Consider the following 45,104-nt stretch of genomic DNA (forward strand, 5'->3'; position numbering starts at 1 on the left):
CCCCGCGGCCGCGACGAGGGCGGTGGCGGTGTCGGGGTCGCCGGCGTAGACGGCGACGGCGGCGGCCTGGTCCAGGGTCAGCCCGGCACCGGCGACCGCGGCGGCGGTGTCGCCGTCCAGCCGGGCCACGCCGGCGGCCTTGGCGACCCGCTTGCGGCCCAGCCCGGTCGACTTGGCCACCCTGGTCAGCGGCACGCCGAGGTCGAGCATCGCCTGCACCCCGCGGGCTTCCTCCACTGCGGACAGACCCTGGCGGTGCAGGTTCTCGGCCAGCATCGCCCCCACGTGCCCTGCCTGGGCGGCGGCCCGGTCGCCGTCGGCGGCGTCACCGTCGAGGGCGAGGTCGGGGCGCAGCACGCACGGCACCGCGGTCAGTCCGGCGAGGATCGCGGCAGCCGCCCGGCGNNCCGCCAGCCCGGACAGGTCGCCGAGGTCGTCGCGGACGTTGCGGGGGTGCACTGCCAGTGCTCGGGGGTCCAGCCACACCAACCGGTGCGCCCGTCCGCTGCCCTCGGACGTCCCGGCGCGTGCGCTGTCGTGAGCGGCCGGGTCGACGTGCTCGGCTTGGCCGAACTCGCTGTCGGCACGTCGGGCGGTTCCGGCGGCGGAAGGCTCGTCGGACGCGCTCTCCCGGCCGGTGTTCAGGGCGGTGACTGTCGTGGTCGCGGTCATCGTGGGTTCTCCTTCAGCGCTCTGCGGGGTGCCGGTGCTCTCGGTGGCGGTGCTGTCGGTGGCGGTGCCGGCGACGGTCATGTCTCGCGCTCCGGTCAGGCGGTGGCGAGGACGCGGACGCCCCCGGGCTGCGCGACCGGTCCGGCGGGCGGCGCGGCGTCCCCATCCCCCGGCGCGTTCTCGGTGCTCTGGGGGCCGTCGAGGTGGTCGAGGATGCGGCGGGCGGCGGCGGTCACCATGGCCGCAGCGGCCCGGACGACATCGGTGTCCCCGGCCGACCACGCGGCGACGTAGGGGACGGTGTAGGCGCCGGCGTCCAGCCCGGCCCAGGCGGTGACGATGTAGGCGACCGACTCGGCTTCGGCCTCCGCCTGCCCGCGGCAGCCCCGGTAGTCGTAGCCCTCGGCGGTGTGCCCGCACTCGATGTGCGCCAGTTCGTGGGCGAGGGTCTTGACCGCCTGCGCGTCGGCGATGTCCGGGCGGACCCGCACGGTGCGGGCGGCCGGGTCGGTGAGGCCGTTGGCCTGCCCGCAGTCCTCGCGGGTGAGCGTGTAGCCGTGGAAGGCGACCTGGGCGGCCAGCGCGTCCCACAGGGCGGCGGGGGCGTCACCGGTCAGTAGCTCCGGTGTGATGTCGGGCAGCGGGTCTCCCTGGGTCTGGGAGATGTCGAAGACGTGCGCGAGCCGGAATCCGCGCAGCACCCGCCGCCGGGTCGACTGGTCGGCGTCCCCGCCGGCCGGCTCCCCCGCCGTCCCCGCCGCCGTCGTTGCGGCGGGTGCGGCCCGACGGGTGTCCTGCCCGGTGCCGGTGTCGGCCTGGGTCTCCTTGGGGGTGTGCGTGCAGGGAGCCAGGACGGCGAGCCCCGTGGAGCCCTTGACCACGCTGCGGCCCAGCGCCTTCCAGGTGCCGAAACCGGCGACCCGCGTCGGGCTGATGCCCAGCCGCGCGGCCTGCAGTTCGATCAGCAGCTGGTTGCCCAGGCTGTAGGTGTGGAACTTCGCGGCGGCCTCCAGCATCGCCCGCCACTGCGGATCGGCGGTGAGCGCTTCGACCTGCTCGCCGATTTGCTCGTGCAGGGCGGTGATCTTCGCCGCCCGGACGGCGTCGGCGGCTTCCCGCTGCGCGGCGCTGCGGTGGGTGCGCTTGCCCTTGCCGGTGCGGCTGCTGCTCGTTGTGCTGCTGGTGCTGGTCATCTGGACCCTCCCGGAACCGGAGCCGACACCGGTACGGGAGGAACTTCGGAACCGGTGTCCTGCCACCCATTCCCCCGGCCCGTCCGGCAAAGAGCTCTGCTCAGGGGCCGGGAGCGACGGCGGGGGACGACCGGACCAAGACTGCTTCCGCAGCGGAGCGCCCGAAGGGCGGAAGGATCTTGGTCCGGTCGGGAGGAGACGGCGCGGGAGGCCCCCACGCTGAGCTGCCGGACGGGTCGGGGGACCAGCAAGCGCAGCCCGCCGAAGGCGGACGTTGACGACGGCGCAGCCGGCGCCACGCGCAGCGTGGCCCGAAGGGTGCTCCTGGCCCGCCCCACCCGTCGCGGCGCGGGGACGTCGACGCCGCGCTCACCGGTCACCGAGCCCGGTCAACCGCCACGTCGCGGACGCCCCTGGCCGCCCGATCACGGTCCCGGCCGGCTCGTCGTGCCCCGGGTGCGGTGTCCAGCGCCATGAGTCGAGCGTGGCCAGGTCAGCGCCCGCCCGAGGGAGTCCGTCCGGAGGTTGTGGACAGACTCCCTCGTCCACAGGGACCAATCGCGCAGGAGCACCCCGATGCTCACGGCCTGCATCGGCAAGCAGGAGGACAACAGGAGGAACCCCAGGTCAGCAGCGGGCCTCCAGTAATTCTCCAGGTCCGTCGGCACACGGCTACCCCGACTGCCGTCGGCCTACCGGAGAACGTGCCGAACCCAGCCGCAGGACCGGGGCCGTCGACCGGCTGTCCCGGCGCCGACGCCCGGCGTCGGCAGATGAAGGGCCTCCATCGCCGGCAGGGGATGCGCCAGCGGCGACCGCTACAGGAGAACAACCGGAGATCGTCAGAACAAGGTGGCTGTGAAGTGTCACCAACGGGCCCGAAATGGCGCCTTCTGTGGTGAAGGCACCGCCACCGACCACCCCGGGAGCCAGCCATGCCCGACCCCGCCGCCGCCGACCGCGAGCCCGAGCTGCTCACCATCACCGAAGCCGCCGATGTGCTCCGCGCCCCCGTCGCGACCCTCCGGTACTGGCGTCACCTCGGCACCGGCCCGAACAGCTTCCGACTCGGCCGGCGCGTCCTCTACCGCCGCGCCGACCTGCGCACCTGGATCGACGCACAAGCAGGCCAGTCACCGCACCGATAGCCCCGCGCCTGGCGGAGAGCGGCTGGACGGGCACGGGGCCGCTTCGGATTCCGGGAGCACGGCGAGGCCCTGTGTCCACCCCCGCCCGTGGACAACGACGGCCCTCCACAGAAGCCGACCAGGACCCGCGCCGGCAGCGCCGCTACGGCGACGCTGCACACACGCACCCCGAGGAGGAGCGATGGGATGGATGGGCCCGGTCGTGGACGGCCAGGAGCACGAAGGCTGGGTGGTGCCGCTGTTCGCCGACGGCGCCCAGGGCGCCGGCACCAGCAGCGCCCGCGGTCGGCTGATAGCCCGCCGGCCCGACGACGGGCCCTGCAACGGCGACCGGGTGCGGCTGACCTACCGCGACGGCTCCACCGCCGAGGGCCTCTGGTCCGACGGCACGATTCTCCGCGGCGACGGGATCGTGCATGCCCACGCCAGCGGCGAGGTCGGCGTGGAGGTGATCGACCAGGCGGAGCAGTGGCGCCCGGACGCCGCGGTCGTCGGCTGGGCCGCCGGCTGCACCTGCGGCTGGCGCGGCACCCCCTGGACCCGCGTACCACCGGAGCTGGCCGACCCGGCGGCGCGGCGGCTCGCCGTCACCGGCCCGTGGGCCGACCTGGAGGCCGCCGACGAGAACCGGGTGATGACCGAATGGCGCCGCCACATCGCCGGATGGCAAGCCCTGGAGGACGTCGAGGCGGCCGCCGCCCAGCAGGCCGCCGCCGCCCGCGCCCTGGACGAGGCGGTCCGCGCCGCACTCGCGGCCGGAGCCTCGTGGGCCGACATCGGCCGGGTGACCGGCCTGACGGCCGGGTCGGCCACCGAGCGGTGGTCGGTCCGTGACTGAGCGGCCGAAGGGCCACCCCGGACCGAGCGAGGACACCCGGCCAGGGCAGCGCACCGTGCTCGTCGTCGACCTCGACGGGGAGCCGCTGGCCCCGCTGCGCGCCCTGGAGGAGATCCTGCTGTGCCTGGGCACGTGGGAGGACGACGACCGGCGAGATCCGGGTACCGGCACGGAGCCGCTGCGGGTGCCGGCGCCGCTGGCCGGCCGGGTCGCCCTCGCCGCCGTCCAGCGCCTGCTCACCGCCCTGGCGCCCACCCAGTCCCGGGAACCAGGGTTCGGCCGGCTGCTCGCCCCGGACGGCCGCTACGAGCATGCGCCGATGACCGCGCTCACCCTGCCCGCCGCCGACATCGACCTCCTCGCCGCCACCGCCGCCGCCCTCGGCCACCCTCGGCTGGACGCCGACATCGCCGAGCTGGTCGCCGCCCACGCCGAGCAGCTCGCCGGCGGCTACCGCCGGGCCGACCGCACCGAGCTCGTCTCGCTCCTCGCGCGGCTGGCCGGCCTGCTCGACCTCGCTCCCACCGACGACACCCGCCTGCTCACCGCTCGGCTGCGCGCCATCCCGCCCGGCGCCGACTGCGTGCTCAGCGACGCCGAGGAAGCCGCCCACGCCCGCACCGCCGACCGCATGAACCACATGTGGGCGCACGGCTCGGGCATCGACCGCTACCTCTACTGAACCGGTGAACGCCCAGCCCGCACCGGTTCGTCGGTCGCGAGCCAGGTCAGCCGAGGTCGGGCAGGCCGGCCGGCCGATCTGTGCTCGACCGATGGCGGCCAGTCGGGCTGATGGCCTTTCAGTCGGTGGAGACTCCCACACTGAAGCGGCCAAGGCCCCCAAGCTAGAGACAGAGGGAGGCGATGCGAAGTGGCGTCGATCGCGAAGAGGCCTGATGGGACGTATCGGCCGCGGTACCGGGACGAGAACGGCAAGGAGCACGCTCGCCACTTCAAGCGAAAGGCCGACGCTCAGCGGTGGCTCGACGAAGTGACGGCTTCAGTGGTCACCGGCAGCTACGTGGATCCGCGGGCCGGGCGGACGACTTTCGACGCGTACTTCCGAGGCTGGGCGGAGCGCCAGGTGTGGGCGCCCATGACCGAGGTGTCGATGGACCTGGCGCGGCGCAAGGTCACTTTCGGTTCGGTCCCCATCGCGTCGCTTCGAGCCTCGCACCTCGAGACTTGGGTCAAGGCGATGGTGGCCGCCGGGTACGCGCCCAACACTGTGGCTACCCGGGTCAACGCCGTCCGGGCGGTCCTCAAGTCCGCCGTGCGGGATCGGGTCATCGCCGTTGATCCCTCCGTTGGGCTCCGGCTGCCTGCTCGACGACGGGCAGAGCACGCGATGGAGATCCCGACACCGGACCAGATTCGAGCGCTGATCGATGGCTCCCGCCCCAGCATGCGGGCCTACCTGGGGGTCTGCGCCTTCGCCGGCCTGCGCTTGGGCGAGGCCTCCGGGCTCAATCGGGAGGACGTCGACTTCCTCGGGAGGCGGCTGCACGTGCGCCGTCAGGTGCAGCGCCGCCGGGGTGGCCCCGCCGAACTGCGGCAGCCCAAGTACGGATCGGAGCGGACGATCTATCTGCCCGACCGGCTGGTCGAGATGCTCGCCCGGCACGTCGAGCGCACCGGGACCGCGATGGAGGGGTGGCTGTTCCACACCGCCGACGGCCGTCCTCTTCCGCCCAGCACCGTCAACTCGTGGTGGCAGTCGACCGTCCGGGCTGCCGGCACGCCGGCCCTGCATCTGCACGGGCTGCGGCACTTCTACGCCTCGGGCCTGATCGCTGCGGGCTGCGACGTAGTGACCGTACAGCGGGCGCTGGGGCACCGGTCGCCGTCGACGACCCTGGACACCTACTCCCACCTGTGGCCGTCCGCGGAGGACCGGACCCGGGCGGCCGCGGCCGGTCTGACGGATCTGGTTTTCGACGCTGCTGCGGACTCAGTGCGGACCGAGGAACACGATTGAGCCGCTGATCTGCAGATTCAGGGGAGTTAGCTCGTTGACCCAGATCTCCTCGATCTCCGGGTCGTCGAGGTAGCGCTGAAAGGGTCCGAAGCCGGCCACCCGGTCGAGCACGTCGCGCACCACCGCCTCGGCGTCCCCGATCGGGGGCAGCGCCGAGGTGAGCGATCGCTCCGAGTAGTCGGCGACGACGTCGCGCACCAGCATCCGCACCGGCCCCGGGTCGGTGAACGGGTCGAGCCCGCGGCGGCGGATGAGCTCGCGGACCTCGCCGTCCACCACGTCCAGAGCGCTCGCCACGGCCGGACTGTAAGAGAACGGAGCAGTCCGGCGTGACGCTCAGCCACCAACCTGTGGACGACGGCCACGAAGGTCCACCCGGCCGGGTGAACCGCCGGCGGGCAGCCCGGCCGGCCCGTCACGCAACCCGCACAGCGGCGACTGTGCGGGAACTGTGCGGGTGCTGCCCGTGGTCGCCGTCCGATCCCGACGCGAGCCTCGATCCGGCGCCGCACGCCCGTGCGCCGCCGGGACCGCTCAGGTCCCCACCTCTCGCACTCCGGAGACCCGAGTGAAGCTCCCGCAGTCCGCGCTGGTCGTCGCCGTGACGGCCGGCATGATCGGCCTGATGGCGCCCGTCGTGGCGTCCGCGGCCCCGACCCCACCGCCCCCGCAACCGGGCGCCGTCCCCCCGGCCTTCGCCCTGAGCCAGGTCAGCGGCTCCTTCCCCGGGGAGACCGAGTACGTCGACGGCCAGATCCTCGACGTGAGCGCCGACGGCCGGCTCGTCCTCTACAAGGGCTACGTCGACGCGTGGGACCGCTACTCCCAGGAGGGCCTGTTCGTCGTCGACCGCGAGGCCGGCACCAGCCGGCTGGTGTGGGAGTCGGCGGAGCGCCCCGGCAACCCGGGCGGGATCAGCGGCCCCGCCGCCGCCGCGCTCTCCGCCGACGGCTCCACCGTCGTCTGGACCACCCGCGACGACGTCACCGCCGAGCCCAGCGAGATCTACCGCGAGGCGTACGCCACCACGCTCGCCGACGGCAGCACCACCCGCCTCCCCCGCTCCCCCGAGTCGGGCAGCTTCGAGCCGGCAGCCGTCGACGTCTCCGCCGACGGCACCCGCGCCGCGGTCCTCAACGCCGACGTGTGGTCGGGCGAGCCGGGCCGCATCGACGTCGTCGACCTGACCACCGGCACCGTCGTCGCCAGCCACGAGGTGGTCGGCCCCGCCCCGGGCGTCGAGCTCAGCGACGACGGCAGCACCGTCGCCTGGCTGCAGAACGTCGAGGGCCCGCTCGACGAGTGGGAGAACCCCACCTGGTCCACCCACCTGCAGGTCGCGGCCGCCGACACCTTCGCGCCGATCGCCACCCTCACCGACCACGTCGCGCACTCGCCGTCGCTCGACGCCGCGGGCGACCAGGTCGCCTACATGGGCCGCGAGGGCACCCTGCTGATCGCCGACCTCACCGCCGAGGGCGCCCCGCGCCGGGCGGTGCCGACCGCCGGCTCCGGCCAGGTGCACCGCCCCCAGCTCTCCGGCGACGGCAGCACCGTCGTCTACGACGAGCGGGAGTACGACGAAGGCTCCCAGTCCAGCGCCGTCTGGTCGGTCGACCTCGCCACCGGCACCGCCGCGCTGGTCGCCGGCACCTCCGAGACCACGTCCGGCGACGACTGGGAGGACGACGGCTCGGGCGACGAGAGCGATGGCTCCGGCGACGAGGAGCAGCCGTCGGTCCTCGGCACCACCGCCTTCCACCCGGTCCCGTCGCACGACGGCTCCCGGATCGCGCTCTGGCTCGACGAGCGGATCGTCCTGGCCGTCGAGTCCGGCGAGGCCCCCGACACCGTCGCTCCGACGTGGCCGGCCGACGCCCGCCTCGTCGCCGAGCCGGCCGGGCGCGAGACCGTGCGGCTGACCTGGACCGCGGCGAGCGACGACCGGCAGGTGCGCGGCTACGAGATCACCGCCGACGGCGTCGTCCTCACCACCGTCGGCGCCGACCGCACCAGCCACGACGTGGCCCTGCACGCCGACGACCGCGCCGAGCGGCTCGTCGAGTACGGCGTCCGCGCGATCGACACCAGCGGCAACGCCTCGACCGCCCTGACCGCCTCGGCCCGCAACAGCGCGCAACTGGGTGTCCAGCGGACCGCGCACGACGAGCTGACGATCACCTGGCAGCCGAACGAGGACCCGGCGCTGGCCGGCTACCGGGTGCTGCGCGCCGACGGCGGCCAGGCCGCCGACGGCTCCCTCGGCGACGGTTCGCCGTGGGAGCAGGTCGGCGACGACGTGCCCGCCGGCACCACGGAACTGGTCGACGCCGGCCTGCCGGCGCTGACCTGGTTCGACTACCGCGTCGACCTCGTGCTCGACGACGGCTCCACCCGCCCGTGGGCGTCCCGCACCAGCGCGCACACCGACCTCCCCGGGGCCGGGGAGCTGACCGTGGACGACGAACGGCCCTACTCGCTGCGGGTGGCCTGGGACGGCATCCCGGACTCCGCTCCGCTGCAGTACTACCGCGTGGAGCACCGGCAGACCTGGCCGGTCCGCGCGACCGAGTGGACGGTGGCCGACACGGTCACCCGGGACGAGGAGCTGCTGACCACCGTCGGCAACCTGGCTCCCCGCACCACGTACGCCGTCCGCGTGGTGGCCGTGCTCGACCGCGGCTGGCCGGAGCGGATCGTCGCGAACGAGACCACCGGCACCACCATCAGCGAGGGCATCACGACGATCGAGTTGCACGCCCAGCGCACGGCGGACGGCGTCGCGGTGGTCCTCGGCAGCGACCTGACGGTCACGGCCACCGGCGAGCCCGGGCTGGCCGCCGAGCTGCGGCTCCGCCAGACGCCGGGGCAGTCCGGCACCCCGGTCGTCGTCCCGATGGAGGAGACCTCCCCGGGCTCGTACGCCAGCGAGCCCTACCGGCTCGACGGCACGCTGACCTCCATCGGCTCGGCCCAGGTCGTGCTCACCGACGGCACCCGCACGCTGGAGCGCAGCGTGCCCGTCGGTGCGGTCAGCGGGCAGCTCGACCTGCGGATCGGCGCCGCCCAGGACGAGCTGGGGGCGCTCACCGCGGTCCTCAGCGGCCCCCGCGGCCAGCAGCAGGTCCCGGTCACCGCACCGGGGCAGGTGAGCGTGCCGGTCTCCCCCGGCATCTGGGGAGTCCAGCTCAAGGCCGCCGACGGCGAGATCGTCGCCACCAGGTCGCTGCTCGACGTGACCGCGGCGAAGAAGGTCGAGGTCGCGCTGACCCCCGTCCGCGCCGCCCAGCTCGACGTCACGCTCAGCGCCCCGGCCGGTGTTCCGCTGCCGGTCGGCACCCTCACCGTCCGCGACGAGAAGGGCGAGGTCCTCGTCCAGCGCCGGATGGGCCCGGCGACGCCGCTGACCGTGATCCCCGGCCTGCCGGGACGCAGCCGGCTCACGCTGGACTACCGCTTCGACGACCAGTCGCTGCGCATCGTCCAGCCGCGGGTCACCGTCGACTCCGGCGTCGGCCGCAGCACCGTGCCGCTCCTGATCGAGCCCATGGCCGCGGCGACCACCGACGTCACGGTCACCGGTGCCGGCAAGCCGGTCGGCGACGCCGCCGTGAAGCTGGTGCAGAGCGCGGACGGCCGCACCTTCACCACGACGGCGTCCACCGCGGACGACGGCCGGACGGTCCTCGAGGCGCTCGCCGGAGCCGGCACCCTGTCGGCGACGGCGGAGTACCACGCGGCGGCCGCCAAGCCCGTCGACCTCGTCCCCGGCACCCGCGGCGCCCTGTCGATCGACCTGCCGCGCACGCCCACCTACCGGGTGCAGCCGCACCTGATCGTGATCAGCCCCGACGGCGAGCGGATCGAGCAGCCGCTCGACTGGCGGACCGCGACCCACTTCCAGGTCTCGCTGCGGATGGGTTCCGCCAGCGCGATGTCCGGCCGCACCATCGCGCCGACGGTGCCCTACGAGGGCGCCGCGGGTGACCGAGTCGAACTCTGCGCCGACGGCCGGCAGGCCAACCTGCCGCGGGGCTGCACCAGCATCGTGCTGGGCGACGAACTCGACGTCGACATCACGCTGGAGCTGACGCAGGTCGGCACCGCGCGGGCCGACCTGGTCGACGAGGACGGCCGGGGCGTGTCGAGCTGGACGGCGACGATCTACCGCACCGTGGCAGGAGGGCGCGCGGAGTACGCCGGACAGCGCAGCGGGAACGGCTCGGCTCCCGTGCTCACCTTCGGCACGGCCGGCCTGCACACCATCACCTGGAGCGACCCCACCGGACGGCGGGCCGTCACCGACGTCGTCGTCGACGCCGGCAGCACCGCCGACCTCGGCCGGGTCACCCTCGCCAAGGCGGCGGCCGCGCCGGCCGATGTCAGCGTGCAGGCGCTGCCCGACCCGGTGATGCCCGGTGCGCTGCTCGTCGTGCGCGTCGCGCTGCCCGCGTCGGACACCGCCCGCTCGCAGCTGCGGGTCCGGCTGCCCGCCGGGACCACCGCCCAGGCCGGCACCGCGACGATCGACGGCGCCCGGGCCGCGTCGACGGTCGCCGACGGCGCCGTCGTCGTCCCGCTGTCCGGTCGGGGCGCCACCACGGTGCGCGTGCCGATCACGGTGGACGCCGACGTGCTCGACGGTCAGCTCTCCGCGCCCATCTCGCTGCGCATGGCCGACGGCACGGTCCTCGACCTGCCGCCGTCGTCCACGCAGGTGCGGCGGGTCAGCCTGGAGGGTCCGGCCGAGACGGCCGGCACCTTCACCGTCCGCGGCCGCGCCCCGGCGGGGACGCCGGTCGCGGTGCGGGACGAGGCCGGGCGCGTGCTCGCGGAGGCAGTGGCCGGTGCGGGCGGCCGGTGGTCAGCACCGGTCACCCTGGTCTCGCCCCTGCAGGGCACGACCTACCGGCTGGTCGCCGTCACCACCGCGGCGGTCGAGGGCGGCACCGTCGAGATGCTCTCCGAGCCGCTCGACGTGCTGTGGTCGCCCGACGGCGTGCACCCGGTGTCGATCACCGTCGACAACTCGATCCGGGACGCCCGCGGTCGGGCGGTCACCTGGGACCCGCGCACGGGCAACGCCGCGCCGACCCTGGTGTACGTGCCGGCGGCACCCCTGCAGCTCACCGCGCGCTTCGAGGACGCCTCACGGGTGCGCGACTTCGTCGCCTACATCGGCACGCAGGAGCAGGCGGGCAGCTGCACGGCCACCGAGTGCACGGCCACGTTCGGTCCGATGTCGTCCAGCGACGTCGGGGAGATCGCGGTCGGCTACTCGGTGGACGCCCGCCCGGTCACCAACGATCCCGCGTCGCGGCCGAGCCTCGAGGAGCTGGTGGGCAGCGTCGCCCACCCGTTCAACGCCCCCGAGGACCCGGTGTTCGAGGTCGAGGGACCCGAGGAGTTCACCGGCCGGTGGACCGTCCAGGGCACCCCATTCACCGTCCGCTCGTCCTTCGGCGAGCGCCGGGACCTCGGTGACCCGACCGACGAGGAGATCGCGCTGGCGGCCGCGGTGGGAGCTCCGGTCCGCAACCTCGACATCCGCGTCGAGGGCGAGGGCGACGACACCACCCTGGTGGTGGCCGCCGACCTCGCCACCAGCTGGCTGAACGGCAACCCCTCCGGCCTGTCGGCGGAGGCCACCCTCGCGACAGCCAGCGAGTTCACCCGGCTGACCAAGCTGTACGGGCTCGGGAAGGCGTTCTACGACCTGCTCGAGGTCAGCCGGAACGGTGCGAACAACCCGGTGCTCGACCGGCTGCAGGACCACGTGGACCTCAACATCCGCGCCTGCCAGCCGGAGGTCGCCGCCGAGCTGACCGGCTACATCGACGACGCCAAGGGCACCCTGGTCATGCACAAGCTGGCCATGAACGTCTACGCCTGGATGGGCGTGGCCGAGGGCAGCTGGGTCGCCGACGTCAACGGTCAGCAGCCCAAGTCCGCCGGCGCCATCAACTTCGTGATCGGCCAGGTCATCGGTGCGAGCGTCAAGTGGATGGGGCAGCAGTTCGTCGACCGCGCCGTCGAGCGGGTCGAGAGCGTCGGCATGGAGAGCTGCGACCCGCGGCTGAAGTACATCCCCAGGGAGTACAAGCCCGGGGCCTGGCCGGTGGGCCGGCCGACGTGGATCTTCGACCCGAGCGGCTACGTCTACGAGGCCCTGGGCACCCAGCGGCTCGAGGGCGTGACCGCCACCGTGCTCAGCGGCCCCACGCCGGAAGGTCCCTGGACGGTGTGGGACGCCGAGGCCTTCGGGCAGACCAACCCGCAGTCCACCTCGGTCGAGGGGACCTACGGCTGGGACGTCCCGCAGGGCTGGTGGATGGTCCGCTACGAGAAGGAGGGCTACCGGACCGCCCACAGCGAGCCGCTGGAGGTGCTCCCCGAGCACTACGGCGTCGACATCGACCTGCACCGGCTGGCGCCCCCGGCGCTGACGGCGGTCACCGCCACGGACGACGGAGCCGTGGAGGTCGCGTTCGACCAGTGGATGAGCAGCGAGTCCGTGGCGGCGGGCCTCGCCGTCCGGGCGGGGACGCAGGCGCTGCCCGGCACGGTGACCGGCATCGGAGAGCAGCGCTCGCCCGCCGGGGTGGCCCTGGCCCGGACCTTCCGGTTCGTGCCGACGACGCCGTTCGGCTCCGGCCAGGTGCTCACGGTGACGGTGCCCGGGACCGTCGTCGACCACGGCGCCGTCGCGCTCGGGGCCGACGCGGTCCGGACGGTGACGGCGCCCGACCGGCCGGGTGACGCGCCGCCGGCGTGCGGCAGCGTCTCGCTCGCCGTCTCCCCCGGTGGCCAGGTGCGCAAGGGCACCGCGCTGACGGTCACCGTCTCCGGGGCACCCGGTGCGCCGGTCACCGCCCGGGCGCTCACCTCGGCGAGCGTGCTGGACTGGCTGCGGGCGGTGCTCACCGGCCGGTACGAGGGCGCGAACCGGCCGTGGACGGTCGTGGGCTCGGGGAAGATCGGCGCCGACGGGAAGGTGACGTTCACCTACCGGGCCGACCGCGACACCCTGCTGCAGGCGGGCCAGGACGGCTGCCTGCTCGGCAACCGGATCACGGTGGTCGACGTGAAGTGACCCCGTGAGGACGACGCCCCCGGCACCCCTGCGGTGACGGGGGCGTCGTCTGTCCGCTCCCCGGTTCCCGGCTCCCCCCGCGGTTGATCATCGTCTGCGTGCGCGGCGGATCGGCGCGGCACCCGTGTCCGCGCGCACCCCGACGATGATCAACTCCAGAAGGTGGGCCAGGTGGTCCGGGGTCAGGTGGCCAGCCGCAGCCGGCCACCCCCGCCCAGCGCCAGCTGGACCGCCTGCTCGGGATCGAGGCTGCGGCCCTCGTCCAGCGCGTCGGCGTACCCGTCCTCGCCCAGGGTGGCGCGCGCCGCGGCCGCGGCGGCGTCGCGCAGGGCCAGGTCGGGCTGGTAGTAGCCGTAGATCGTCGAGCCCACGATCTCGCGCAGCACCTGGGCGGCCCCCAGCAGCTGCGCCACCCGGCGGGCCCGCCCGGTCGACGACTCGACGACGGCGAGCGCGTCGAGCACGTAGGCGAGGTTGGCGAGGTCGCCGGTCTCCTGCGACAGCCGCACGCCTTCCTCCAGGTGGGCGCGCGCCCGGTCCACGTCACCCAGGGCGATCGCGGCCTGGGCGGTGGTGAACAGGCCGATGTAGGTGGCCAGCCGGTCGCCGCGCGCCCGCGCCGCCGTCAGCGCGGTGTCGACGAGCGCGAGGGCCTCCTGCGGGGAGCCGCGCAGCAGCGCGATCGTGCCCAGCCACACGTGGCAGAGCGTCCACAGCCAGCCGTCGTCGTCCATGCCGCCGCCGGAGAGCGCGATCGAGGCCCGGAACGCGCGCTCCGCGGCGTCGTGGTCGCCGGTCGCCAGGGCCATCAACCCCTCGCCCGCGTGGCCGTGCGCCCGGCCGGGGACGTCACCGGTCTCCTCGGCGAGCTCGCGGGCCCGCGTCCAGCCCGGGGTGGAGGCCGCGATGTCGCCCTGCGCGAAGGTCATCGCCGAGAACGCCAGGTTCACCCGGATGCGGGTGTAGATGGAGAGCTCGGTCTGCAGCGTCCGCTCGGTGAACCGGCGCCCGGTGAGCAGGTGCCCGCGCAGCCACCAGTCCAGCCACAGCGCCCAGCACATCCGGCCGGCGAGCTCTCCCTCCCCGAGCGCGAGGAGAGCCTCCAGCGCGGCCTCGAGATTGCCCTCCTCGCGGCTGGTGAGGGCGAGCGCCTCCACCGCCGCGGCGTGCCGGTAGGCGGGCACCTGCGACTCCGCGAGGTCCAGGAAGTAGCGGGCGTGCCGGAGGCGGGCCTCCCGCGCCTCCGACCCTTCACCGAGCCGGGCCCGGGCGTACTGGAGGACGGGTTCCAGCTGGACGTAGCGCCCGTCGGGGTGGACGTCGACCAGCGACTGCGCGACCAGGTTCTCGAGCTCGTCGAGAACAGGGCCGCCGGCGACCGCCTCCGCCGCCTCGAGGGTGCAGCCGCCGGTGAACAGCCCGAGCAACCGGAACAGCCGCTGCTCGCCCTCGTCGAGCAGCTCGTAGCTCCAGTCGAGCGTCGCGGTCAGGGTGCGCTGGCGGGAGGGCAGGTCGCGCTGGCCGCCGCTGGCCATGGCGGCGTCGAGCCGGGAGACGAGGAGAGCCGGGCTGAGCAGCCGGACCTTCGCCGCGGCCAGCTCCAGGGCCAGCGGGATGCCGGCCAGTCGCGCGCACACCTGGGCCACGTGCGCGGCGTTGGCGTCGTCGACGTCGAACGCCGGCGCCACGGCCCGTGCGCGGGCGAGGAACAGCGCGCCGGCCGGCGATCCGGCGACGTCCTCGGCGTCCGCGGCCCGCGGGGGGAGGGCCAGCGGCTGCACCGGGTGCTCGTACTCGCCGCGCAGGCGCAGCGCCGCCCGGCTGGTGGCCAGCAGCACCACCCCCGGGCAGCGTTCGAGCAGCTCACCCAGGTCGGGCACCGAGTCCAGCAGGTGCTCGAGGTTGTCCACGACGAGCAGCAGCCGGGCCGAGCGCAGCGCCCCGGCCACGACGACGAGTGCGTCCAGGCCCTCGACGCCGGAGAGCCCGACGGCCCGGCCGACCGCGGGGATGACCAGCGACGGATCGGTGACGGCGGCCAGCGGCACCCATGCCACCCCGTCGGGGAACTCGGTCGCGGCCTGGCCGGCCACCTCGATCGCCAGCCGGGACTTCCCGACCCCACCGACGCCGGTGAGCGTCAGGATGCGGACGTCCGGCGCGCCGAGCTGCCCGGTGAGCGCCGCCGCCTCGTCGTCGCGGCCGAGCAGCGCGGTGGGTGGCACGGGGGGCGGGGTCGGGCGCAGCCCCGACAGCGGTGCCGGCGCGGCGTCGTCCGCAGCGGCCGACGAGCGCCGGGGGACGGCGGCCCGCAGCGCGGCTCGGTCCGCCTCGTCCAGCCCGAGACCCTCGCCGAGGGCACGCACGGTGTGTGGGTAAGGGCGCGTGCGCGCACCCCGCTCCAGTGCGCTGATCGCGTGCGGGGTCAGCCCCGCTCGCTCGGCCAGCTCCTCCTGCGTCAGCCCGGCCCGCTCGCGCAGTGTCCGCAGGAGCTCGGCGAAGGACGCTCCGGGCGGCGTGGCGGGCACGCGGGGATCGTAGTGACGCGGCGGCCCAGGCGCTGGGCCGCCGCCACTATCGGGTCAGCGCAGGACGGCGTCGATCAGGTGCGGGCCGGGCTCGGCGAGCGCTGCCCGCAGCTGGTCGGCCAGCTCCTCGGCGGTGGTCGCCCGCGTGGCGGGCACCCCCATGCCCTGCGCCAGCGCGACGAAGTCCAGCCCCGGGCCGGTGAGGTCGAGCAGCTTGCGCGCCCGCTCCCCGTCGCTGGCGGCGCCGACACGAGTGAGCTCGTGCTCGAGGATGGCGTAGGAGCCGTTGTCGCAGATGATCGTGGTGATGTTCGCCTGTTCGCGGGCGTAGCTCCACAGCGCCGAGATCGTGTACATCGCGCTGCCGTCGGCCTGGATGCCGATCACCGGCCGGTCGGGGCACGCGACGGCCGCGCCGAGCGCCGTCGGCAGCCCGTCACCGATGGCGCCACCGGTCAGCGACAGCCAGTCGTGCCGCGGGCCGGCGGAGGTCATCTCGGTGAGCCCCGCGCCGGAGGTCAGCGCCTCGTCGACGACGATCGCGTTCTCGGGCAGGAGCGCGCCGACGACGGCGGCCATCGACCGCGGGTTCAGCGGGCCGCTCGGCAGCTCCGGGGTCTCCCGCTCCGTGACCTGCGGCTCCGCGCCGGGTGCGGCCAGCTCGGCGAGCGCCTCGAGCGCGGCCACGCCGTCCTCACCGGGCGCGCTGAGGACGTGCACCGTGCAGTCCTCCGGCACCGGCTGGCCGGGCAGCCCCGGATAGGCGAAGAAGTGCACCGGCGCGGTGGTCCCGGCCAGCACCAGGTGCTTGGTGCCGGACAGCGCGGCCATCGCCATCTCCGGCGGGTACGGCAGTCGGTGCAGGTCGGGGAGGCCGGCGCCCCGGGCGCTGCGCGCCGGGAAGGTCTCGGCCACCAGCCGGGCGCCCGTGCCGGCAGCGACCCGGGCAGCGGCCAGCTGGCCCTCGGGCGAGGCCATCACGTCGCCGCCGAGGAAGAGCACCGTCGGCTCACCGGCGCCGACGACCTTCGCGATCTCCTCGACGACGGACGGGGCCACGCGCGGAGCCGGGCGGACCGTCAGCGGCGTCGCGGGCTCGGCACCCTCCTCCCACGACACGTCGGCCGGGAGGATCAGCGTGGCGACCCCGCCCTGCCGCGCGGCGGCGACGGCCTCGGCGGCGTCGGCGGCGACGTCGGCCGGGGACAGCGACCGGCGCACCCAGGTGGAGACGGTGCCGGCGACGGCGTCGATGTCGGACTCGAGCGGGGCGTCGTAGCGCTTGTGCGAGCGGGCGTGGTCACCGACGACGTTGACCATGGGCGTGCGGCCGCGGCGCGCGTTGTGCAGGTTGGCCAGCCCGTTGCCCATGCCCGGGCCCAGGTGCAGCAGCGTGGCGCCCGGCCGCCCAGCCATGCGGGCGTACCCGTCGGCCGCGCCGGTGGCGACGCCCTCGAAGAGCGTGAGCACGCCGCGCATCTCCGGCACGTCGTCCAGCGCCGCGACGAAGTGCATCTCGGAGGTGCCGGGGTTGGAGAAGCAGACGTCCACGCCCGCGTCGACCAGGGTCCGGATCAGTGCCTGTGCGCCGTTCACGAGCCCGACCCTGGCATGTCGGTCGGACGGAATCCACCGCGGGTGCCTGCGCCGCGCGTCGGCCGGCGTCCGGGGCCTGTGGACAACGCCCGGGCGGAGCGCCGGAACTGGCTAGCGTCCAGCCCTGTCCTGCTCGTCCCGCCTGTTCCGCCGGTGCCGGCCGAGCACCGCCTCACCGATTGGATCCCCCATGGCGAACGTGAACGTCACCTACCAGCAGATGGAAGACGCGGCCGGCCGGCTCACCCACGGGCGCACCGAGATCGACGGGATGCTCGCTCAGCTCAAGGGCCTCGTCGACCAGCTCGTGGCCGAGGGGTACGTCACCGACAGCTCCAGCCGCAGCTTCCAGGCCTCCTACGACGAGTTCACCACCGGCGCCCGCAACATGGTCGGAGGTCTCGACGGCATGGCCCAGTACCTCACCCAGGCCGCCGCCACCTTCCGCGACGCCGACACCCAGCTGGCCGGCGCCCTCGGTCGCTGACCTCTCATCCCCCGGAGGCCGTCCCGCAGGCGCGGGGCGGCCTCCGTCGTGTCCGGGTGGTCCTACGGCGCCGTGGGCACGGCCACGGTCAGCAGCGCGCCGTCGCCGAGGTGCAGCAGGCCGCGACCGGGCTGCACCGGCCGGCCCACGGCGCCGCGCGGCAGGCGTACGCCGATCAGGTCGCCGTCGAGGGTGGCGCGGGGCGAGAGCAGCAGCCCCTGCCGTGACCGCTTCGCCAGCACCTGCCACCCGGACAGGCCGGTGCAGATGCCGTCGGCGTCGCCGGCGAGCACCAGGGCGCGGTCGGGCCCGGCAGAGCCCTCGAGCACGTCGCGGAACACGTCGGACGCCGGGCAGTCCCGCAGCACGTCGGCGTCGTCGAGCAGCACGACCAGCGGCCCGTCCGGGTGCGCGGTCAGCAGCGCCCGCCAGACACCGGCCTCCGTCGCCGCGTCGGTGACGACGCCGAGAACCCCCGGCCGCCCCGCCAGGTCGCGCAGTGGTGAGGGCTTGGGTGCGCCGATCACCACGGCGGTGCCCTGGCGCAGCAGCGACTCGGCCATGCCGAGCAGCGCCGTGCTGCGCCCCGCGCGCCCCGGACCGGCGACCACGAAGGCCGGGCTCCCGGAGCCGAGGTCGGGGCCCACGCCGGCGAGCTCGTCCCCGCCCACGCCCACCAGCGCGAACCGGGACCCGGGGATCGCCGGCCGGAGCGCCCAGGCGTCCTCGAACGAGATGCGCGAGGGCAGGACGTCGACCCGGAACGGCCGCGCGGCCCGCGGCAGCAGCGCGTCGCGGACGTGCGCCTCCTTCGCGATCTCGGCGAGCGCGGCCGCCTGACCCTGTCCGGAGTCGTCGTCGGCCAGCAGGGCGATCTGCGTCTCGACCGCGCCGGCCGCCGTGATCGCGCGGCCCGGGGGCATGCGATCGGGCACCTGCCGGGCGCTGACGCCGATCAGCGGGTAGTCACCGCGGTCGGCTAGCCGCAGCACCAGCTTGTTGTCGGTCAGCGAGGCCAGCCGGGAGCTGCCGAGGGAGCGGTCGCCGGTGATCACCGCGGAGATCCCCGCCGAGGCGCCTTCGCGGACGATCGCCAGGAGGACGTCGGTCAGCCGGCCGCCGTCCACCTCGCCGAGCGTCGTCGTGAACCCCTCCCACCTGTCGAGCAGCAGCAGGACGTGCGGCAACCGTTCCTCGCTGGGTGCGGAGCGCCGCCGCTGCTCGGTGACGTCGGCGAAGCCGCCCTCGGCCAGGACCTGCTGGCGCCGCTCCAGCTCCCGGACGAGCCGGTCGAGCAGCCGCACCGCCCGGTCCGGCTGGGTGCGCGTCACGACCGCGCCGCACTGCGGCAGGTCGGTCAGCGGCAGCAGCGCGCCGTTGCCGCAGTCCAGCGCGTAGAGGTGCAGGTCGGCCGACGAGCAGCGGGCTCCGGCGGCGCCGGCCAGCGTGCGCAGCAGCTGCGACCTGCCGCTCCGGGGTGAGCCGATGACGAGCAGGTGCCCGTCGGTCGACGGGTCGAAGGTGGCCGGGCGTCGCTGCTGCGAGTCGGGCAGGTCCTGCAGCCCCAGCGGGAGTGACGTGGGCCCGGGCGCGTCGACATCGGCCAGGAGGAGCCGCTCGGGCAGCGGCTCCAGCCACGGGCGGCGCTGCGCGGGCACCCCCTCGGCGAGGGCCGCCTCCCGCACCGCCTCGACGAGCACCGACAGGTCGGTGACCTCCCCGGTGGAGGACGGCCCCGCCGGAGCCGGCCGGGACGGTGCGGCGTAGCCGAGCTGGTGCCAGGACAGCGGGGCCGCGAACGGCGGGGCGACGACGGTCGGTCGCGTGCCGGGGCGGCGGCCACCGATCCGGCCGGCCTGGAAGGGCAGCAGCCCGCCCGCACCGAGCCGGGCGAACCCGCGCCCAGGCGCCGACTTCGGGATCCGCGCCGCGTCCGGGGCGTCCAGGACGTCGGTGCTCTCGGCGCCGTCGGTGACCCGCAGCGCGATGCGCAGGGTGGTGTTGGCGCGGATCTCCGGGGAGACCACACCGCTGGGCCGCTGGGTGGCCAGGATCAGATGGATGCCCAGCGACCGGCCGCGCTGGGCGATGTCGACCAGGCCGGTCACGAACTCGGGCAGCTCGCGGGCCATCGAGGCGAACTCGTCGATCACGATGAGCAGCCGGGACAGCGGCGGCCGGCCGGGCTCGCGCGCCTGCAGGTCGACGTAGTCGTCGACGTCCTTGACGCCGGCCGCGGCCAGCCGGTGCTCGCGGTGGCGCAGCTCGGCGCCCAGCGAGGTGAGCGCGCGCTCGACCAGGTGGGCGTCGAGGTCGGTGACCATGCCGACCGTGTGCGGCAGCCGCACGCAGTCGGCGAACGCACTGCCGCCCTTGTAGTCGACGAGGACGAAGTTCAGCGCATCCGGCCGGTTCGCCACCGCGAGCGAGGCGATCATCGTCTGCAGCAGCTCGGACTTGCCCGCGCCGGTCGTGCCGGCCACCAGCCCGTGCGGGCCGTCGGTGCGCAGGTCGAGGGTGAACGGGCCCTCGAGCCCCGCACCCACGACCATCCGCGTGGTGCCTCCCTCCAGCTGCCACCGGGCGCGCACGCGATCGGCCGTGGGCGGCTCCATGCCGAGGAGGTCGAGGAGCCGGACGCTGTCGGGCAGGACGGCGTCGTCGTCCTCCACGCTGACGTCCCGCAGCGGCGCCAGCGCCCGCGCGGCCGCCTCCGCCGGCCCGGCGGCGACCGGCTCGGCGAGCACTCCGGGAACCGGGTCGTGCCCGCTGCGGCGGACCTCGAGCACCGTCTCGTCCTCGGGATCGAGAACCGCCGTCGCCCGCGCCGCCTCGGGCAGGAACCGCTCCTCCTCGTCCGCGCAGATGGCGTAGACCCCGACGTCCGGCCCGTCCTGCAGCACCTGCGCCAGGCCGGGCGTGACCCGGAGAGCGCGGAACCCGTGGACCACGACGACGTGCGCCCGGAAGGACTCCGGCGACAATCGGCCGCCGCCGGCCGCGGCCTGCTCCCGACGCGCCCTCACGAGCGCGGCCAGCTCGGCGACCCGGGCGGCCACGGTGTCGGGGTCGTTGCCGATGGACGCGACCGGTCCCTCCCCGTCGGCCGGGCGGGCGTGCGGCAACCACCGCATCCACGTCCAGTCGGTACCGGCGCGCGGGGCGAGCAGGGTGAGCGCCAGGTCGCGCGGCGGGTGGTGGACGGCCAGCTGGAGGACCACCCAGCGCAGCAGCCCGGCCAGCGGAGCTGCCGGACCCGCCAGGCCGACGACGCCGGCGTCGCGCAGCGGCACGACGACGGGCACCGCGTGCACGGTGGGCGCTTCCTCCGGCTCGTCGGTCGAGCCGCGCCGGGTGACGACGAGCTCCGCGGGGCGGTCCGCGGTGCCCAACCTCAGGTCGAGGGCGTCGGGGTCGGTGCGCCGGCGTTCCCAGAGGCGTCGGCCCGGGAGCACGGCGGCGAGCACGGTCCGGGCGGCGTCGGGGTGCTCGGCCCGTCGTCGGGCGGTCTCCGCGGCCAGCGCGGAGGTGATGCGCTCGCGGGCGAGCGCGAGCTCCGCCTCGTACTCCGCGCGCGCCCGGCGGTCGGCCCGGGCGGTGTGCCGCCGGTCGGCGACGGTGGTGCCGACCATCATCACCGGGCTCGCGACGGCGAAGACCAGGTACAGCGGCGAGCGCAGCACCGCCGCCAGCACGACGCCGATGACCAGCGGGGCGAGCAGCAGGACCAGAGGGAAGCGGCGGGGTTCGCGCGCCTCCGGCTCCCGAGGCAGCTGGATGCGGACCTCCCGCCGCGCGGGCAGCAACCGCGGAGCTCGCACGAAGGCCCGCATGCCTGGCCCGTCGGGCTCGACGGCGGCGTCGGAGGTCGCTGCGGGGACGAGCGCCAGGCGGGTGGCCCCCAGCCGGAACACCTGGCCCGCCGCGAGGGGAACCGGCTCCTCCCCCACCGGCCGGCCCTCGAGCTCGGTGCCGTTGGCCGAGCCGAGGTCGGCCAGCGTGGCGCCGTCGACGGTGAGGGTGAGGACGGCGTGCCGGCGGGACATCGACCTGTCGACGAACGCGATGGCCGTGCCGCGGCCGAGCTCGTGGACCCCGATCGGCAGCTCAGCGACCTGCCCGCTGCCGGGCCCGCCGACGACGTGCAGCTGCCAGCCGCGCCCGGACCGCGGCGGCGTCGCGACTGCGCCGAGGTGGACCACGCTGCCGTCGACGAGCGGTGACTCCCCCACGGGGTGCTCGTCGTCCAGCCGCAGGCCCGCCAGGAAGAGCCCGTCGACCGGCGAGCCGACCGCGCGGCCCAGGGCCGCGGCGACGTCCCCGACCGGGGTGCCGTCGTCGGCGTCGAGGACGACGTCGACCAGCTCGCCCGCGGCGCGCGCGACGCTGAGCTGGATGCGCACGCGACCTCCACCGCCGAGTCGGGCCGGCGCTCGCCCGCAGGGCTCCGGAGGCACTGCGGAGCGGACCTTCGCACGTTCCCGCGCACCCGTGCCGCGGTTGTCCACAGGCCGAACGCGCCCGGGAGGGCACCGTCAGCCCGATGCGCAGGGGTGACGCGGCAGACTCGACCCCGTTCGCCCCCGACCGAGGAGACCCCCATGGCCGACGCCACCCCGACGACGACCAGCACCCGCACCGACCCCACGCGGCCCCGCGTGCACCCCACGCACAGCGCCCTGGTCGGGCTGACCTCCCTCGGCGTCCTGCTCCAGGCCCTCTGGGCGGCACTGTTCATGCGCGGCGACTACGACACCTGGGCTCCGGTGCACCAGCACGGCGGCGAGGCGACGGTCCTGCTCGCCTTCCTCGCCACGGTGGCCGCGTTCGTGTGGCTGCGCCACCGCGTCGCGGTGCTGGTCGGAACTGCGCTGCTGTTCGTCCTGCTGCTCGTCAACATGCTGCTGGGCATGGACGGAGGCGACGCGGCCGTCATCATCCACATCCCGCTGGCGATGCTGATCATGGGCCTGGCGGTCTGGCTCCCGACCCAGGCCCGACGCTAGAAGGTCAGGACCAACCGTCCGCGGACGCCGCCGCGCTCCAGCATGCGGTGCGCGTCCGCGGCCTGCTCGGCCGGGAAGGTCTGGGCGACGCGCAGGGTCAGGACGCCGTCCTCGACCTGCTGGCGCAGCCGGTCCAGCGCCGCCCGGTCCTCGGCCACCTTGCGCACCAGCGTCGGGCAGAACCGCAGGTCGTCGCGGCCCGACCCCGCGCCGCGGTAGCCGCGCACCGTCGCCACCGCTCCCCCGTCCTTCACCGCCGGGAGCACCAGCGCGTCCTGCACGGAGCCGTCGGCCAGCCCGTCGACGCCGTCGGGGTAGTGCTGGCGGATCTTGTCGGCCACGTCGTCCCCACGGCGGACGACGAGGTCGGCGCCGAGCCCGCGCACGAGCTCCTCGTCGGCCTCTGACGCGTCGGCGACCACGGTGAGCCCGTCGGCCTTGGCCAGCTGGACGACGTAGCCGCCGTAGGCGCCGGCAGCACCCGTCACCGCCAGCACCTGGCCCGGCTGCAGGCCCATGAGGTCGAGCGAGAGGCGTGCGGTGAGCCCGTTCATCGGCAGCGTCGAGGCCTCGACGGCGGTGGCCCCCTTCGGCGCACGCACGACCGAGTCACCCGGGAGCACCTTGTCCTCGCGGTAGGCACCGTAGGGACCGAACGGGACGACGATGCCCATCGCGAGGTCGCCGACCTCGAGGTGGTCGACCCCCTCGCCGAGCTCGGTGACCACTCCGGCGACGTCCATGCCCGGGACCCACGGCGGCGTCTTCACGGGGTCGCGCCCGGCGTAGGCGCCGGATCGGGCGTGGGTGTCGGTCGGGCTCACCGCCGCGGCCTGGACCGCCAGCCGGACCTGGCCGGGCCCGAGGGGCTCCGGCTCGACGTCGACGATCTGCAGGGCCTCGGGCCCACCGAACTCGATCACTCCCGCTGCGCGCATGCCTCCTGACTACACCACCGGGCGCCCGCTGAACCGCAGAGGCCCAGAACCGGGGCGGTTCTGGGCCTCTGGCGTTCAGCGCTGCGGCGGCTACTTGAGCTTGTACTCCCGGAGCAGGCCGCGGCTGATGATCGTCTTCTGGATCTCGCTGGTGCCCTCGCCGATGAGCAGGAACGGCGCCTCGCGCATGAGCCGCTCGATCTCGTACTCCTTGGAGTAGCCGTAGCCGCCGTGGATGCGGAACGACTGCGTGGTCACCTCGGCGCAGTACTCGCTGGCCAGGGTCTTGGCCATGCCCGACTCGACGTCGCTGCGCTTGCCGGCGTCCTTGAGCCGGGCGGCGTTGACCATCATCAGGTGCGCGGCCTCGACCTTGATCGCCATCTCGGCGAGCTGGAAGGCGATCGCCTGGTGCTGCGCGATCGGCTTGCCGAAGGTCTCCCGCTGCTGGGCGTAGGCGATGGCGAGCTCGAAGGCGCGGATCGAGATGCCGCAGGCGCGGGCGGCGACGTTGACCCGGCCCACCTCGACGCCGTCCATCATGTGCGCGAAGCCCTTGCCGGGAACACCGCCGAGGATGTCTGACGCCTTCGCCTGGTAGCCGTCGAACACCAGCTCGGTGGTGTCGACGCCCTTGTAACCCATCTTGTCGATCTTGCCGGGGATGGTGAGCCCCGGGACGACCTCGCCGTAGCCGGCCGGCTTCTCGACCAGGAAGGTGGTCAGGTTCTCGTGCGCCCGCTCGGCGCCCTCGTCGGTGCGCACCAGCGCGGCGACCAGCGTCGAGGTGCCGCCGTTGGTCAGCCACATCTTCTGGCCGTTGATCGTGTAGTCGCCGTCGGCGTTCTTCGTCGCCTTCGTGCGGATCGCGGCGACGTCGGAGCCCAGGCCGGGCTCGGACATCGAGAAGGCGCCGCGCACCTCACCGGTGGCCATGCGCGGGAGGTAGTGGTCCTTCTGCTCCTGCGTGCCGTGCTGGCGCAGCAGGTAGGCCACGATGAAGTGGGTGTTGATGACGCCGGAGACGCTCATCCAGCCGCGGGCGATCTCCTCGACGACGAGGGCGTAGGTCAGCAGCGACTCCCCCAGCCCGCCGTACTCCTCGGGGATCATCAGCCCGAAGATGCCGAGCTCCTTGAGCCCGTCGACGATCTCCTGCGGATAGATGTCGCCGTGCTCGAGCTCCTGCGCGTGCGGGATGATCTCGCGGTCGACGAAGCTCCTGACCGTCGACAGGATCTCCTGCTGTACGTCGGTCAGATCCGCGGTCTGGGCCAGGCGGGTCATCGGTCTCCTCCCGGGGACTCCGGTGCCGTAGTTGCCGAGAAGTATGAGTCACCCGGTGCGGGCCTCCGCGGCGTGGTTGTCCGCGTGGTCGTCCGCGTGCCCTTCGCACCCGGACCCCGCGTCCCGTGGTGGAGTAGCGCGGACCGGCCGGCCGACGTCCGCCGACGAGCAGGAGGAGATCCGATGAGCAGTCCGGACGACGGCGCACGGCCCGCACCCGGGCAGCCCCCGTACGGCCCACCGGGCTACCCCCCGCCCCAGTACGGGCAGCAGTACGGCCAGCCGCCCCACGCCGGCGCGCCCTACCCGCCGCCGGCCTTCTACGGCCGGCCGACCAACTCCCTGGCGATCGTCGCGCTCATCCTGTCGCTCACCTTCGCGCCGGCCGGGCTGATCACCGGGATCATCGCCCGCCGGCAGATCAAGCGGACCGGTGAGGACGGCGACGGCCTCGCGCTGGCCGCCGTCATCGTGGGCGGCATCGTCACCGCGTTCTTCGTGCTGATGATCGTCATCTGGATCATCGCGGTGATCGCGCTGGCGAACGACGGCTTCGCCCCCTGAGCGACAGCACGGTCAGCACGGCGCGAGCTCCAGCGACTGGGCGATCGCGTCGAAGAGGAGCACCAGTTCCTCCGCGACGGGCTCGGTGACGGTGGCGAACGAGAGCAGCAGCGCGCCGTCCCCGTCGGGCAGCGGCACGGCCCAGTCCACCGAGGTGCTCCGCACCGTCCTGCCCGTGCCCTCCACGGGGAGCAGCCGGTGCCGCCGTCGGCGGACGGCGGCCAGGCCGGCGACCGGGCGGACGTCCACCGCGACGACGTCGTCGTCCCGGTCGAGGGCGGTGGTGAGCAGCTCGAGCAGCCGGGGATCGTCCGGTCCACCGCGCAGCAGGGCCGGGGTGCAGGTGGCGGACACGGGCAGGCCGCGCATCAGCGCGAGGTGCGCGTGCAGGCTGCCGGCGCCGCTCTCGCGGGCCTGGGCCACCAGCCCGCGCAGCTCGGCCTCCAGCTGACGGCGCAGGCGGACGACCCGGTCCCGCGGGAGGTGCGCGAGCCGGCGGTCCAGCAGCTTCGTGACGGCCCTGCGTCCCGCGATGGGCTCGCTCGGGATCGTGGCCCAGCCCGGCGGCAGGAGCAGGGTCCATCCCCATCCGGCCTCGCGGCCGCGCACCGCACCCGGTTCGGCGGGGCTCACGACAGCGACCACCGGACGCGGGCGGCGAGTTCGTGCAGGGGCGCCGCTGCTGCCGCGCCGTCGAGGAGATCGACGAGGTACAGCGACAGCACCATCGCCAGATCGTGCGACCGGTCGGGCCAGAGGACGGCGTGTTGCTCGTGCACCAGCCGCTCCCCGTCGTCGCCCCGGACGACTGGCCGCCACCGGACCGTCCACGCCCGGCCGCTGGAGGTGCCCAGCGTGCCGACGTCGACGTCGCCCTGGCGCTCGCCGTCCGGATCGACGACCGTGCCGACGACCTCGTCGTCCGTGGCGTCCGCAGCCAGCGGGAGCCCGCGCAGCAGCGCGACGGGACCCGGTCGCAGCACACCGGGCACCGGCAGCAGCGCCCAGGCGAGGAACGTCGGGATACCGAGGCGCGCCGGCCGCTCCACCCCGCGGCGCACCACGCGGGCGGTGCCGGCGATCAGCGCCGCGACGTGCCCGGTCTCGTCGGCCGATCGCCCTCGGGTGAGGTCGGCCGCGGCGGCCGATGCCTGCGCGTCGACGTCCCCCTCGAGCGGCAGGGGCAGCCAGCGGCCGTGCCCGGGCACCGAGATCTGCAGCCCGCTCACGGCACCTGCGCCGAGCGCCACTGCCGGACCGCCCAGGTCTGGTCGACGTCGGCCTTCCACCGCAGCCACTCGGGTCCGTCGAGGTCGCCGGAGAGCTGGTCGGCCCCACCCGTGGCGTGGACGGCCAGCCCGATCCGGTCGTAGGGCAGCGTCGCCGCCTCGCGGGCGGCCAGGGCGCTCAGGTCCGCTCGGAGGCCGGGTGAGACGGGCAGCGCGGCGAGCCGGTCGAGCTCGAGCAGGTGCTGGGCCATCTCCCGGTCGAAGGTCTGCAGCCGGAGGCGCCACGGCGCGTCGGTGACCGCGTCGGCCTCCCCGCGCGCGGCCGCCTCGACGCCGGCGTCCGACACCCGGGCGGCGGCCTCGTCCAGGTAGCGCCGGGCCCAGAGACGGAGCCCGTTGCGCGGGTTCCGGATGTGCAAGGCGTTGCCGGCTCGGGTGTGGTTCGCCGCTCCCCGCTCGAGCGCCTCCTGCGTGGCGCGGGCGCCGGCACCGACCTCCGCCGCGGCGGACGACCTCAGGCCCGCCACGGCGTTGCGCATCCCGACGGTCTGCCGCGCGCCGAGCCCGGCGGTGGCCAGGCCGACGAGGTCCAGGCCGACGTCGGTCCAGGTCGCCTCGCCCGACTCGGACACCACCAACGCCGTGTGCAGCGCCAGCAGCGCGACGCCCGCCGCCACCCCGAGGGCGATCAGCCAGGCGGGTGCGGTGACCAGCAGGACCACCACGAGGGTGATCGCGGCGAGGGCGATCGCGACGTAGCCGAGCACGTCGGCGATGGCCGCGAGCACGCCGGCGTGGTCCCGCACGGTGCCCTTGACGTCGTCCCAGAGGTTGTCGCCGCCGTGCTCGGCGGCGGCCCCGATCCGCTCGGCGGTGTGCCGCGCGGCATCGTCCAGAGCGCCCACGGCGGCGTCGAGCCGGTGCTGTGCCGCCCGGAGCCGGTCGGCCGCAGCAGCCCGCGCCGCATCCCGGCGCTGGTGGGCCTCCACCTGTGCGGGCGTGGGATCGGACACCCCGGCCAGCGGATCGGCGGCGTACCGGCGGCGCTCGTCGTCGGCGGCGATGGCCTCCCGCAGGGCGCCGGCCGATTCGTCGCGCGCCCGCTCCAGCGGCGGTGACCAGCCGCGCACGGCCGCGGCGAGCTCCCGGTAGCGGCGCTCCGCCCGGGCCAGGTCGCCCGCGAGGTCGTCGGCGCTCTCGCCGAACGCCTCGGCGGCCTCGCCCTCCCAGCCCACGAGCCGGGCGAGCCGACGGAGCTGACCGGCCAGCCGGGCGATGTCGTCGGCCGTGGACTCGTACCCGCGGGCGAGGCGGTCGGCCTCGGTCGGCTCACCGGGCACCGGATCGCGGGAGCGGCCCAGCAGGTGCCACTCGCCGGAGCGGGCGCTCACCGCGGCTCCAGCACGGCACGGATCTCGGCGGCGAGCTGGTCGTCGACGTCCTGGAACGTCGCCGCGCTCTCGGTGGCCATCGCGCCCACGGCGCGCAGCGCCCGGGTGAGCAGCTCGCGGCGGTCGTCCCAGCTGCCCGCGAAGCCGTCCAGCGCGTCGGCGACCAGGCGGTGACCGACGTCCTCGGCGTCCCAGCTGGTCCGCCGGGCGGTCCCGTCCAGCGCGTCGGCCAGCGAGGTCAGCTCCCGCCCCAGCCCGCTGAGCAGCTCCAGGCTGTAGCGCAGGTCGGCCATCTGCCCTCCTCCGTCGTCGGTGCCCGGGAACCGTAGCCACGCGGGCGGTGCCGGCGGGGCCGTCGGAGGCAACCTGTGGACAGAGGCGCCGCAGGAACGCGACGGCCGCCCGGGAGAACCCGGGCGGCCGTCGTCGTCAGCAGGTGCCGATCACTCCTCGGGCGGGGTGAACGAGGAGGTGCGGGACAGGCCTGCGGCCCGGCCCTTGCCGGCGATGACCAGCGCCATCTTGCGGCTGGCCTCGTCGATCATCTCGTCGCCGAGCATCGCCGAGCCCTTCTTCCCGCCGGCCTCGGAGGTGTAGTAGTCGTACGCGTCGAGGATGAGTTCGGCGTGGTCGTAGTCCTCCTGCGACGGCGCGTAGATCTCGTTGGCGGCGTCGATCTGGCCGGGGTGCAGCACCCACTTGCCGTCGAAGCCGAGGACGGCGGAGCGCTTGGCGACCTCCTCGAAGGCCGGCACGTCACGCACCTGCAGGAACGGGCCGTCGATGGCCTGCACGCCGCGGGCGCGGGCCGCCATGAGGATCTGCATGAGGATGTAGTGGAACGGGTCGCCCGGGTAGTCGGGGTGCAGCGCGCCCACGACGAGGGACTTCATGTTGATCGACGCCATGAAGTCGGCCGGGCCGAAGATGATCGTCTCGATGCGGTCGCTGGCGAACGCGATGTCGTTGACGTTGATGAGGCCCTGCGCGGTCTCGATCTGCGCCTCGATGCCGATCCGGCCGACCTCGAGCCCGTTCGACTTCTCGATCTGGGTGAGCAGGAAGTCCAGCGCCTTGACCTGGTGGGCGTCGACGACCTTCGGCAGCATGATGCAGTCGAGGTTGGCGCCCGCTCCCTCCACGACCTCGATGACGTCGTGGTAGGTCCACTCCGTCGTCCAGTCGTTGACCCGGACGGTGCGGATCTTGTCGCCCCAGCCGCCCTCGTTCAGGGCCGCCACGATGTTCTTGCGGGCGCCCGGCTTGGCCAGCGGCGCGCACGCGTCCTCGAGGTCGAGGAAGACCTGGTCCGCCGGCAGGCCCTTGGCCTTCTCGAGGAACCGCGGGTTGCTGCCCGGAACGGCCAGGTTGGAACGGCGGGATCGGAGCTCGGCCACAGTGCCTCCGCTAGCTGGAAGTCGACGATTCGGTTGCCCGGAGCCTAACGAGGACCCTTTCCGGCCGCCGACCCGCTCACCTCGCAGTTGATCATCGCCTCCGTGCTCGGTGCACCGGAGCGCCGTCGCGTGTCGCGCGCACCGAGACGATGATCAACTCCAGGGGCGCCCGCGATCAGGTGGCGGGTTCGACCATCGTCGCCGGGCGGCTGGCGCGCACGACGAGGGCGACCCCCACCACGACGAGCGCGACGCCCGGCAGCGCCAGCAGCGGCGGCACCTGCCCCAGCAGCACGAGCGCGAACAGCAGCGCCCCGGGCACCTCCAGCAGGACGGCGAGGCTCACCACCGTCGGCCCGACGCGGGACAGGACGACGTTGAGCAGCGTGTGCCCCATGAGCTGCGCGGCCACGGTGATCGCGGCGATCAGCCACCAGTCGCGGGCCTTGAAACCGGTCAGCGGCGCGTCGACCACCACCGCCGAGACGGCGATCGCCAGCGCGCAGACCGAGTAGCAGACGACGGCGTAGGCCGAGGTGGCGAGCCGCTGCCGGGCGTGCGCGCCGGCGAGCACGTAGCCGCCGGCGAAGATCGCCCCGAGCAGCGCCAGCCCGTCACCCAGCAACGCCTCGGTGCTCACCGCGATGTCCACCCCGGCGATCAGCGCGACCCCGAGGACGGCGAGCACCAGCCCCCACCACACCGCCGCCGGCAGCCGCACCCCGGAGAGGCGGGCGACCAGCGCGGTCCAGATCGGCGTGGTGGTCACCAGCGCCGTGGACGCCGCCACCGTGGTCATGGACAGGCTCGGCAGCCAGGCGGCGAAGTGCGCGGCGAGGAAGAGCCCGGCGACGACGGAGCTGCGCAGGTCCCGCCAGCGCAGGCCGGTCAGGGTCGAGCGCTCCCGGGTGAGGAGCACCGGCAGGAGAGCGGCGGCGCCCGCGGCGTTGCGCCAGAACGCCAGCGCGAGCATCGGCGCGGTGACCAGGGTGGTGAGCGGTGCCGACAGCGAGATGCCGACGACCCCGACGGCGATCAGCCCGACGTCCCGCGGTCCCGGACGGTGGACGGCCCAGGGCGAGGCGTCCTCGACCGAGCTCACGAGGGAACGCGGATTCGACCGCGGGCGATCGGGACGACGGCCCCCCGGACCGTCGCCCCCGTCGCCCGGCCACCGGCCGCGGTGACGGTGCACTCCAGCACCGACGGGCGGCCCATCCGCTCGCCCTGGCGCACCGTGTAGGACGTCGTCCCCTCACCGGCGAGCAGACCGCTCTCGACCAGCCAGACGCCGGCGCCCAGGGCCGCCGACCCGGTCGCGGGGTCCTCGCCCCAGGCGAGGTCGGCGGCGAACACCCGGGCACGGGCGGTGCTCGTCGCGGCGTCCCAGGAGAGCACCGAGACGCCCTCCCCCACGTCCATGCCCCGCAGCGCGGACGGATCGGGGACTGCGCGGTCGACGGCGTCCGGGCGGACGGACAGGTAGGCGAACGGCAGCCCGCAGCCGGCGACCTCGGCGGGCACGCCGGTCGTGTCGGCGGGGTCCAACCTCATGGCCAGCGCCAGCGCCTCGGCCGCAGGGGCGTCGTCCAGGGTGGGCGTCCCGCCGGCGAGCGTGGCTCCGTCGTCGTCGACCACGACGTCGAGCACCCCGGCGCCGCACTCCTGCCGCAGCGTCCCGGCGGCCAGCCGCCCGGTGCGCACCAGCGTGTGCGCCGCACCGACACTGGGATGCCCGGCGAACGGCAGCTCCGCGAACGGGGTGAAGATCCGCACCCGGTAGTCGGCACCGGTCTCGGTCGGTGCGCACAGGAACGACGTCTCCGAGAGGTGGAACTCGTTCGCCAGGGCCTGGCACTGCTCGGTCGTGAGCGCGTCGGCGTCGAGGACGACGGCCAGCGGATTACCGGCGAACGCACGGGGCGCGAACACGTCGACGATCTCGTAGTCCAGCGTCTCCGGGCTGCTCACGGCGCCGACGGTAACCTTGCGGGTCGGCGACCGAGCTTGCGAGGGCGCGCAGAGGCAGAGCACCCCCGGGCACGGGGGCCGACGAGCGCCAGCGAGGAGGAGCCCGTGACCACGGCGACCAGGGCGTACGTCTCCCGGCTCGCCGGGTTGACGGTCTTCGACCCCAACGGCGACCGCGTCGGCAAGGTGCGCGACGTCGTCATCGCCCTGCGCGTGGGCACCGCCAGCCCGCGGGTGCTGGGGCTGGTCGTGGAGGTCGCCGCACGGCGGCGGATCTTCGTGCCGATGGGCCGGGTCGTATCGGTCGACCCGAGCTCGCTCACGCTGGCCTCGGGAACCCTGAACGTGAAGCGCTTCGAGCAGCGCGCCGGCGAGACGATGGTGCTGGGCGAGCTGCTGGACAAGTCGGTGGTCATCGCCGAGTCCGGCCGGCCGGCGCACGTCGTCGACGCCGCCATCGAGCAGACCCGCACCGGCGACTGGGTACTGTCCCGGCTCGCCGTCGCCGAGCCCGGCCGGCTCGGCCGCCGCGGCCAGCTGCACACCCTCGCGTGGGACGAGGTCCGCGGGCTCGCCCTGCCCGAGACCGGCCAGGGCGCCGAGACGCTGATCGCCACCTACCGCGAGCTCAACGCCGCCGACCTCGCGCACGCCCTGCAGGACCTGCCGATCAAGCGCCGGCACGAGGTCGCCGAGGCGCTGGACGACCAGCGGCTGGCCGACGTCCTGGGCGAGCTGCCGGAGGCCCTGCAGATCAGCATCCTGGGCACCCTGGAGGACGACCGCGCCGCCGACGTCCTCGAGGAGATGGACCCCGACGACGCCGCCGACCTGCTGGCCGAGCTCTCCAACGTCGACCGCAACCGGCTGCTGGAGCTCATGCGCCCCGACGAGGCCGAGTCGGTCCGCCAGCTGCTGCAGTACTCCGAGGACACCGCCGGCGGCATCATGACCAGCGAGCCGGTCATCCTCACCCCGGACGCCACCGTCGCCGAGGCGCTGGCCCGGGTGCGCGAGCCCGAGCTCACGCCGGCGCTGGCCAGCCAGGTCTACGTCTGCCGCCCGCCCTCGGCCACCCCGACCGGGCGCTACCTGGGCCTGGCGCACATCCAGCGACTGCTCCGCGAACCGCCGTCGAACCTGGTCAGCGGCGCGCTGGACGACCTGGAGCCGCTGCGGCCCGGGGCGCCGCTGGCCGAGGTGACCCGGTACTTCGCCACGTACAACCTCGTCGCGGCGCCCGTGGTGGACGACCAGGGCCGGCTGGTGGGCGCGGTCAGCGTCGACGACGTCCTGGACCACCTGCTGCCCGACGACTGGCGCGAGCGGGCCCGCCGTGGCTGAGCAGCCCCGGCTCGACGTCCCCAGCGCCGGCGCGCGGCGGTTCGGCCTGCTCCCGCGGCTGAACCCGGACGCCGTCGGCGCCGGCGCCGAGGCGGTCGCGCGGTTCCTGGGCACCGGCCGCTACCTGGCCTGGCAGACGATCATCGTCGTCGTCTGGATCGCGCTGAACGCGGCCGCCTTCGCCTGGCAGTGGGACCCCTATCCGTTCATCCTGCTCAACCTGGCGTTCTCGACCCAGGCCGCCTACGCCGCCCCGCTGATCCTGCTCGCGCAGAACCGGCAGGCCGACCGCGATCGCGTCCAGGCCGAGGAGGACCGCGCCCGCTCGGCCGCGCAGCGCGCGGACACCGAGTACCTGGCCCGGGAGCTGGCGGCGCTGCGCATCGCGGTGGGCGAGCTGGCCACCCGCGACTTCATCCGGGGTGAGCTGAACCGGATGTACGACGAGGCCGAGGACTCCGAGCGGCGGGAGAAGAAGCGCCGCAAGCGCGAGCGCGAGCAGGCCGAGGCGGACGGTCTCCCGTCGGCCTGAGCCGCGCGCGAGCGGACGGTCCTTAGGGTCACCGGATGCCGTTCACCCTGGTCCACCCGGCGGCAGTGCTCCCCCTGCTGCGGACCCCGTTGGTCCCGTCCGCGCTCGTCGCCGGATCGGTCGCCCCCGACCTGCCGTACTACGTCTCGCTCCGGTGGACCGGCGGAGACCTCACCCTGACTCGCACGCACGAGGCCGCCTCGCTGCTGTGGCTGTCCCCGCTGCTCGGCCTGGCACTCCTCACGGTGTGGCACCTGCTCCTGGCCCGGCCCCTCCGGGCGCTGCTCCCACCCGCCGCAGCGGCGCGGCTGCCCGCCCCCTCCCCCTGGACCGCGGCCAGGGTCGCCTGGGTGGTGCCGGCTGTCGTCGTCGGGGCGGCCACCCACCTGGCCTGGGACGCGCTCGGCAGCGCCGTGGGGCACGGCTGGGCGTCGCGGGTGGACCTGGCCGGCGGCGTGGTGGGGGGCGCGATCCTGCTCGGCTGGCTCGCGCACCGGTGGTCGACGATGGCGCCGCGGGCCCTTCCCGAGGGCACGGTGCTGTCGGGCCCGGCGCGGCGAGCCGTCCTGGCGGGGCTCGCGCTGGTCGCCGTCGGGGGCGGCGCCGTGCAGGCCGTCCGACTCCTCCCCGAGGTGCGCGACTCCTACCGCGAGTCGGGCACCGGGAGCCTGGCCGCGGTGCTGGAGGACGAGGCCCGGATCTTCGCCGAGCACGCGGTCACGGCGCTCGTCGTCGCCGTGCTCCTGTACGCCGCCCTCTGGCACGCGGCCCGGCTCCGGCGGATGCCCGCGGTCGGCTGAGCCCGGCCGCCGTCCGGGGTCAGGCAGCGAGCCGGTCGGCCGCCCGGTCCAGCCGGCCGGCCACGGGGCGGGCGGCGGTGGCGGCGGCCAGCCCGCTCGGCGGCATGTCGACGTAGACGCTCTCCGCGCGGCCGATCTCGTAGGTCTCGTGCCAGATGCCCACGGCACCGGGCACCCGGCGTGCCCGCCGGTTGAACGCGGCCCACGCCGGCCGGTGGGCCGCCGAGCGGTCACCGGCGTAGCGGTAGACGTCCTCCGTCCGCCGCCAGTACTGGACGAGCACGGGGCCACCCGCCCCCACCGCCATCCGGTAGCCCAGGAAGCCGGACGAGGGGTCGCGGGACAGCTCGCGGAGCATCCGCGGCATGGCGAGGGACGCCGGCAGCCAGGCGTCGAGCCGCCAGGGCTTGTTGATGCGCATGCCGATGAGGAAGACGGTGAGGTCTCCGGTGTGGTCGTGGGTCCATCGTCCGGGCGCGGTGCGTGTCATGATCGACCCCTCGTTGGTGAGTGATGCTATCCAACGGTAGAGAGTGCCGCTATCCAACGCAAGGGAGTTCCGTGCAGATCTCCGAACTGGCCCGGCGGGCCGACCTCCCGGTCGCGACCGTGAAGTACTACCTGCGCGAGGGCCTGCTGCCGCAGGGCGAGCGCACCGGGGCCACCCGCGCCCGGTACGACGCGGAGCACCTCGCCCGCCTGCGCCTGGTGCGCGCGCTGCTGGGCCCCGGCGGGCTGTCGATCTCGGCCGCCCGCGCCGTCCTGGCCGCCGTCGACGCTCCCGCCGGGTCCGTGCACGAGGCGCTCGGCGCGGCCCACCGCGCCCTCCCCCGGCCGGGTTCCGAGGCGCCGGAGCCGACCGAGGCGCGTGCCCTCGTCGACCGCTGGGGGTGGCAGGTGGCGGCCGACTCCCCCTCGCTGCACACCCTCGCCGGCGCGCTGGACGCCCTGCGCGCCGCGGGCTTCCCGGCGTCGGAGGAGGTGCTCGACAGGTACGCCCGAGCGGCCGCCGAGATCGCCGACCGGGACGTCGCCGACGTCCCCTCGAGCTCGGTTGCCGACGCGGTGCGCTTCGTCGTCGTCAACACCGTGCTGCTGGAGCCAGTGCTGCTGGCCCTGCGCCGGCTCGCGCAGGAGGACGCCTCCGGCCGCCGCTTCGGCGGCGGCTGACGGCACCGGGTCAGCCGGTGAGGGCGTGCACGCCGGCGCCGGCCGCACCGGCCAGCACGAGGACGACGATGAACGGCGCCCGCAGCGCCAGCGCCAGCGCGGCCACCGCGAGGCCGGCCAGCCGCCCGTCGACGACGACCGCGCCGTCGCTGGTGAGGCCCTGGACCGCCACGAGTGCGGCGAGCAGCGCGGCCGGCACGAAGTCCACGATGCGGGCCACCCACGGCTGCTCGACCCAGGCCGCCGGGACCGACAACCCGGCCAGCTTGAGCAGGTAGCAGCCGACCGAGGCGACGACGACCGCCACCCACAGCGTCGTCCCGCTCATGCCGGCCGCTCCGCGGTGCGCGGCCGGCCCGCCAGTGCGACGGCGACCACGGCGGCGATCACCTGCACCCCGGCGGGGACGAACGGGGTGAGCGCCAGGGCCACCACCGCTCCGCCGACCGCCACCCGCCGCTGCACCGCGTGCTCCGGGAAGCCGCGCCGCAACCGCGGCCACAGCAGGGCCAGGAACGCCGCCGGGACGACCGAGTCCAGCGCCGCCGCCGCGGTTCCGCCCAGCCCCGAGGCGCCGAGCACCCCGACCAGGGTCATCGCGTTCCAGCCCAGGTAGATCGTGGCGCCGGTGGCCCAGAAGGCCAGCCGGCCGAGCTCCCGATCGGGCGCTGAGACCGCCATCGCCGTGGTCTCGTCGATCACCCAGTGCGCCGCGCCGGCCCGGCGCAGCGCGCTGCGGGGAGCGAGCAGCGGCGCCAGCCGCACGCCGTACACGGTGTTGCGCGTCCCGAGCAGCAGCGCGCTGCCGACGGCCGCCGGCGCGCTGCCGCCGGCGCCCAGGACGCCGACCATCGCGAACTGCGACGCCCCGGTGAACATCAGCGCGGACAGGGTCATGGCCTGCCACGCGTCCAGACCCGCGGCGTCGGCCGCGGCGCCGAAGGCGATGCCGTAGAGCCCGACGGCCACCCCCAGCCCGATGGCGTCGCGGAGCACGGTGGAGCGGACGGCGTCGGACACGTCCGCCGAGGCTAGGCGTCGCTCTCGGCGCCGGTCACGCAGGTTGAGCAGGAGATCACGTCCAGCGACGGACGGGCCCCTGGACCGGCCGCCGTACAGTGGCCGCATGTCCGACACCATGACCGGCACGCCGTCGCTGGACGCGGTCAACGCCGCGCTGGCCACCGTCCAGGATCCCGAGATCAACCGTCCGCTCCCCGAGCTGGGCATGATCAAGGACGTCCGGATCGCGGCGGACGGCTCCGTGGCGGTCGACGTCTACCTCACCGTGGCCGGCTGCCCGATGCGCGAGACGATCACCAGCCGGGTCACCCAGGCGGTCTCGGCCGTCCCGGGCGTGACGTCGGTGCAGGTGGCGCTCGACGTGATGAGCGACGAGCAGCGGGCGGAGCTGCGCAAGACGGTCCGCGGCACCGACGCCGCCGACCCGGTGATCCCCTTTGCCCAGCCCGGCTCGCTCACCCGCGTGTACGCGGTGGCCTCCGGCAAGGGCGGCGTCGGCAAGTCCTCGGTCACGGTGAACCTGGCCGCGGCGCTGGCGAAGCGGGGCCTGTCGGTCGGCGTCGTGGACGCCGACATCTACGGCCACTCGGTGCCGCGCATGCTCGGCGTGGACGACAAGCCGACCCAGGTCGACAACATGATCATGCCGCCGCAGTCGATGGGCGTGAAGGTCATCTCGATCGGCATGTTCACCCCGGGCAACACCCCGGTCGTCTGGCGCGGGCCGATGCTGCACCGCGCGCTGCAGCAGTTCCTCGCCGACGTGTGGTGGGGCGACCTCGACGTCCTGCTGCTCGACCTGCCCCCGGGCACCGGCGACGTCGCGATCTCGATCGCGCAGCTGCTGCCCAACGCCGAGATCCTCATCGTGACCACCCCGCAGCTGGCCGCCGCCGAGGTGGCCGAGCGGGCCGGTGCGATCGCGACCCAGACCCACCAGCAGGTGGTCGGCGTCATCGAGAACATGTCGTGGTTGGACCTGCCCGACGGCTCCCGCATGGAGATCTTCGGCTCCGGCGGCGGCGAGGCGGTCTCCGACGCGCTGACCAAGACCCTCGGCGCCCGGGTGCCGGTGCTCGGCCAGGTCCCCCTGGACACGCGGCTGCGCGAGGCCGGGGACAGCGGGGCCCCCATCGTCCTGGCCGAGCCGGAGTCGCCGGCGGCGCAGGCGCTGACGAAGATCGCCGACGGGCTGGCCAGCCGCCAGCGCGGGCTGTCCGGCATGTCGCTGGGGCTCACCCCCGTCCGCAAATAAAGGCCCCCCCTGCCCCCCACCGCTCGCACGCTCGCGGCGGGACCCTGCAGGGGGGGCCGCGACTGGGGCGTTCCTTCCGAGCGGAGGGGGCGCCCCAGCGGCGTCTCCGGGACGGGTCCCCTAGCGTCTGCCGGGTGAGCGAGAAGCTGGTCTCCGAGTCCATCACCGTCGAGGCGCCCCCCGAGGTGGTGTTCGCGATCCTCGCCGACCCGCGGCAGCACTCCCGGATCGACGGCTCCGGCTCGGTCGGCGCGGTCATCTCCGCGCCCGAGCGGATCACCGCCGTCGGCGACACGTTCAGCGTGCACATGAAGCTCTTCGGCGTCCCGTACCGCATCCGCAACCGGGTCGTGGAGTTCGAGGAGAACCGGCGGATCGCCTGGCGGCACTTCACCGCCAACCGCTGGCGCTACGAGCTCGCACCCACCGCGGACGGCGGCACGACCGTCACCGAGACCTTCGACGCCTCGCGGGCCGACGGCCTCACCAACGCCATCGTCACGGCCGCGAAGTTCCCCGAGCGCAACCGCCAGGGCATCCTCGGCACCCTCCAGCGACTCAAGCAGGCCGCCGAGGCCGACGTCGTCCGGCCGTAGACGCACACCGCCCCCTTCCCGGCCGGGAAGGGGGCGGTGCGCAGCCTGACGTGCGGGCTATCGGAGCGAGAAGACGGCGCTGTACTGCGTGCCGTCGTCCAGCCGGATGATCAGCTGGTAGCTCCCGGGCGCCATCCCCTTGGTCGAGAGGTTGTAGACGTACTGCCCGCCCGAGGCGCGGAACACGTTGCCGCTGTTGGCCGCACCCGGCGAGCTCGCCTCCTGCTCCTCACCCAGGTCCTTGCCCTCGGTGTCGTAGCTGCGGACGGTGGCCAGCGTCGCCGTCGCCCCCCTGACCGACGTCCCGGCGAAGTCGGTGATCCCGAACTTCACCGGCACGGTGCTGCCGGCCTTGAAGACGCTGGAGCCGTCGAGGTTGATCGGCTCCCGGACCTCGCCGTAGGCGTAGATCACCCGGTAGGTGACCGCCTCGGTGCGGCTGTTCCCGGCCTCGTCCGAGGTGGTCACCTCGAAGGTCTTCGTGCCGATCGACGAGGTGTCGAGCGTGGCCGGCCCGGCGCAGGTCGCCACGCCGGAGCCGCCGTCCTCGTCGGTGCAGGTGAACAGCGCCTCGACCGGCTGGCCCAGCTTGTACTCGATGCCGTCGTGCGGCGAACTCACCGTCGGCACCGTCACGTCGACGACCTCGTAGGTGACCGTCGTCGTCGTGACGTTCCCGGCGCGATCGGTGGCCGTGACGGTGAACTCGTGGGTGCCGAGCGTCGACGTGTCGATCGCGGTGCCGGCGTCGACGGTGCCCTCGCAGTAGCCCGCGGCGATGCCGGAGCCACCCTCCTCGTCCGCGCAGCCGAAGTCGGCGAGGACCTCGGTGCCGTGCTCGTACCGCGCGCCGTCCTCGGGGTTCTCCAGCGCGATGGTCGGAGCTGTCACGTCGAGCACCGTGTACTTCCGGGTGAGCGAGTCGGCGTTGCCCGCCTGGTCCGTCGCCTCGACCGTGAAGTCGTGGTCGCCGATCGCACCGGTGGGCACGGGCTCGCCGTCGGGCACGGTGCCCACGCAGGTGGCGAGTCCGGAGCCGCCCACCTCGTCCTCGCAGCCGTACGCCGCCGCGACCTCCTCGTGCCGGTCGAACGCAGCGCCGGCCTCGGGGCTGTCGATGGTGATGGTGGGCGGGGTCACGTCCTTGACGGTGTAGCTGCGGGTGACCGTGCGGGTGTTGCCCGCGCCGTCTGTCGCGGTGACCGTGAACGTCTTGGTGCCGACGGTGCTGGTGTCGATGAGCTCGCCGTCGGCCACCGTGCCGGTGCAGGTGTCGACGTCGGAACCACCGGCGTCGGTGCAGCCGAAGGAGGCAGGCACCTCCTCGTGCTGGACGAACTCGGCGCCGTCGGCCGGCGTGACGGCGTGCACCTGGGGAGCGGTGCGGTCGAGGCGGATCGGCTGGATCGTGCTGGCGCTCAGGTTGCCGTTCCGGTCGAGCGCGCGGACCTCCACGTAGGAGGTGCCCTCGCTGCTGATGCTCACGTTGCCGAGCGTGCCGGCGATCGTGCGGGTCCAGGCGCCGACGCTGCCGTCGGGGCCGTGCACGCGGTGCTCGAACCCGCGGATCCCGTTCGCGTCGGTGGCCGACCGGCTCACCGAGACGGTCGCCCGGTGCCAGCCGTTCGCGTTCGCCGCCGCCACCGGCGCGACGGTGACCACCGGAGCGGTTCGGTCGCGGAAGTCGTAGCCGTTCTCGAACGCCTGCTGCGCGAGCTTGCGCTGACCGGTGAAGGACGGGTGGAAGTGGTCCTGGGTGCTGATGTCGCGGTCGACGAACTGCCAGCGGGAGGTGTCGTGCGTGAGGTTGCCGTTCACCCGGTTGGCCGACATGTCGAACACGGCGCGGTCGTCGAAGCGGCAGCGCAGGATCGCCGCGCACTCCTGCTCGAGGACGTTGTTGAACTGCACGGTGCGCTCGCGGACCCGCAGCCGGCGGGCCTCGGAGGCGTGTGACGTCGTCGGGGTCGGGCCCGCATTGCGCGGTTGGGTCGGGTCGACCAGCAGGCTCTTGCAGGGGATGACCGAGCCGAAGAAGTTGTCCCAGAGCAGCCGGGCGAGCGTCGGGCTGTTGTCCTGGCCGCCGCGGGTCGCGCGCGGACCGGCCGCCGTGGAGTTGAACGGCCAGATGCCGAAGCCCTCGTTCTTGTGCGCGGCGCCGCGCAGGTACCAGAGGTTGTAGATGTCGGGCACCGAGGAGAGCTGCACCAGCGTCTCGGGCCGGTTGGTCTGCAGCCACTGCAGACCCGCACGCAGCTGGGTGCGGTAGTCGCTGACCGAGGTCATCTCGCCCTCGGAGGGCCGGCAGAGGTCGTTGCCGCCCATCTGCACGAGCACCAGGCCCGTGCCGGCCGGCACCGAGCGCGCCTGGTCGTAGAAGTCGTTGCGCATGTTCGCGCCGTTGGCCGACAGGTTGATGCCCACCGTGCCGGCGCCGCCGGGCAGCGCCCGCGTGCGCTGCAGGTAGCTGTTCAGGCCCGGCCAGTCGCCGGTGGCCCAGGAGTTCCGCAGCCGGGGGCTGCCGATCCCGCCGTCCTGCACGTTGACGGTGCCGCCGCCGTCGTCGGAGCCGGTGCCCTGGGAGATCGAGTCGCCGAGCACCGCGATGGACGCCGGCGGACCGGTCCGGGCCGGCGTCGGCGCCGGCGCGGCGGCCGCCTGGGTGGCCAGCTGGGTCGGCGTCGCGATGGCTACCTGCTCGTCGGCGACGAGAACGGCGCCGGCCGCGAGGGCGGTGGCGGCGACGAGCGAGGCCAGCGTGCGCCGGGCCCGTCGGATGGTCGAGCGGTTCACGAAGAGCACTCCTGGCGTCACGCAGCGTAAGGGGAGGGGACGCCGCGGAACGTACCGGAGGATGTGCGAGCCCGGTCACGCCCTCGCCTCAGCCGTCCCACCCGCCACGGCCGGCCACGGCCGTTCCCCCGGACGGGCGACTCCGGGGCGACTCCGGGGCGACTCTGGGCGACTCCGGGCGAGGCGCCGGCCGACGTCCTACGTGGCGTCGGTGTCGAACGGCGGCGGGACGGAGCGGTCCCGCGGCCGGCTGACGACCGAGGCGGCGGTGGCGCCGCTCCCCCGCTGAGCGGCCGGCTGCTCGTCGTCGAGGTCGTCGAAGAGCTGGCTGCGGATGAACGTCCGGGGGTGGTACTTGCGCAGGTCGAGGTCGCGCAGGTCGGGCAGGTCGTCACCGAGGCTCTCGTTCACCTGGGCACGCACGCCGGTGATCGCGGTGCGCACCTTCTTCAGCCCGGACGCCGCGTCCTTGGCCAGGTGCGGCAGCCGCTCGGGCCCGAAGATGAACAGCGCGGCGAGGGCCACGACGAAGATCTCGCCCCAGCCGATCGAGTCGAACACCGCCGCCCCCTCTCCGTCGGCGTCCAGAGTAGTGACCGCCGGCCGGTGCTCAGCCCGCCAGCGCCTGGATGCGGTCCAACAGCGCGGCGAGGCCGAACTCGAACTCCGCCTCCCCCGTCACCGTGGCCAGGCTGCCCGCGTGCGCGACCAGGTGGGGCAGCCGGTCGACGTCCTGGGCCGCGAAGAGCGACTCGAGGTCGGCGCGCCGGTTCTGCTCGTCGACGCCGGTCCGCGCCTCGAGCTGCACGTTGGCGACGGTGAAGTGGACGATCGCGAGGTAGGCCGCGACGGCGTCACCGGGTGCGAGCCCCAGGTCGAGCAGCGTGCGCAGGGCGGTCTCGCGCGCGGCCATGGAGTGCGGACCGAGCATCTGCGCGCTGCGGATCAGCGGCACGACCTCGATGTGCGCCAGCAGGTGGCCGCGGAAGCGGCGGGCCGTCGTCTCGAACTCCGCGCGCCAGCCACCCGCCGGCGAGGGAGCGACGGGCTCCATCCGGCCCAGCACGGCGTCGACGACGAGGGCCACCAGCTCCTCCCGCCCGGCGACGTGCCGGTACAGCGAGGCCGCCCCCGTCCCCAGCTCGTCGGCGACCCGTCGCATGGTCAGGCCGTCGGAGCCGTGCTCGCGGAGGACGGCCAGCGCCGCGTCGACGATCGCGTCGAGGGACAGCCCATCCCTGCGCGGACGGCGCTCGGGCGCCGCGCGCCGGCGGAGCCACCAGCCCGCCGAGCCGGGAGCCGGCTGCCTCGGCAGCGCCATGTCGACGTCCTTCCTTGACAGGCGGGAACACTGTTCGCAGAGTAGCGAACAACGTTCGCACTCGGCGGTCCCGAGCGCACCGACTCCCCCATGGAGAGCCATGACGCCCCGTCCGCAGCTCCGGCCCGGCCCCCTGCAGGGCATCCGGGTGCTCGACCTCACCCAGGCCCTCGCCGGTCCCTACTGCACGATGCTGCTGGCCGACCTCGGCGCCGACGTCGTGAAGATCGAGCCGCCGTCCGGCGACATGACCCGCTACCCGGGCCCGTTCACCGATGAGGACACCGAGCGCTCCTACGGCGGCTACTTCGCCAGCATCAACCGCGGCAAGCGCTCGATCGTGCTCGACCTCAAGGACGACGCCGACCGGGAGACGTTCCTCGCGCTCGCCGCGGGCGCCGACGTGGTGGTCGAGAACAGCCGTGCCGGCGTCATGGACCGCCTCGGCATCGGCTACGAGACCCTCGCCGAGGTCAACCCGCGGCTGGTCTACGCCGCCATCCGCGGGTTCGGCGACCCCCGCACGGGCGCCTCGCCCTACACCGACTGGCCCGCCTACGACATCGTCGCCCAGGCGATGGGCGGGCTGGTGTCCATCACCGGGCCCGACGCCGACCACGTCACCAAGAGCGGCCCGAGCGTGGGTGACATCTTCGCCGGCACCCTCGGCGCCGTCGGCCTGCTCGCCGCGCTCGTCGACGCCCTCCGCTCCGGCGAGGGCCAGTTCGTCGACGTCGCCATGTACGACGCCGTCCTGAGCCTGTGCGAGGGCGCCGCGTACTCGTACTCCTACAAGGGCGAGGTCCCGCAGCCCACGGGCAACGGCCATCCGATCATCGCGCCGTTCGACGTCTTCCCCACCGCCGACGGGCACTGCGCCATCGGCGCGCCGAACGACGCCGCGTTCGCCGTCCTCTGCGCGCGGATGGGCCGCCCCGAGCTGTCCAGCGACGAGCGCTTCGCCGACTTCCTGTCCCGGCTGGGCAACCGGCCGGCCCTCAACGCCGAGCTGGTCGCGTGGACGACCAGCCGGACGACGGCGGAGATCGTCGAGGCGCTCGGCGGAGCCGTGCCGGTCGGGCCGGTCAACGACATGGCCGCCATCTACGCCGACCCGCACGTCGCCGCCCGCGAGATGCTCGTCGAGGTCGAGCAGCCCGACGGCAGCCGCCCGGTCACGCTCGCGGGGCAGCCGATCAAGATGACCCGCAGCGGCACCGGCATCCGCACCCGCCCGCCCCGGCTGGGCGAGCACACCGAGCAGGTCCTCGCCGAGGCCGGGCTCGCCCGATGAGCGAGGACCTGCGGCTCACCGTCGACGACGGGATCGCCACGCTGACGCTGAACCGCCCCGCGAAGCGCAACGCCGTCACCTACGACATGTGGCGCGGCATCACCGAGGCCTGCCGGCAGGTCTCCGCCGACGACGCCGTCCGGCTGCTCGTCGTCCGCGGCGAGGGCGAGCACTTCTGCGCGGGCGCGGACATCTCCGGATTCGGCGCGGTCTCCCGCGAGGAGTACCACGCGGCCAACGAGGCCGCCGACGCCGCGCTGGCCGCCGTCCCCAAGCCGACAGTCGCGGTCATCACCGGCAGCTGCATCGGCGGGGGCACCGAGATCGCGCTGGCCTGCGACCTGCGCATCGCCGACTCGACCGCCCGCTTCGGCATCACGCCGGCCCGCCTCGGCATCGTGTACCCCGCCTCGGCCACCGAGCGCGCGGTCCGCGCGATCGGCCCCTCGGCGACCAAGCACCTGCTGTTCACCGCCGAGCTGATCGACATCGACCGCGCGCTGCGCATCGGGCTCGTCGACGAGGTGCACGACCCCGAGGACCTCCCGGCACGGGTGGAGGCGCTCACCGCGCTCATGGCCCGGCAGCGGTCGCTGCTCACCCAGATGGCCAGCAAGGAGATCGTCGACGCCGCCGTCGCCGGGCAGCCCGACCCCGCGATCGCCGCCCGGTGGGCGGCCGAGGTCGCCGCCTCTGCCGACCCGGCCGAGGGCATCACCGCGTTCCTGGAGCGCCGGGCTCCGCGCTTCGGCTGGACGCCCGGGTAGGTCAGGCCGCGTCGAGCGTCGCGCGCAGCTCCTGGGAGGAGCCGCCGCGGACGACCTCGACGGTGACCTCCTCGCCCGGGTCGTGCCGGTCGACGGCGACGACGAGCTCCTCGGAGCTGCCGACCCGCTCCCCGTCGACGGCGATGATCACGTCCTGCTCGCGGATCCCCGCCTCGGCCGCCGCGCTGCCCGGCTCGACGTTGAGCACCAGGGCCCCGTCGCGCGTGCCGTCGGTGACCGAGCGGGCGTTGACGCCGAGCGAGGCGTGCACGGCCCGGCCGGTGGAGATGAGCTGCTCGGCGATGTCGCGGACCGTGTCGATCGGGATCGCGAAGCCCAGCCCGACGCTGCCGCCGCCGACCGAGGCGATCGCGGTGTTGATGCCGATCAGGGCCCCGGAGGCGTCGACCAGCGCGCCGCCGGAGTTGCCCGGGTTGATCGGTGCGTCGGTCTGCACCGCGCTGATGACGGCGTTGGTGTCGCTGCCCTCGCCGGCCAGCCGCACCGGCCGCTCCAGGGCGCTCACGATGCCGGTGGTCACCGTGCCGGCCAGCCCGAGGGGTGAGCCGATGGCCACCACGGGGTCACCGACCACGACGTCGTCGGAGGTGCCGAGGGAGGCGGTGACCAGGCCCGGCTTCTCCACCTTGAGGACGGCGAGGTCGCTGGCCGGGTCGCGGCCGACGATGCGCGCCTCCGAGCCGCTGCCGTCGGAGAAGACCGCGCGGATCTCGGCACCCGAGACGTCGTCGGCCCCGGAGATGACGTGGTTGTTCGTGACGATGTAGCCCTCGCCGCCGTCGATGACCACACCGGAGCCCGTCGCACCCGACTCGCCGACCCGCACCTCGATGGACACCACGGCCGGGATCACCGCCGCGGCGATGTCGGAG

The 45,104-nt window shown here is 74.6% G+C and carries 38 protein-coding genes; 16 read left to right on the plus strand and 22 right to left on the minus strand.

The genetic code is table 11. The features are described from left to right. A partial coding sequence (locus tag A6V29_RS21420; RefSeq protein WP_249932914.1) for a ParB/RepB/Spo0J family partition protein occupies window positions 1-405 on the minus strand: 405 nt, incomplete at both ends. Window positions 406-767: 362 nt separating this feature from the next. Next, entirely contained in the window at window positions 768-1,865 is a 1,098-nt protein-coding gene (locus tag A6V29_RS01375) for an ArdC-like ssDNA-binding domain-containing protein (protein ID WP_249932915.1), read from the minus strand. Window positions 1,866-2,800: 935 nt separating this feature from the next. Here A6V29_RS01375 and A6V29_RS01380 point away from each other — a divergent pair. The 4 genes from A6V29_RS01380 (at window position 2,801) to A6V29_RS01395 (ending at window position 5,829) form a co-directional block, all read left to right on the plus strand. Beyond that, entirely contained in the window at window positions 2,801-3,013 is a 213-nt protein-coding gene (locus tag A6V29_RS01380) for a helix-turn-helix transcriptional regulator (RefSeq protein ID WP_137158616.1), read from the plus strand. Between the two features lie 181 nt (window positions 3,014-3,194). Further along, window positions 3,195-3,851: a hypothetical protein gene (locus A6V29_RS01385; protein ID WP_137158617.1), complete on the plus strand. Its 657-nt coding sequence runs from the start codon at window positions 3,195-3,197 to the stop codon at window positions 3,849-3,851. After that, complete coding sequence (locus A6V29_RS01390) at window positions 3,844-4,533, plus strand: LuxR family transcriptional regulator (protein ID WP_137158618.1); 690 nt, start codon at window positions 3,844-3,846, stop codon at window positions 4,531-4,533. The genes A6V29_RS01385 and A6V29_RS01390 overlap by 8 nt, the downstream gene beginning before the upstream one ends. Window positions 4,534-4,842: 309 nt before the next feature. Then, on the plus strand, window positions 4,843-5,829 hold the full coding sequence (locus A6V29_RS01395) for a tyrosine-type recombinase/integrase (RefSeq protein WP_249932916.1): 987 nt from the start codon (window positions 4,843-4,845) through the stop codon (window positions 5,827-5,829). Here the strand turns inward: A6V29_RS01395 and A6V29_RS01400 are convergent. Next, entirely contained in the window at window positions 5,803-6,126 is a 324-nt protein-coding gene (locus A6V29_RS01400; RefSeq protein WP_249932917.1) for a hypothetical protein, read from the minus strand. The two genes, A6V29_RS01395 and A6V29_RS01400, sit on opposite strands and share 27 nt — an antisense overlap. Window positions 6,127-6,397: 271 nt before the next feature. On the opposite strand from A6V29_RS01400, the gene A6V29_RS01405 reads away from it, so the two are divergent. Continuing rightward, complete coding sequence (locus tag A6V29_RS01405; protein WP_137158620.1) at window positions 6,398-12,922, plus strand: fibronectin type III domain-containing protein; 6,525 nt, start codon at window positions 6,398-6,400, stop codon at window positions 12,920-12,922. 182 nt (window positions 12,923-13,104) lie between these two features. Here the strand turns inward: A6V29_RS01405 and A6V29_RS01410 are convergent, their stop codons facing one another. Both A6V29_RS01410 and A6V29_RS01415 read right to left on the minus strand, forming a co-directional pair. Further along, entirely contained in the window at window positions 13,105-15,450 is a 2,346-nt protein-coding gene (locus A6V29_RS01410; RefSeq protein ID WP_137158621.1) for an ATP-binding protein, read from the minus strand. A gap of 54 nt (window positions 15,451-15,504) precedes the next feature. Further along, window positions 15,505-17,046 (minus strand): acetolactate synthase large subunit, encoded by a 1,542-nt coding sequence (locus A6V29_RS01415; protein ID WP_137158622.1) that lies wholly within the window; start codon window positions 17,044-17,046, stop codon window positions 15,505-15,507. Between the two features lie 190 nt (window positions 17,047-17,236). On the opposite strand from A6V29_RS01415, the gene A6V29_RS01420 reads away from it, so the two are divergent. Beyond that, window positions 17,237-17,533, plus strand: a complete 297-nt coding sequence (locus tag A6V29_RS01420) for a WXG100 family type VII secretion target (protein ID WP_137158623.1) — start codon at window positions 17,237-17,239, stop codon at window positions 17,531-17,533. Window positions 17,534-17,595: 62 nt separating this feature from the next. Here A6V29_RS01420 and A6V29_RS01425 read toward each other — a convergent pair whose 3' ends face one another. Next, window positions 17,596-21,936 (minus strand): FtsK/SpoIIIE domain-containing protein, encoded by a 4,341-nt coding sequence (locus A6V29_RS01425; RefSeq protein WP_137158624.1) that lies wholly within the window; start codon window positions 21,934-21,936, stop codon window positions 17,596-17,598. Between the two features lie 198 nt (window positions 21,937-22,134). Between A6V29_RS01425 and A6V29_RS01430 the strand changes: the two genes are divergently transcribed. Beyond that, window positions 22,135-22,539 (plus strand): hypothetical protein, encoded by a 405-nt coding sequence (locus A6V29_RS01430; RefSeq protein WP_137158625.1) that lies wholly within the window; start codon window positions 22,135-22,137, stop codon window positions 22,537-22,539. Here A6V29_RS01430 and A6V29_RS01435 read toward each other — a convergent pair. Continuing rightward, window positions 22,536-23,477 carry a quinone oxidoreductase family protein gene (locus A6V29_RS01435; RefSeq protein ID WP_137158626.1) on the minus strand — a complete coding sequence of 314 codons (942 nt, stop codon included), beginning with the start codon at window positions 23,475-23,477 and terminating at the stop codon, window positions 22,536-22,538. The two genes, A6V29_RS01430 and A6V29_RS01435, sit on opposite strands and share 4 nt — an antisense overlap. Window positions 23,478-23,567: 90 nt before the next feature. Further along, window positions 23,568-24,764, minus strand: a complete 1,197-nt coding sequence (locus A6V29_RS01440; protein ID WP_137158627.1) for an acyl-CoA dehydrogenase family protein — start codon at window positions 24,762-24,764, stop codon at window positions 23,568-23,570. 183 nt (window positions 24,765-24,947) lie between these two features. On the opposite strand from A6V29_RS01440, the gene A6V29_RS01445 reads away from it, so the two are divergent. Continuing rightward, entirely contained in the window at window positions 24,948-25,328 is a 381-nt protein-coding gene (locus A6V29_RS01445; protein WP_137158628.1) for a DUF4190 domain-containing protein, read from the plus strand. Between the two features lie 12 nt (window positions 25,329-25,340). On the opposite strand, the gene A6V29_RS01450 is transcribed toward A6V29_RS01445, so the two are convergent. The 7 genes from A6V29_RS01450 to A6V29_RS01480 form a co-directional block, all read right to left on the minus strand. Continuing rightward, window positions 25,341-25,961: a hypothetical protein gene (locus A6V29_RS01450; protein WP_137158629.1), complete on the minus strand. Its 621-nt coding sequence runs from the start codon at window positions 25,959-25,961 to the stop codon at window positions 25,341-25,343. Continuing rightward, window positions 25,958-26,557, minus strand: coding sequence for a hypothetical protein (locus tag A6V29_RS01455; protein WP_137158630.1), 600 nt, complete (start codon window positions 26,555-26,557; stop codon window positions 25,958-25,960). Before A6V29_RS01455 ends, A6V29_RS01450 begins: the two co-directional genes overlap by 4 nt. Continuing rightward, window positions 26,554-27,948, minus strand: coding sequence for a hypothetical protein (locus A6V29_RS01460; protein ID WP_137158631.1), 1,395 nt, complete (start codon window positions 27,946-27,948; stop codon window positions 26,554-26,556). The genes A6V29_RS01455 and A6V29_RS01460 overlap by 4 nt, the downstream gene beginning before the upstream one ends. Next, a complete protein-coding gene (locus A6V29_RS01465; RefSeq protein WP_137158632.1) occupies window positions 27,945-28,241 on the minus strand; it encodes a hypothetical protein in 297 nt (98 codons plus the stop codon). Before A6V29_RS01465 ends, A6V29_RS01460 begins: the two co-directional genes overlap by 4 nt. Before the next feature lie 150 nt (window positions 28,242-28,391). Continuing rightward, window positions 28,392-29,345, minus strand: coding sequence for an HpcH/HpaI aldolase/citrate lyase family protein (locus tag A6V29_RS01470; protein ID WP_137158633.1), 954 nt, complete (start codon window positions 29,343-29,345; stop codon window positions 28,392-28,394). A gap of 175 nt (window positions 29,346-29,520) precedes the next feature. Then, entirely contained in the window at window positions 29,521-30,447 is a 927-nt protein-coding gene (locus A6V29_RS01475) for a DMT family transporter (RefSeq protein ID WP_249932918.1), read from the minus strand. Then, on the minus strand, window positions 30,444-31,316 hold the full coding sequence (locus tag A6V29_RS01480) for a PhzF family phenazine biosynthesis protein (RefSeq protein WP_137158634.1): 873 nt from the start codon (window positions 31,314-31,316) through the stop codon (window positions 30,444-30,446). The genes A6V29_RS01475 and A6V29_RS01480 overlap by 4 nt, the downstream gene beginning before the upstream one ends. A gap of 105 nt (window positions 31,317-31,421) precedes the next feature. Here A6V29_RS01480 and A6V29_RS01485 point away from each other — a divergent pair, with 105 nt between their 5' ends. The 3 genes from A6V29_RS01485 to A6V29_RS01495 are packed head-to-tail and all read left to right on the plus strand — an operon-like array spanning window position 31,422 to window position 33,992. Continuing rightward, on the plus strand, window positions 31,422-32,660 hold the full coding sequence (locus A6V29_RS01485) for a magnesium transporter MgtE N-terminal domain-containing protein (protein WP_137158635.1): 1,239 nt from the start codon (window positions 31,422-31,424) through the stop codon (window positions 32,658-32,660). Beyond that, a complete protein-coding gene (locus tag A6V29_RS01490) occupies window positions 32,653-33,192 on the plus strand; it encodes a DUF1003 domain-containing protein (protein ID WP_137158636.1) in 540 nt (179 codons plus the stop codon). Before A6V29_RS01485 ends, A6V29_RS01490 begins: the two co-directional genes overlap by 8 nt. A gap of 35 nt (window positions 33,193-33,227) precedes the next feature. Continuing rightward, on the plus strand, window positions 33,228-33,992 hold the full coding sequence (locus A6V29_RS01495; protein ID WP_137158637.1) for a DUF4184 family protein: 765 nt from the start codon (window positions 33,228-33,230) through the stop codon (window positions 33,990-33,992). A 19-nt stretch (window positions 33,993-34,011) separates the two neighbouring features. On the opposite strand, the gene A6V29_RS01500 is transcribed toward A6V29_RS01495, so the two are convergent. Beyond that, window positions 34,012-34,482: a DUF4188 domain-containing protein gene (locus tag A6V29_RS01500; protein WP_137158638.1), complete on the minus strand. Its 471-nt coding sequence runs from the start codon at window positions 34,480-34,482 to the stop codon at window positions 34,012-34,014. 71 nt (window positions 34,483-34,553) lie between these two features. On the opposite strand from A6V29_RS01500, the gene A6V29_RS01505 reads away from it, so the two are divergent. Continuing rightward, window positions 34,554-35,162, plus strand: a complete 609-nt coding sequence (locus A6V29_RS01505) for a MerR family transcriptional regulator (RefSeq protein ID WP_137158639.1) — start codon at window positions 34,554-34,556, stop codon at window positions 35,160-35,162. A gap of 10 nt (window positions 35,163-35,172) precedes the next feature. Here the strand turns inward: A6V29_RS01505 and A6V29_RS01510 are convergent, their stop codons facing one another. After that, window positions 35,173-35,490, minus strand: a complete 318-nt coding sequence (locus A6V29_RS01510) for an AzlD domain-containing protein (protein ID WP_137158640.1) — start codon at window positions 35,488-35,490, stop codon at window positions 35,173-35,175. Continuing rightward, window positions 35,487-36,182, minus strand: coding sequence for an AzlC family ABC transporter permease (locus tag A6V29_RS01515; protein ID WP_137158641.1), 696 nt, complete (start codon window positions 36,180-36,182; stop codon window positions 35,487-35,489). Before A6V29_RS01515 ends, A6V29_RS01510 begins: the two co-directional genes overlap by 4 nt. A gap of 106 nt (window positions 36,183-36,288) precedes the next feature. On the opposite strand from A6V29_RS01515, the gene A6V29_RS01520 reads away from it, so the two are divergent. Together A6V29_RS01520 and A6V29_RS01525 are read left to right on the plus strand one after the other, a co-directional pair. After that, on the plus strand, window positions 36,289-37,440 hold the full coding sequence (locus tag A6V29_RS01520; RefSeq protein WP_137158642.1) for an Mrp/NBP35 family ATP-binding protein: 1,152 nt from the start codon (window positions 36,289-36,291) through the stop codon (window positions 37,438-37,440). A gap of 134 nt (window positions 37,441-37,574) precedes the next feature. Then, the gene (locus A6V29_RS01525; protein ID WP_137158643.1) at window positions 37,575-38,036 is read left to right on the plus strand and encodes an SRPBCC family protein; all 462 of its coding nucleotides are present in this window, start codon (window positions 37,575-37,577) and stop codon (window positions 38,034-38,036) included. A gap of 57 nt (window positions 38,037-38,093) precedes the next feature. Here the strand turns inward: A6V29_RS01525 and A6V29_RS01530 are convergent, their stop codons facing one another. The 3 genes from A6V29_RS01530 to A6V29_RS01540 all read right to left on the minus strand — a co-directional run bounded on the left by A6V29_RS01530 (window position 38,094) and on the right by A6V29_RS01540 (window position 42,150). Continuing rightward, window positions 38,094-40,829 carry a PxKF domain-containing protein gene (locus A6V29_RS01530; protein WP_137158644.1) on the minus strand — a complete coding sequence of 912 codons (2,736 nt, stop codon included), beginning with the start codon at window positions 40,827-40,829 and terminating at the stop codon, window positions 38,094-38,096. Between the two features lie 198 nt (window positions 40,830-41,027). Further along, the gene (locus A6V29_RS01535) at window positions 41,028-41,390 is read right to left on the minus strand and encodes a twin-arginine translocase TatA/TatE family subunit (protein WP_137158645.1); all 363 of its coding nucleotides are present in this window, start codon (window positions 41,388-41,390) and stop codon (window positions 41,028-41,030) included. A 49-nt stretch (window positions 41,391-41,439) separates the two neighbouring features. After that, complete coding sequence (locus A6V29_RS01540) at window positions 41,440-42,150, minus strand: TetR/AcrR family transcriptional regulator (protein ID WP_137158646.1); 711 nt, start codon at window positions 42,148-42,150, stop codon at window positions 41,440-41,442. 100 nt (window positions 42,151-42,250) lie between these two features. Between A6V29_RS01540 and A6V29_RS01545 the strand changes: the two genes are divergently transcribed. Both A6V29_RS01545 and A6V29_RS01550 read left to right on the plus strand, forming a co-directional pair. After that, entirely contained in the window at window positions 42,251-43,444 is a 1,194-nt protein-coding gene (locus A6V29_RS01545) for a CaiB/BaiF CoA transferase family protein (protein ID WP_137158647.1), read from the plus strand. After that, window positions 43,441-44,211, plus strand: a complete 771-nt coding sequence (locus A6V29_RS01550; protein ID WP_137158648.1) for an enoyl-CoA hydratase/isomerase family protein — start codon at window positions 43,441-43,443, stop codon at window positions 44,209-44,211. Before A6V29_RS01545 ends, A6V29_RS01550 begins: the two co-directional genes overlap by 4 nt. A gap of 1 nt (window position 44,212) precedes the next feature. Here A6V29_RS01550 and A6V29_RS01555 read toward each other — a convergent pair. After that, window positions 44,213-45,104 (minus strand): S1C family serine protease (locus tag A6V29_RS01555; RefSeq protein ID WP_137158649.1); only part of this gene is annotated, 892 nt, incomplete at its 5' end.

The sequence above is a fragment of the Blastococcus sp. CCUG 61487 genome, from assembly GCF_005222955.1.
In the GTDB taxonomy this organism is placed as follows: domain Bacteria; phylum Actinomycetota; class Actinomycetes; order Mycobacteriales; family Geodermatophilaceae; genus Blastococcus.

What these genes read in the sequence shown, in the direction of transcription:
- A6V29_RS01540 (WP_137158646.1), bottom strand. Translation starts at nt 42,150, where the DNA reads ATGGCGCTGCCGAGGCAGCCGGCTCCCGGCTCGGCGGGCTGGTGGCTC.
- A6V29_RS01465 (WP_137158632.1), bottom strand. Translation starts at nt 28,241, where the DNA reads ATGGCCGACCTGCGCTACAGCCTGGAGCTGCTCAGCGGGCTGGGGCGG.
- A6V29_RS01550 (WP_137158648.1), top strand. Translation starts at nt 43,441, where the DNA reads ATGAGCGAGGACCTGCGGCTCACCGTCGACGACGGGATCGCCACGCTG.
- A6V29_RS01445 (WP_137158628.1), top strand. Translation starts at nt 24,948, where the DNA reads ATGAGCAGTCCGGACGACGGCGCACGGCCCGCACCCGGGCAGCCCCCG.
- A6V29_RS01545 (WP_137158647.1), top strand. Translation starts at nt 42,251, where the DNA reads ATGACGCCCCGTCCGCAGCTCCGGCCCGGCCCCCTGCAGGGCATCCGG.
- A6V29_RS01435 (WP_137158626.1), bottom strand. Translation starts at nt 23,477, where the DNA reads ATGCGCGCAGCGGGAGTGATCGAGTTCGGTGGGCCCGAGGCCCTGCAG.
- A6V29_RS01520 (WP_137158642.1), top strand. Translation starts at nt 36,289, where the DNA reads ATGTCCGACACCATGACCGGCACGCCGTCGCTGGACGCGGTCAACGCC.
- A6V29_RS01375 (WP_249932915.1), bottom strand. Translation starts at nt 1,865, where the DNA reads ATGACCAGCACCAGCAGCACAACGAGCAGCAGCCGCACCGGCAAGGGC.
- A6V29_RS01420 (WP_137158623.1), top strand. Translation starts at nt 17,237, where the DNA reads ATGGCGAACGTGAACGTCACCTACCAGCAGATGGAAGACGCGGCCGGC.
- A6V29_RS01440 (WP_137158627.1), bottom strand. Translation starts at nt 24,764, where the DNA reads ATGACCCGCCTGGCCCAGACCGCGGATCTGACCGACGTACAGCAGGAG.
- A6V29_RS01430 (WP_137158625.1), top strand. Translation starts at nt 22,135, where the DNA reads ATGGCCGACGCCACCCCGACGACGACCAGCACCCGCACCGACCCCACG.
- A6V29_RS01380 (WP_137158616.1), top strand. Translation starts at nt 2,801, where the DNA reads ATGCCCGACCCCGCCGCCGCCGACCGCGAGCCCGAGCTGCTCACCATC.
- A6V29_RS01510 (WP_137158640.1), bottom strand. Translation starts at nt 35,490, where the DNA reads ATGAGCGGGACGACGCTGTGGGTGGCGGTCGTCGTCGCCTCGGTCGGC.
- A6V29_RS01385 (WP_137158617.1), top strand. Translation starts at nt 3,195, where the DNA reads ATGGGATGGATGGGCCCGGTCGTGGACGGCCAGGAGCACGAAGGCTGG.
- A6V29_RS01495 (WP_137158637.1), top strand. Translation starts at nt 33,228, where the DNA reads ATGCCGTTCACCCTGGTCCACCCGGCGGCAGTGCTCCCCCTGCTGCGG.
- A6V29_RS01500 (WP_137158638.1), bottom strand. Translation starts at nt 34,482, where the DNA reads ATGACACGCACCGCGCCCGGACGATGGACCCACGACCACACCGGAGAC.